At 54.7% G+C, this 40,755-nt stretch carries 45 protein-coding genes and 2 riboswitches; of the genes, 22 read left to right on the top strand and 23 right to left on the bottom strand.

Features of this window, described 5'->3' with window-relative positions:
* Nucleotides 1-920: RNA-guided endonuclease InsQ/TnpB family protein (locus KNP79_RS14525; protein ID WP_215192847.1), on the top strand; the 920-nt coding region annotated here is incomplete at its 5' end.
* Nucleotides 921-1,198: 278 nt separating this feature from the next.
* Here KNP79_RS14525 and KNP79_RS14520 read toward each other — a convergent pair.
* Nucleotides 1,199-3,148 (bottom strand): glycoside hydrolase family 3 protein, encoded by a 1,950-nt coding sequence (locus KNP79_RS14520; RefSeq protein WP_215192846.1) that lies wholly within the window; start codon nucleotides 3,146-3,148, stop codon nucleotides 1,199-1,201.
* 326 nt (nucleotides 3,149-3,474) lie between these two features.
* On the opposite strand from KNP79_RS14520, the gene lipA reads away from it, so the two are divergent.
* Together lipA and KNP79_RS14510 are read left to right on the top strand one after the other, a co-directional pair.
* Nucleotides 3,475-4,374, top strand: a complete 900-nt coding sequence (lipA, locus tag KNP79_RS14515; RefSeq protein WP_371743440.1) for a lipoyl synthase — start codon at nucleotides 3,475-3,477, stop codon at nucleotides 4,372-4,374.
* A gap of 18 nt (nucleotides 4,375-4,392) precedes the next feature.
* Entirely contained in the window at nucleotides 4,393-5,223 is an 831-nt protein-coding gene (locus KNP79_RS14510) for a lipoate--protein ligase family protein (protein ID WP_215192844.1), read from the top strand.
* A 56-nt stretch (nucleotides 5,224-5,279) separates the two neighbouring features.
* Here KNP79_RS14510 and amyS read toward each other — a convergent pair whose 3' ends face one another.
* The 5 genes from amyS to KNP79_RS14485 all read right to left on the bottom strand — a co-directional run bounded on the left by amyS (nucleotide 5,280) and on the right by KNP79_RS14485 (nucleotide 10,125).
* Nucleotides 5,280-6,797, bottom strand: coding sequence for an alpha-amylase (gene amyS, locus KNP79_RS14505; protein WP_251130184.1), 1,518 nt, complete (start codon nucleotides 6,795-6,797; stop codon nucleotides 5,280-5,282).
* 198 nt (nucleotides 6,798-6,995) lie between these two features.
* Nucleotides 6,996-7,523 (bottom strand): DUF2812 domain-containing protein, encoded by a 528-nt coding sequence (locus tag KNP79_RS14500; protein WP_215192843.1) that lies wholly within the window; start codon nucleotides 7,521-7,523, stop codon nucleotides 6,996-6,998.
* A complete protein-coding gene (locus KNP79_RS14495; protein ID WP_215192842.1) occupies nucleotides 7,520-7,852 on the bottom strand; it encodes a PadR family transcriptional regulator in 333 nt (110 codons plus the stop codon). The genes KNP79_RS14500 and KNP79_RS14495 overlap by 4 nt, the downstream gene beginning before the upstream one ends.
* 114 nt (nucleotides 7,853-7,966) lie before the next feature.
* Nucleotides 7,967-9,094 carry a YfbR-like 5'-deoxynucleotidase gene (locus KNP79_RS14490; protein ID WP_034779389.1) on the bottom strand — a complete coding sequence of 376 codons (1,128 nt, stop codon included), beginning with the start codon at nucleotides 9,092-9,094 and terminating at the stop codon, nucleotides 7,967-7,969.
* Nucleotides 9,094-10,125: an ion channel gene (locus KNP79_RS14485; RefSeq protein WP_214711064.1), complete on the bottom strand. Its 1,032-nt coding sequence runs from the start codon at nucleotides 10,123-10,125 to the stop codon at nucleotides 9,094-9,096. Before KNP79_RS14485 ends, KNP79_RS14490 begins: the two co-directional genes overlap by 1 nt.
* Nucleotides 10,126-10,228: 103 nt before the next feature.
* Between KNP79_RS14485 and KNP79_RS14480 the strand changes: the two genes are divergently transcribed.
* From KNP79_RS14480 to KNP79_RS14460, 5 genes are all read left to right on the top strand, one after another.
* On the top strand, nucleotides 10,229-10,687 hold the full coding sequence (locus KNP79_RS14480) for a hypothetical protein (protein ID WP_215192841.1): 459 nt from the start codon (nucleotides 10,229-10,231) through the stop codon (nucleotides 10,685-10,687).
* The gene (locus tag KNP79_RS14475; RefSeq protein WP_214792153.1) at nucleotides 10,684-11,049 is read left to right on the top strand and encodes a hypothetical protein; all 366 of its coding nucleotides are present in this window, start codon (nucleotides 10,684-10,686) and stop codon (nucleotides 11,047-11,049) included. Before KNP79_RS14480 ends, KNP79_RS14475 begins: the two co-directional genes overlap by 4 nt.
* Nucleotides 11,046-12,269: a glutathionylspermidine synthase family protein gene (locus KNP79_RS14470; protein ID WP_215192840.1), complete on the top strand. Its 1,224-nt coding sequence runs from the start codon at nucleotides 11,046-11,048 to the stop codon at nucleotides 12,267-12,269. The genes KNP79_RS14475 and KNP79_RS14470 overlap by 4 nt, the downstream gene beginning before the upstream one ends.
* Nucleotides 12,266-12,679, top strand: a complete 414-nt coding sequence (locus KNP79_RS14465) for a DUF350 domain-containing protein (protein ID WP_021066039.1) — start codon at nucleotides 12,266-12,268, stop codon at nucleotides 12,677-12,679. The genes KNP79_RS14470 and KNP79_RS14465 overlap by 4 nt, the downstream gene beginning before the upstream one ends.
* A gap of 328 nt (nucleotides 12,680-13,007) precedes the next feature.
* The gene (locus tag KNP79_RS14460) at nucleotides 13,008-13,547 is read left to right on the top strand and encodes a hypothetical protein (protein WP_214796617.1); all 540 of its coding nucleotides are present in this window, start codon (nucleotides 13,008-13,010) and stop codon (nucleotides 13,545-13,547) included.
* A 60-nt stretch (nucleotides 13,548-13,607) separates the two neighbouring features.
* Here KNP79_RS14460 and KNP79_RS14455 read toward each other — a convergent pair whose 3' ends face one another.
* A complete protein-coding gene (locus KNP79_RS14455; RefSeq protein ID WP_214753612.1) occupies nucleotides 13,608-14,708 on the bottom strand; it encodes a globin domain-containing protein in 1,101 nt (366 codons plus the stop codon).
* A 190-nt stretch (nucleotides 14,709-14,898) separates the two neighbouring features.
* Here KNP79_RS14455 and KNP79_RS14450 point away from each other — a divergent pair, with 190 nt between their 5' ends.
* A complete protein-coding gene (locus tag KNP79_RS14450) occupies nucleotides 14,899-15,339 on the top strand; it encodes an RrF2 family transcriptional regulator (protein ID WP_021066036.1) in 441 nt (146 codons plus the stop codon).
* A gap of 22 nt (nucleotides 15,340-15,361) precedes the next feature.
* Here the strand turns inward: KNP79_RS14450 and KNP79_RS14445 are convergent, their stop codons facing one another.
* Nucleotides 15,362-16,294, bottom strand: a complete 933-nt coding sequence (locus tag KNP79_RS14445; RefSeq protein ID WP_214753610.1) for a ring-cleaving dioxygenase — start codon at nucleotides 16,292-16,294, stop codon at nucleotides 15,362-15,364.
* A 119-nt stretch (nucleotides 16,295-16,413) separates the two neighbouring features.
* Between KNP79_RS14445 and KNP79_RS14440 the strand changes: the two genes are divergently transcribed.
* From KNP79_RS14440 to KNP79_RS14420, 5 genes are all read left to right on the top strand, one after another.
* A complete protein-coding gene (locus tag KNP79_RS14440) occupies nucleotides 16,414-16,623 on the top strand; it encodes a helix-turn-helix transcriptional regulator (protein WP_021066034.1) in 210 nt (69 codons plus the stop codon).
* Nucleotides 16,620-17,084, top strand: a complete 465-nt coding sequence (locus KNP79_RS14435) for a hypothetical protein (protein ID WP_214753608.1) — start codon at nucleotides 16,620-16,622, stop codon at nucleotides 17,082-17,084. The genes KNP79_RS14440 and KNP79_RS14435 overlap by 4 nt, the downstream gene beginning before the upstream one ends.
* A 112-nt stretch (nucleotides 17,085-17,196) precedes the next feature.
* Nucleotides 17,197-18,546 carry an MATE family efflux transporter gene (locus KNP79_RS14430; protein WP_371743439.1) on the top strand — a complete coding sequence of 450 codons (1,350 nt, stop codon included), beginning with the start codon at nucleotides 17,197-17,199 and terminating at the stop codon, nucleotides 18,544-18,546.
* The gene (gene gshAB / locus KNP79_RS14425) at nucleotides 18,530-20,821 is read left to right on the top strand and encodes a bifunctional glutamate--cysteine ligase GshA/glutathione synthetase GshB (protein ID WP_215192839.1); all 2,292 of its coding nucleotides are present in this window, start codon (nucleotides 18,530-18,532) and stop codon (nucleotides 20,819-20,821) included. The genes KNP79_RS14430 and gshAB overlap by 17 nt, the downstream gene beginning before the upstream one ends.
* Before the next feature lie 77 nt (nucleotides 20,822-20,898).
* Nucleotides 20,899-21,399: an SRPBCC family protein gene (locus KNP79_RS14420; protein WP_214753603.1), complete on the top strand. Its 501-nt coding sequence runs from the start codon at nucleotides 20,899-20,901 to the stop codon at nucleotides 21,397-21,399.
* Between the two features lie 44 nt (nucleotides 21,400-21,443).
* On the opposite strand, the gene KNP79_RS14415 is transcribed toward KNP79_RS14420, so the two are convergent.
* From KNP79_RS14415 to KNP79_RS14400, 4 genes are read right to left on the bottom strand one after another with little or no spacing between them, the layout of a single operon-like run.
* Nucleotides 21,444-21,815 carry a YidH family protein gene (locus tag KNP79_RS14415; RefSeq protein WP_021066029.1) on the bottom strand — a complete coding sequence of 124 codons (372 nt, stop codon included), beginning with the start codon at nucleotides 21,813-21,815 and terminating at the stop codon, nucleotides 21,444-21,446.
* 23 nt (nucleotides 21,816-21,838) lie between these two features.
* The gene (locus KNP79_RS14410; protein ID WP_215192838.1) at nucleotides 21,839-22,897 is read right to left on the bottom strand and encodes a threonine aldolase family protein; all 1,059 of its coding nucleotides are present in this window, start codon (nucleotides 22,895-22,897) and stop codon (nucleotides 21,839-21,841) included.
* A 50-nt stretch (nucleotides 22,898-22,947) separates the two neighbouring features.
* Nucleotides 22,948-23,928 carry a zinc-binding dehydrogenase gene (locus tag KNP79_RS14405; RefSeq protein ID WP_215192837.1) on the bottom strand — a complete coding sequence of 327 codons (981 nt, stop codon included), beginning with the start codon at nucleotides 23,926-23,928 and terminating at the stop codon, nucleotides 22,948-22,950.
* Nucleotides 23,929-23,930: 2 nt separating this feature from the next.
* Nucleotides 23,931-24,422, bottom strand: a complete 492-nt coding sequence (locus KNP79_RS14400; RefSeq protein ID WP_021066026.1) for a lactoylglutathione lyase family protein — start codon at nucleotides 24,420-24,422, stop codon at nucleotides 23,931-23,933.
* 117 nt (nucleotides 24,423-24,539) lie between these two features.
* Here KNP79_RS14400 and KNP79_RS14395 point away from each other — a divergent pair, with 117 nt between their 5' ends.
* Nucleotides 24,540-24,845 (top strand): winged helix-turn-helix transcriptional regulator, encoded by a 306-nt coding sequence (locus KNP79_RS14395; RefSeq protein WP_138858700.1) that lies wholly within the window; start codon nucleotides 24,540-24,542, stop codon nucleotides 24,843-24,845.
* A 28-nt stretch (nucleotides 24,846-24,873) separates the two neighbouring features.
* On the opposite strand, the gene KNP79_RS14390 is transcribed toward KNP79_RS14395, so the two are convergent.
* A complete protein-coding gene (locus tag KNP79_RS14390; protein WP_215192836.1) occupies nucleotides 24,874-25,254 on the bottom strand; it encodes a VOC family protein in 381 nt (126 codons plus the stop codon).
* 79 nt (nucleotides 25,255-25,333) lie between these two features.
* Between KNP79_RS14390 and KNP79_RS14385 the strand changes: the two genes are divergently transcribed.
* Nucleotides 25,334-25,819 (top strand): GNAT family N-acetyltransferase, encoded by a 486-nt coding sequence (locus KNP79_RS14385; RefSeq protein ID WP_214796598.1) that lies wholly within the window; start codon nucleotides 25,334-25,336, stop codon nucleotides 25,817-25,819.
* Between the two features lie 9 nt (nucleotides 25,820-25,828).
* On the opposite strand, the gene KNP79_RS14380 is transcribed toward KNP79_RS14385, so the two are convergent.
* Genes KNP79_RS14380 through mtnK form a run of 5 tightly spaced genes read right to left on the bottom strand, consistent with a single transcriptional unit; the run spans nucleotide 25,829 to nucleotide 31,459 of the window.
* Nucleotides 25,829-26,830 (bottom strand): ABC transporter permease, encoded by a 1,002-nt coding sequence (locus KNP79_RS14380; RefSeq protein WP_052090187.1) that lies wholly within the window; start codon nucleotides 26,828-26,830, stop codon nucleotides 25,829-25,831.
* A gap of 1 nt (nucleotide 26,831) precedes the next feature.
* Nucleotides 26,832-28,205: a sugar ABC transporter ATP-binding protein gene (locus KNP79_RS14375; RefSeq protein WP_215192835.1), complete on the bottom strand. Its 1,374-nt coding sequence runs from the start codon at nucleotides 28,203-28,205 to the stop codon at nucleotides 26,832-26,834.
* Nucleotides 28,205-29,281 carry a sugar ABC transporter substrate-binding protein gene (locus KNP79_RS14370; protein WP_034779430.1) on the bottom strand — a complete coding sequence of 359 codons (1,077 nt, stop codon included), beginning with the start codon at nucleotides 29,279-29,281 and terminating at the stop codon, nucleotides 28,205-28,207. The genes KNP79_RS14375 and KNP79_RS14370 overlap by 1 nt, the downstream gene beginning before the upstream one ends.
* Nucleotides 29,274-30,308, bottom strand: a complete 1,035-nt coding sequence (gene mtnA, locus KNP79_RS14365; RefSeq protein ID WP_034779432.1) for an S-methyl-5-thioribose-1-phosphate isomerase — start codon at nucleotides 30,306-30,308, stop codon at nucleotides 29,274-29,276. Before mtnA ends, KNP79_RS14370 begins: the two co-directional genes overlap by 8 nt.
* The gene (gene mtnK / locus KNP79_RS14360) at nucleotides 30,305-31,459 is read right to left on the bottom strand and encodes an S-methyl-5-thioribose kinase (RefSeq protein ID WP_215192834.1); all 1,155 of its coding nucleotides are present in this window, start codon (nucleotides 31,457-31,459) and stop codon (nucleotides 30,305-30,307) included. The genes mtnA and mtnK overlap by 4 nt, the downstream gene beginning before the upstream one ends.
* Nucleotides 31,460-31,540: 81 nt before the next feature.
* A riboswitch (SAM riboswitch) is annotated at nucleotides 31,541-31,643 on the bottom strand.
* A gap of 205 nt (nucleotides 31,644-31,848) precedes the next feature.
* A riboswitch (SAM riboswitch) is annotated at nucleotides 31,849-31,950 on the top strand.
* 69 nt (nucleotides 31,951-32,019) lie between these two features.
* Between mtnK and KNP79_RS14355 the strand changes: the two genes are divergently transcribed.
* Genes KNP79_RS14355 through KNP79_RS14340 form a run of 4 tightly spaced genes read left to right on the top strand, consistent with a single transcriptional unit; the run spans nucleotide 32,020 to nucleotide 34,985 of the window.
* Nucleotides 32,020-33,177, top strand: coding sequence for a 2,3-diketo-5-methylthiopentyl-1-phosphate enolase (locus tag KNP79_RS14355; protein WP_214796589.1), 1,158 nt, complete (start codon nucleotides 32,020-32,022; stop codon nucleotides 33,175-33,177).
* Complete coding sequence (locus KNP79_RS14350; protein ID WP_214753581.1) at nucleotides 33,174-33,824, top strand: 2-hydroxy-3-keto-5-methylthiopentenyl-1-phosphate phosphatase; 651 nt, start codon at nucleotides 33,174-33,176, stop codon at nucleotides 33,822-33,824. The genes KNP79_RS14355 and KNP79_RS14350 overlap by 4 nt, the downstream gene beginning before the upstream one ends.
* Complete coding sequence (locus tag KNP79_RS14345; RefSeq protein ID WP_215192833.1) at nucleotides 33,821-34,438, top strand: methylthioribulose 1-phosphate dehydratase; 618 nt, start codon at nucleotides 33,821-33,823, stop codon at nucleotides 34,436-34,438. Before KNP79_RS14350 ends, KNP79_RS14345 begins: the two co-directional genes overlap by 4 nt.
* Nucleotides 34,439-34,451: 13 nt before the next feature.
* On the top strand, nucleotides 34,452-34,985 hold the full coding sequence (locus KNP79_RS14340) for a cupin domain-containing protein (protein WP_215192832.1): 534 nt from the start codon (nucleotides 34,452-34,454) through the stop codon (nucleotides 34,983-34,985).
* A 36-nt stretch (nucleotides 34,986-35,021) separates the two neighbouring features.
* On the opposite strand, the gene KNP79_RS14335 is transcribed toward KNP79_RS14340, so the two are convergent.
* Nucleotides 35,022-35,855: a TerC family protein gene (locus tag KNP79_RS14335; RefSeq protein WP_034779447.1), complete on the bottom strand. Its 834-nt coding sequence runs from the start codon at nucleotides 35,853-35,855 to the stop codon at nucleotides 35,022-35,024.
* A 256-nt stretch (nucleotides 35,856-36,111) separates the two neighbouring features.
* On the opposite strand from KNP79_RS14335, the gene folE2 reads away from it, so the two are divergent.
* Nucleotides 36,112-37,020, top strand: coding sequence for a GTP cyclohydrolase FolE2 (gene folE2 / locus KNP79_RS14330; RefSeq protein ID WP_021066012.1), 909 nt, complete (start codon nucleotides 36,112-36,114; stop codon nucleotides 37,018-37,020).
* A 36-nt stretch (nucleotides 37,021-37,056) separates the two neighbouring features.
* Here folE2 and KNP79_RS14325 read toward each other — a convergent pair whose 3' ends face one another.
* From KNP79_RS14325 to pta, 4 genes are all read right to left on the bottom strand, one after another.
* The gene (locus tag KNP79_RS14325; RefSeq protein ID WP_034780156.1) at nucleotides 37,057-37,221 is read right to left on the bottom strand and encodes a hypothetical protein; all 165 of its coding nucleotides are present in this window, start codon (nucleotides 37,219-37,221) and stop codon (nucleotides 37,057-37,059) included.
* Nucleotides 37,221-37,520, bottom strand: a complete 300-nt coding sequence (locus KNP79_RS14320) for a rhodanese-like domain-containing protein (RefSeq protein WP_215189344.1) — start codon at nucleotides 37,518-37,520, stop codon at nucleotides 37,221-37,223. The genes KNP79_RS14325 and KNP79_RS14320 overlap by 1 nt, the downstream gene beginning before the upstream one ends.
* Nucleotides 37,521-37,556: 36 nt before the next feature.
* A complete protein-coding gene (locus tag KNP79_RS14315; protein ID WP_215192831.1) occupies nucleotides 37,557-38,276 on the bottom strand; it encodes a DUF2711 family protein in 720 nt (239 codons plus the stop codon).
* 77 nt (nucleotides 38,277-38,353) lie between these two features.
* Entirely contained in the window at nucleotides 38,354-39,343 is a 990-nt protein-coding gene (pta, locus tag KNP79_RS14310; RefSeq protein ID WP_034779454.1) for a phosphate acetyltransferase, read from the bottom strand.
* A 338-nt stretch (nucleotides 39,344-39,681) separates the two neighbouring features.
* Here pta and hemQ point away from each other — a divergent pair, with 338 nt between their 5' ends.
* Nucleotides 39,682-40,461, top strand: coding sequence for a hydrogen peroxide-dependent heme synthase (hemQ, locus tag KNP79_RS14305; RefSeq protein WP_034779456.1), 780 nt, complete (start codon nucleotides 39,682-39,684; stop codon nucleotides 40,459-40,461).
* Nucleotides 40,462-40,755 lie beyond the last annotated feature (294 nt).

Below are 40,755 nucleotides of genomic sequence, written 5' to 3'. Positions count from 1 at the left end.
TCACGGCGGACCTGCCGAGCGCCGTCAAGAACCAGGCCATCCAGGACGCGAAGAGCATGTTCAAGAGGGCGAAGAAGAAGGACTTCCAGATCGTCCCGGTCCTGAAGAGGCCGTACTGCACCTGGAACAACCAGAACTACTCGTTCGACTTCGAATCGGTCTCCCTCCCGATCATCATCGACGGGAAGGTGAAGAAGACGGCCCTCCTCGCCGACATGGTCGACCCGGACAACCGGAACGCCACGCTCCTCGCCAACAAGCTCGGGACGCTCCGCATCACGAAGAAGTCGAACAAATGGATCGCCCAGATCGCCGTCACGATCCGCACGACGGAGAAGACGGGCACCAACGTGCTCGGGGTGGACCTCGGCCTGAAAGTCCCTGCCGTCGCGTCCACGGGCTGCGACAAAGCGCGGTTCTTCGGGAACGGGCGCGAGAACAAGTATATGAAGCGCAAGTTCCGGGCGAAGCGGAAAGAGCTCGGTCAACACAAGAAACTGAAGGCAATCAAGAAACTGGACAACAAAGAACAGCGCTGGATGCGAGACAAGGATCACAAGGTGAGCCGTGGGATCGTCGACTTCGCGAAAGAGAACCATATCTCTGTCATCCGCCTCGAAAGACTGGCGAACATCCGACAGACGGCAAGCACAAGCCGTAAAAACGCCAAGAACCTGCACACCTGGTCGTTCTATCGCTTAGCCACATTCATCGAATACAAGGCGAAGTTAGAAGGAATCAAGGTCGAATATGTCAACCCTGCATACACATCTCAGACATGTCCTTCTTGCGGGAGCCGAAATAAAGCGAAAGATCGGACATATTCGTGTTCATGCGGATTCAAGAAGCATAGAGATCTAGTCGGTGCGATGAACATCCGATACGCACCTGTGGTTGATGGTGACAGTCAACCAGCCTGAGAACCTATAGGGTCTGTCTCGGGAGGGGTGATGGCACACCCTCATCTGAAGGCTCGGACAAAACAGAAATGGCCTGCGTCCGCACGGGCACTTCTGAATCCCACCCATCCTGAAGGGATGGGCTTGCGGCTTTAGCCGTGGGAGTGTCAAAGTTTTAATTTGGAACAAGGACACGGTCTCCGTGACCGCGAGTTCGAAACCGTCAACTACGCCATCCTTGATACGTTATTCAAATGAAAAACCGCGAGCACCCTCATGGGGCGCTCGCGGTTTTTTGTTCATTTATTCCAGTTGCGGAATCCGTCACCGAATTCAAGGTGGAGATCGTCGCCGAACACGCCGTTCTCGAACGTGGGTACGTCGACCGGGAGTTTGCCCGTCGGTTTGACTTCGCCGAAGATGGCGCGAATGCCGGCCGGGAGGTTCGGTCCTGCCGATTTGACATTGCCCGCCTCTGAGTCCGGTCCGTTCGGGTCACCTTTGAAGCCGTAGATGATGAGCTGGGCCGGTGCGTCCGGCTGAACCGCCACATCGTACGGGTTACGCAGGCTGAGCAAGACTGACTTCTTGCCCGTCTCGTTCGCGTAACGGAACACTTCGGCCGGCACGTAGTTGTCAGCCGACGTCGATTTCAGCTTGGCGCTGTTGTTCACGTTCGAACCGACAATGATATAGTCGGCCGCATCGAGTTTCGCTTTCAAGTCTGGGTTTTGATCTAAGTGTTTCGTCGATGCCGTATAGTTCGCGGCGATGACGTTCACGTCTTTCATGTTGCCGGCGTTCTTCTCGAGCGACTTGATCGTCTTGATCATGCTGTCCGTCTGGTCTTTCGCCGGTGACAAGACGAGGACCGTCTCACCTTTTTTCGGTTTGAACGGAAGCGTCTTGTCGTCGTTCTTCACGAGCGTGACGGCCGCCTCGGCGATCTCACGTTCTTTCGCTTTATGCTCGGCACTGCCGACGACCGCGTTCGCCTCGGCGAGTTTCGCCTCGAGCGTCGTCGTGTCGACCGACTCTTGCCAAATGCCGCGTTCCGCTTTGAGCGTCAAAATCCGCTCGACCGCTGCATCAATCTTCTCTTCTGACAGGCGTCCGTCTTCGACGGCCGCGATGACGTCGTCAAAGATCGTCTCGAGCTTCACGACGTCCGCGTTCGACCGTAAAATCGTCGGCATGAGCGCGATATCCACGCCCGCATCGAACGTCTTGATGACCGCTTCGGCTTCCGTGAAGTTATCGGCAATCGCCTGCATGTTCAAAGCGTCCGTGATGACGATCCCGTCATATCCCATGTCTTCCCGTAACACGCCCGTGATGACGTCGTCCGAGAGCGTCGCCGGGAGCGGGAATGTGCCGCGCGGCGAGTTGACGACCTCATCCTCGATTTGTGGCATCCCGATGTGTGCCGTCATGATCATATCGATGCCTTCGGTGATGGCTCGTTTGAACGGCAACAGTTCGAGACCGCGTAAATCTTCGAGCGATTTGTCGACGATCGGAAGTCCGTAATGCGAGTCGACCGCCGTGTCACCATGACCCGGGAAATGCTTCGCCGTCGCAGCGACACCTTGGTCTTGAATCCCTTGTGTCATCGCCGAGCCGAGCTCGCCGACGAGTTCCGGGTCGCTCGAGAACGAGCGGACGCCGATGACCGGGTTGGCCGGATTGTTGTTGACGTCTAGCACCGGACCGAAGTTGACGTTCACCCCGAGAGCGTTCAACTCCGAACCGATAATATTCCCCGCGTCGTATGCGTACTGGCTGCTCCGTGTCGCCCCGAGCGCCATGTTACCCGGCAAGTTCGTGCCCGTTCCGAGACGTGTCACGATTCCACCCTCTTGGTCAATCGTGATGAAGAGCGGTACGTCGTTGCTTTCGTCTTGTTTGACGACTTCTTGGAGGTCGTGGACGAGTTTCGTCGTCTGTTCGGTCTCAGTCACGTTTTCCGCGAACAAGATGACACCCCCAAGGTCAAACCGATCGACGACGCGCGCCACATCTGTCGCGAGTGCCGTATGGTTCGCCCCGTTCCATAATCGGAAGTCTGGCATGATCATTTGACCGAGCTTTTGTTCAAGCGTCATCGACGCGAGCTTGGCGTCCACACGCTGCTCAATCGACGTTGCTGGCGTCTCCTCCGCTACGACCGCAGTCGCCATCGGGACCGATGAGACGAGTAGCGCTGTCGTTAGCCCCAGTGTCGCCGTCCAGTTCAATGCTTTGTTCATGTTCCCCACTCCTTTTTTGAAAGTTTCCCCGACCCCCAAACAAAAAGGCATGGAGGAAGAAGCGTTGCCTCACCAACGCTCGTTCACCCCATGCCTGATCGTATCAGTTACATATGGTCCTTATTCAGGTGGTCAACGTCAGTATAGCAATTCAAAAAATGGGAAACAACACTTCGCATGAAAGCGTAACCATTTTGAAATATATGTTCTGTTTTGACACACATCCAAGCTGTATTGGCAAAGCCAATAATTTCGCTGGTTCGAATTCGTCCTCATCTTTGGTAAACTCTTTTTGTTAGGGGTTAACTTTCAAAAAGGGGGAAATCATCTTGGCACGAGGGGAACTGAAACGAAAGCCGGAATGGTTAAAGATTAAACTGAACACGAACGAGACATACACCGGTCTCAAAAAGATGATGCGCGAGAAAAATCTACATACCGTCTGTGAAGAGGCGAAATGTCCGAACATCCACGAATGTTGGGCCGTCCGCCGCACGGCGACGTTCATGATTCTCGGAAGTATCTGTACGCGGGCTTGCCGCTTCTGCGCCGTCACGACAGGCAAACCGAACGAGCTCGACTGGGAAGAACCGAAACGCGTCGCCGAATCGGTCCGTCTCATGAATTTGAAGCACGTCGTCATCACGGCCGTCGCCCGCGACGACTTGAACGATTACGGGGCGACCGTCTTCGCCGAGACAGTCCGCGCTGTCCGTAGCATGAATCCGGAGACGTCAATCGAAGTGCTCCCGTCCGATATGATGGGTGACTTCTCGGCGCTCCAGACGCTCATCGATGCCGGACCGGACATCATGAACCACAACTTGGAGACGGTCCGCCGTTTGACGCCGAGAGTCCGCGCCAAAGCGACGTACGACCGGACGCTCGAATTTTTGAAACGGTCGAAAGAACTGAACCCGGACATCCCGACGAAGTCGTCGATCATGGTCGGACTCGGCGAGACACGCGAAGAGTTGATTGAGGCGATGGATGACCTGCGGGCCCACCACGTCGATATCCTCACGCTTGGCCAATACTTGCAGCCGACGAAGAAGCATCTCGACGTCGAGCGTTACTACCATCCAGATGAGTTCGCCGAGTTGAAAGAGATCGCCTTGGCGAAAGGCTTCTCCCACTGTGAAGCCGGACCGCTCGTCCGTTCTTCATATCATGCGGACGAACAAGTCCACAAGGCGCGTCGTCATACGATGTTGCCAATCGACTAAGAGAAAGAAGAGACACATATGACTGGAACGACATGGCATTTGCTTCACACCGCCCCGCTGTCCCCGGCCGAGAACATGGCCATCGACGAGGCCATCGCCGGCTGGGTCGCACGCGGCGACATGAAACCGACACTCCGTTTTTACGCCTGGGCCCCGCACGCCATCAGCGTCGGGCGCTTCCAACGGGCGACGCGCGACCTCGACCGCGACGCGCTCGCGTTGAATGGCATCCCGGTCGTCCGCCGTTTGACCGGTGGGCGGGCCGTCTTGCACGCAGATGAACTGACGTATAGCGTCATCTTGCCTGAGACGATGCCGTCCTTGCCGACGAACGTCATCGAGAGCTATCGCCTCCTGACCGAAGGGGTGCGTCGCGGCTACCACGCGCTCGGCGTCCCGGCCGAATTCTCGGTACCATTGACCGAGGCAGACCGCGAGGCGCTCCGAAAACCGAAGTCGGCCGTCTGTTTTGACGCCGCTTCGTACTACGAGCTCGCCGTCGACGGGAAAAAGATTGCCGGGAGCGCCCAAGTGCGCCACCAAGGCGCCGTCTTGCAACACGGGTCAATCCCATTGTCGATTGACGATGACGTCTTGTTCGACTGCTTCAATCTCGAGGCCGATGCGAAGGCGGAGGCGAAAGCCCGCTTTGGTGACAAGGCCGTCTCCTTGAACGAGACACTCGGCCGACCGGTCGCCTTCGACGAGGTCGCGGCAGCGTTCACGGACGGGTTCCGTGACGCGTTCGATTTGACGTTCGAACCGCTGACGTTCAACGAGGCGCAGCAACAAGAGATTCAGCAACTCGTCGCCAAGTACGAGAGTGACGAATGGGTCTGGAAACGCTAAATCCAAACAACACCCGATTGAAGAGAGGGTCACCTCACTTCGATCGGGTGTTTTCGTTATTGTTGCGTATAAATCGAGACCGAGCCTCCGTTGACGAAGAACTGACCCCAGCCGTCAGCATTGATCGTGACGAGACGGGAGTTGTTGTTCGTCATGTCTTTCCATACCTCGCCGGCGTTCTGTTTGCCGACGTACATCCACTTCGAGCCGCCCGGACCGTCCGATAGGATTGTCGCGAGACCCGATTTGGCGCGGTCGGTCACCCCTTCACGTGTCCAGCCGATGACGTCCTGATGATCGAGATAGTCATGCTGCGTCCCGTAGGCGAAGTCTTTTCGTGCCTTCAGAATCGGTTGGAGCGTGCCCGACATGTTCGGGATCTCACGGTTCGTCGTCCCTTTCGTTCCATAATAGTCCCCGTAGAAGAGGGCCGGATAGCCTTGACCGCGCGTCATGATCGTCGCGTAGGCGAGCGGTTTGAACCAGTTGGCGACCGTCGACTCGAGCGACTGGCCCGGCTGTGAGTCGTGGTTATCGACAATCGTCACGGACAGCGACGGATGCTGTTCGGTGACGGTGCCTTTCAAGATGTTTCGCATATCGTAATTCCCGCCGCCGTTACCAGCCGCTTGGAAGTTGTAATGGAGCGGCACATCGAAGACGGAATGCGTGTAGCCCGTCTTATACAGATAGTCGTTGATGGCACCGAGGTCGTTCTTCCAATACTCGGCGACCGTGAACATCTCTTTCCCGGTCGTCTGGCGCACGCTCGTCACCCACTCCTTCAAATACGAGTGGCTGATATGTTTGACCGCGTCCAACCGGAAGCCGTCGAGCCCGAGCGAGTCGGCGTACCATTTACCCCAGTTCTTCATCTCTTGGCGGACCTCAGGATGCTCGAAATCGACGTCGGCATACATAAGATAATCATAGTTGCCGTTCTCGTTCGACACGTCCGTGTCCCACGCCTTGCCCGTGCTCTTAAATTTATAGATGCGGCTCAAGCTGCGTGACTGATCCCAATCGGTGCCGTCAAAATGGTACCAGCGCCATTTGAATGGCGAGTATGTATTGTTGCGCCCCGCGAAGTTGAACCCGGTCCAGGCCGAGATGCCATACTCACCGGACGTTTCTTGGTTCCGGTTCGACGGATTGACCTCGATCGCCTGAACGGATTCGGTATAATCGGCCCCGCCCTTGTGATTCATGACGACGTCGCCGTACACACCGATCCCTTTACCGCGCAAGTTCGAGATGGCGGTCTGGAGCTGCGCTTTCGTCCCGTACTTCGTCCGGGTCGTCCCTTTTTGGTTGAATTCGCCGAGATCGTATAAATCGTACGCCCCATACCCGACATCGTTCTGTGACGTGCCTTTGTACGCCGGCGGAATCCACACCGTCGTCACCCCGATGTCTTTCAAGTGCTGCGAGTCATTCGATAGTCGGTTCCAATGCAGCCCGTCGTTCGGGACGTACCATTCAAAGTACTGCATCATCGTACCGTTTTGCGGCGTCGCCGCCTGTGCGACCGGTTGCCCGGCGAGCAGTGCAATCGCGGTGACACCAGCCGTCATCGCTAACCCTTTCCGTCTTTTACCCATGCCCGTTCCTCCTCTTCAAAATGAATGCAAGCGATTTCATTAATTATCATGCCCGATTCTATTTTGGTTGAATAGAGGATTTCCATAAAACAGTTCTCTGCACCTAACTATTTTTTTCTTGAATAGTTCAGTCGACCAAAACAAAACGGATGGCTTGTGCCATCCGCCTAGTCATTCATTCCGTTCCAAACGTTTTCGCTTCACGAGGAAACCGAGATACGGGAGTCCTGTGAAGACGAGCCCGATGACGACAAGCGTCTGTAACACCAAAATGATGGCTTCCGCCGTCTGCGGCCAATCCAATTGGAGCATGAACACAAATCCAAGTGATAACAGCAAGCAGATGAGCGCACCCCGCCCCATCGCACGCTCGACTTGCCCATATTTCTCTTGGGTCGTCTGGCGATCGGTATAGAGAGGTGTCGCGTCCGGACTGCCTTTGAATACGTGAATCTCATCACCGGTCGACGTCACGTGCTCCCACCCGCTCGCGGCGAACAGCTCAAAGTAATCCTCGTCAGGCTGTTTGCGATAATCGAGACTGTAGCGTACGTCCATCGGCTCTCCTTCGACGAGCCTATAGCCGAGTGGAGCGAACTTCTCTAAATGCCAGCCACGAGCTGCCATCTCCCCTAGCTTTTTCATCTCCCGCTCTTCGGCGAACGCCAGCCCCCAACTCGACATATATTTCCGTTTCATCGGTGTCCCTCCCCTTCCAAAATGAAGCGTGCATCGTCAACGATTGCTTGTCGTCGTTTCAAGTCCTCAGCCACGAGTGCGCGGCCTTGCGTCGTAATCATATAACTCTTCTTCTTCCCGTCTCCGTCGAGTGGCTCGATGAGTTGTGCGTTCACGAGCTTTTTGATAATCGTATACATCGACGCCGGGCCAATCTTAATTCGCCCGTTCGTCAACTCCTCGACGAACTGCATAATCAAGTAGCCGTGACGCGCCTCGGTCAAGGCGAGGAGAATGTAGAACATGCTGTCGGTCAATTCTCCGAGCTCGATCGTGTCGTTACGTGGCATCCCGCCACCTCCTATATCATTCATTGATATATCTTACCCTCACTATATATCGTTGAATGATATATGTCAATGAATGATATATAAAAAGCCGCAGACGGTTCGTCTGCGACCTCGTTAACTAGTGACGTAATCTAAATCGTGCAAGATGTACGCCAAGAAAAACAACATGCTCGGGTTCTCGTAACGCATCTGCACTTTACGGAGCTGCTCCCGATACGTGACCTCGTACTCGGCCCCGTTCATCTTCCGCTCCATGTTCATCTTGATGAGCGCGTCGAGCTTGTCCATCATATCGACGAGCATCCCTTCGTACGTGTCATCTTTCGAATCGGCCATATAGCGACGGAACGCCGGCTGCATGTAGTCAGGCAGGAGCGACAACAACGCCTCGCTCTCGGCTCGTTCGTATGCTTCGAACGCCGCACCGGTCTCCGCGGTCGAATGTTTCACCGGTCCGAGCACGTCCCCGGTCACCCCTTCGACGAGGTCGTGGCAGAGGAGACGCGCCGTCAGTTCGGCGACATCGACGTCGACGTCATACTTCTCGCGCTCCAACAAGCCGCTGAACAGCCCGAGCGCGGCCGCCCGGAATCCATGGATGGCGTCGTTATCGTCGATCGTATTGAAACGGCCTTTCCAACGCCTTACGCTGTCCATCCGCATGACGTTCTCGATGAACGTCGCCACGTCGGTCTCCGCCTCGACTTGTTCGTAGAGCCAGCGGACCGATTCGAGCGGATGATTGCGCAGGGCTGCTTTCATCTCTTCAAGCTTCGCGACGAAATGGGGCGAGCCGTGTCCGACTTCGCGCCGCACGAACAGCATCGCGTCGAACGAGTCGATGCCGTCGACGAGCCGTCCTTCGAATGAGTCGTCCTCCGCCTCGACGAGGAAACGATAGAAATGCGGCCGCAGCGACTGCGACAACAACTCGACGAGGCCGAGACTCGCCGTCCGCTCCATCCGTTCGATATGTTCTTTGAGCGTCGGTTCTTTTTTCGTCCGATGCATGATCGGTCCGGTCTGCACTTCATTCATATCATGGAACAGCGCCTTGCCGAGCACGTCGAGCAAGTTGACGTCCTGTCCTTTGTTCTCTTCGTAGTATGCGGCAATTAAGCTGAAGACAGCGACGCGGAAACTGTGGCTTGCCGCGTTATCATGATAATGCGGCGCATACTCGTCCCAGCGTTGCACGTTCTGCATGCGTGTCATCTTGCGGATAAACGTTCCGTTATGCATCAAATTCCTCCTTGGTTCAGTCGCTCCCACGAGTCATCGTGACAGACGATGTAAAGCATATCGCTCGCCTGAAGCGGTGTATCGAGCACCGTCGCGTAATCGAGACGGTCGTTGACGGCGATTAACGTGACGCCTTGATGTAACAAGCTTTCCGCAGCGTCCCGGATGGTCGTCCATTCCGGTTTCGGCGCGAGCGCCTGGATGTTGCCGCCTGACTGTTTACTAAGCAGCTGACGGAAAATCGATGTCGTCCCCGGCTGCAGCGTCGCTTTCGCCATGAGGAGTGACACCGAGTCGTTCGCGAGAATAAAGTCGTCGATTCGGACGTGTTTGAATTTCGAGATGTTCCGTTCTTCGCACACCTCGACGACCGTATGCAAATCGACGCCGCGTTCAGACGAGAGCGCTTCGACCGCCGAGGCGATGAGGAGCGACTTGCCGTCGGCGAGGAGCGTCTCCGTGATGCGGGCATCCGCGAAGATGGCGACCCGGCGCGCCTTTAAAATATTGGCCTGCAAGAGCACGGACTCGTCCGACGCGTCACCGTGGACGAAGTGGACGTGATCGTGGTCGTACGGTTCTTGCTTCAACTGATCGATTAAGACGATCTCGGCCTTTGGCTCATAGACGAGCACTTCATCAATTGCCTTTTTCGTCTTCGGCGACCAGCCGATATAGACGTAATGCCCTTCTCCTCGATACACTAACTTCCCCTCCCGTTTTAACCGTTGAAACGTCGCACCGACTTCAACGAGTTTTCCAATCAACGCCCCGATAATCCCGATCCCGAACAGGAACAAGAAAATCCCGAGCCAACGTCCCGCGACCGATGTCGGAAAAAAGTCACCGTATCCGACGGTCGTGAGCGTCGTCATTGTCCACCAAAACGAGTCGAACATCGACGGGAACGTCTCGGGCTCGAGCACAAACCCGAGGACGGTACCGGTCAAGATGATGCCTAGCGATGCCAAGACGACGTTCAAAAACGATAATTTCGATAATCCGCGCCAGACACGAAAAAAGATATGCACAGAAAATTCCCTCCTTTTCCTATATACTAGAGACAACTTACTTGATTTACGAAACCACGTTACGTTCGGTTCCGTATAGAAAGAAAAAAGAAAGGACGACGTCATGAACTCAATCGTTTTAGAATATCGACTTTATAAAAATGAGCTTTCCTTCGAGCCACTCTACCATTATACATCGCTCGGCCTCGATGAAGTACTCGCCCGCCGCGAATGCGAATTTTTCGTCAAGGACGGCATGACCTACAAACAGCGCTCCTCGGCGCTCGAAGGCGAGCAATACTTCTTGATTTACGTCGACCGCTACACGGAAGGCCCCGTCGACAAGCACGAGACGAGCGACATCAAAGTTGAGATTCGCACGCTCGACGACCGCTTCGACAATCCGATGCTCGAGGCGTATTACGTCGACCGCCATCTCGACGCGCTCGCCATGCTCGGCAGCCAGTACTTGTACGTCGCCGGCAAAGAATATGAACGTGACTCGGCCGAGGCGGACGAAGATCGTGGCGTCTATGTCATTTACGTCACCCCTACAGGTTATACATTGGAGGAATCACCATGAAGACAAGCAAAAAAATCTTGAGCGGTCTGTCAGCCGCGGTATTAACCGCTTCACTCGCGGCGTGTGGCACCGACGAAACCGAACAAGCAACGTTACCGGAAGAACCGACGGGCTATGAGTGCGACGATTGGGACTGGGATGATGAGACGGAGTCATATTACTGTGACGACGAGCGCTCCCCTCACTTCGGGAGCTTCTTCTTACTCGGTAGCTTGTTCAATTCAAAGAGTGCATTGAAGAACTCCTCGTCTTATAAGAATTACCGTTCGAATGGCGGCGCCAACAGCATCACCCCGAACAAATCAAACTCAAGTTCCAAATCGGGACTCGGGAGCGGCTCACGAGGCGGCTTCGGGGGATGAAACGGGACGCATTATTCGGCCAAATCCCTTTCTTTTGGCCTGACTTGAACGACGAGGAATACGCCCTTTACGACTGTCTCACCATGTCCACGGACGCGGTGAGGCAGATTCGGGTGGCGACGCGTGACGTCGATACGATTTTCCGCAAGACGAACCGGCTGTTGCGAACGCTCCCGGACGATACGCTCCGCTTGCTCGGTTATCCCGAGGCGAGCTTGCCGTTCCTTCGGGACAAGGCGCTGCCGCAAGAGACGGTGATTGGCCGCTATGACTGGATCGTCAAAGACGGCACCATCAAATTGATGGAGTTCAATGCCGATACACCGACGTTCATCAAAGAATTGTTCGATGTGAACGGCTATGTGACGACAGAATTCGGACTCGATGACCCGAACGCGACGTCGACCGACGAGCTCAAGACCGAACTTCGAAAAGCCGTCATCGCGGCGTGGCAGCGACTCGGCCGGGACGGGACACCGAAAATCGTCTTCACGGCCCACGATGACAACATCGAGGACAAATGGACGACGCGTTTCCTCCAAGAGACGCTCGACTTGCCGTCCGAGTTCGTCCCGCTCGACCGTTTGCTCGTCGATACGGACGGCGTGTTCACACCGTCCGGGGAAAAAGTCGACGTGTTATATCGGCAGACGTACCCGATCGAGCATCTGGTCGACGACCGGGCACCCAATGGTGATTTGATCGGCATCCGCCTGCTCGAACTGAACGCGGCCAAACACGTCTCGCTCCTCAATCCGCTCTCGGCGTTTCTCATGCAGTCTAAAGGCGTTCAGGCGCTCATTTGGGAACTGTATGAGACCGATACATATTTTGACACAGCGGAACGTTCCATCATCGAGACGTACTTTTTACCGACGTATCTCGAGGCCGAACCGTTTATCGGCAAGAGCGCATACGTACAAAAGCCCGCTTTCGGCCGAGAAGGCGACTCGGTCATCCTATACGACCAAGCCGGTGTCCCGTTCCATAAAGAGGCGCTCCAGACGTACGCGGACGAGACGGCGGTGTATCAACAGTTCATCGAGCTGCCGACCCGTCTGACGAACACGGTCAACGGTCCGCTTGAGACGCACTACATGGTCGGCTGTTTTTGCTTGAACGGCCATCCGTCCGCTCTCGGCGTCCGCGCCGGCAGCATGATTACGAACAACCAGTCTTACTACTTAGCCATCGGCACAACAAAGGAGAATAACTTATGACGTTCATCACGCTCGATTCCATCTTGAGCTTCCTCGCTCACCTCGGCACAGGGTTTGGCCTGATTTTAGCCGGACTTGTCGTCTTCGCCCTTACGACGAAGTATTCGGAACGTAAATTGATTAAAGAAGGTAACGTCGCCGTCGCCTTGAAACTTTGGGGGAAAGCGATCGGACTCGCCATCGTCATCTACACGGTGTGGGCGAACAGCGTCAACCTGCTCGACGCCTTCATCTGGGGACTCGTCGGGATTCTCGCTCAAGTGCTCGCCTTCTGGACGTTTGAATACGTCCTGACGCCAGGCGTGAACTTAGAGAAAGAAGTCGAGAACGGCAACCTCGCCATCGGGATTAGCCTTTTCTCCGCCTCACTCGTCGTCGGCATCATCGTCGCCGCGAGCTTGACGTACTAATCAAACAGCCCATGCACTCATAAAGAGGCATGGGCTGTACTTGTAGAGGAAGAATGAAACGTCTACACGCAGACTGACTTGGGCTTTGCTCATTTGTTTCGCAAATGAACGTCCTCAAGATGTCGCCTTTATTCAAATAACCGGCAATCATTATCAAGAGAGGCATGCTTTAAACGCCATTGATGATGACGACTTTTCTACAACCCACATCATCATATTAGATAACGCCCCAAAGAAGAGCTTTACCCTTCAAACGTTAAAACAACATGGGCAAGTTCTCGACACCATTCATTAATCTGAAATCAAAATCGAGGCAAGGGGGAGAAAAATGTCAAAACGTGGACTCGTACTATTGCTGATGGGCATGCTCATCGTCATCACGATTTCGGTCACGGCCGGCGTCGGGTATTATCAGGACGAGCAACGAAAACAACCTTTGGCACAGGCGCAACAAAAACTGCATGAGCACATGACCGCCCAAGGCTGGTACACATACGTAGAAGGCAGCACCGTCGTCTTATTTACGAATGAAGACGAGACGATTCTCGGTCTCGGTATCATGAATTCAGATGGAGGCTTCAGCGTGTCGACATGGGACACGATTGAAGAAAAACCGTTCGATTCGATTCACTTTGGCAATACGACTGATGAATACATCGGGATTCGCTTCAACGAAAAACCGGAAGATGTGGCTTACGTGCGACTGAGCGGTTCGGATTGGAGCGAGACATACACCGTGAACGACCCTCGAGACGAAGGGTACGTCATGTCTTACTTGATCACGCTCGGTGAATCACAACGGGGTAGATTCGAGACACTTGAGACGCTCGACGGCGACAGAAATGTGATGCATGCGGAAGAATTATAAAACCGCAAACCGATGACCGGTCTGCGGTGATGTGACGACTGTTTTGGCAGTCGTCTTTTCTTATGCTTTGGCAAGTACGGCCGATGGACCGAAGAACTCGTAACGGGCTTGTGGAATCGTTTGGACGACCGTCTCCATCATCGCGGTCGGACCGCACGTGTAGACGTCGTGTCCCTCGACATCAAGTGCTTCGAGTTGTTTTGCACTCATACAGCCTGATACGTCATCGACGTGCGTGATGAGCTGAAGACCAGCGTTCACGAGTTCATCGAGCTCTTCACCGAGCGGACGGAGGTTCGTGCTACGGACCGCGTGCAACAACGTGACTGAACGCCCTTGGCCGAGTGCCGTTTTCGCCATGTTGAAGAGCGGTGTGATACCGATCCCGCCAGCGACGAGTGTGAGCGGGCGGTCCGTGTCTTCAAGCACGAATTCACCAGCCGGCGCGCTCACTGGAATTTCCGTGCCGACCGTCTGCTCGTGGAGCCAGTTTGAGACGAGCCCTTCCGCTTTCGGAGCGATCCAGTAGCCGTCTTCTGTCGTCTCGACGACGCTATATTGACGATGGTGCAAGATGTCTTCCCCAGCGATACGAGCTTGGACCGAGATGTATTGACCTGGGATGGCCGTCCCGACGACGCCATCGTTCGCTTTGATTCGGAATCGTTTCACTTCCGGCGTGTCTTCGATCACTTCAGCGACCGTGAACGGTTTGAAACCAATCCATGGCGCATCGGCATACATCTGTTTCTCGAGTGAGATGAAGACGTCGGCGATGACACCATATGCTTTCGCCCACGCGTCAATGATGTCCGGCGTGGCTGCTTCACCGAGCACGTCTTGAATCGCGCCGAGTAAGTTCTCGCCGACAATCGGATAATGTTCCGGACGGATGTTCAAGCTCTTATGTTTATGAAGCGCCGGTTGGATGGCCGGAAGAATCGCTTCGAGACGATCGATATGGACGGCTGCCGCGTAGACAGCGTTGGCGAGCGCCTCTGGCTGACGACCGCGTTTTTGGTTCGTATGGTTGAAGAAGTGGCGGACTTCTGGGTTGTTTTCGAACATGCGCTTATAGAAGTGACTCGTGATGGCAACACCGTGGTCTTTCAAGACCGGTGCTGTTGCTTTGACGATATCCATGGTTTGTTGATCTAACATATTGTTTCCCCCTTTTTGAAAGTACACGTCCATTATGTGAGGTAAGTCACTTCAAAAGCAATATATAAAATACTTGTTTAGACACAAGTTCAAATTTCCGCCTTGAATCCGCCACGCTTTTTTCACATCTTCCATCGTCGCGCTTTCGTCAGATGTCTTGTACAATGAACGGATGAAGAGGTGAAACATCATGCGGCTCACGCAAACGTGCGATTACGCACTCCGAACACTCATGTATAGCGCCACGTTCTCCCATCGTCTCGTGACGATTCAAGAAGTGGCGGATCAATATCAGATTTCAAAGAATCACGTCATGAAAGTCGTCTATGAGCTCGGCAAGCACGGTTATCTCGAATCGGTGCGCGGCCGTGGCGGCGGTTTCCGACTCGCCCGACCGATGGAGGACATCAACGTCGGCGACGTCGTCCGGACGATGGAACCGTTCGAGCTCGTCGAATGTTTCGGCGAGGGACGATGTGTCATCGCGCCCGCATGCGATTTGCGGAGCGTCTTGAACGAGGCAATGCTCGCCTTCCTGCACGTGCTCGACCGCTACACGATTGCCGACCTCGTCGCTAACCGGACGAACGAACTGGCCATGTTGCTAGGCATACAAAACCCGACGGACTGAAATAGTCTGTCGGGTTTTCCTGTTATAGCGGCTTCAATTTGGCTTCGATCTCGGCTCGTCGTGGCTCGAGAAACGGCGGCAGCGCCAAGCGTTCTCCGAGCGTCTCGAGGGATTCGTCGGTCGTAAAACCAGGTCCGTCCGTCGCGAGTTCCACCAAAATCCCGCTCGGTTCGCGGAAATAAATCGATTTGAAATAATAACGGTCGATCAGACCTGAATGACTGATGCCGAATGAATCGAGCCGCTCGACCCAACGCGCCATCTCCAAATCATCCTCGACGCGGATTGCGACGTGGTGGACACTACCCCGGCCCGGGCGCTCCGATGGCAAATCGGGACGGTCGACGAGATGAATCTCTGTCGCCACACCGCCATCCCCCGTCTCGAACACACGAACCGATTGACCGTTTCGCTCGAACTCAGACACGAAGCGATATCCGAGCACGTCCGTCAGCACCCGTTCCGTCTTCTCAATTCGCCGCACCGTCCACTCGCTAAATCCGAGGCCGAAGACGGCGACGTCCGCCGGCACCGGTCCGTTTTTCCACGGCGTCCCTGACCCGCCCTCGACGAGACAGAGCCGTTGTCCTTCCTCATCTTCGAAGTAGAGCGTTGGCCGCCCTAGTACATCCTCTACCGGATCATGAAGTACACCGAATTCGGAAAATCGCTCAAGCCAGTACGACATTGCCCCTTCCGGCACCCGGAGCGCCGTCCGTGAGATGCTGCTCGATCCTTTATACGTCTGTCCGAGAAACGGTAGCTCGAAGAACGTTAAATCCGTCCCCGGTGTCCCCGATTCATCTGCGTAAAACAAGTGGTACATCGACGGATCGTCTTGGTTGACCGTCTTTTTGACAAGCCGCATCCCGAGGACTTCCGTATAGAATCGCAAGTTCTTCAACGCGTCCCCCGTCATCGCCGACACGTGATGTTGTCCTATAATCGCCTTCATCCAACTTCTCCCCTTTCGACTTTGATTATATTGTACCATCCACAAATAAGTAAAGTTAGCTTTACATTAAGTAAAGTTTATTTTACACTGAGGATAGAAATAAGAAATGAGGTGGCGGCATGCCATTAATCAATCGCGTCAAAGAGTTGCGGGCCCGGCATCAATTGACCCAAGGCGACTTGGCAGCCAAGGTCGGTGTGACGAGACAGACGATCATCTCGCTCGAAAAAGGGAGCTACACCCCGTCGCTTCTGCTGGCGATGCAAATCGCCCGCGTGTTCGAGGAACCGGTCGAATCTATTTTCACAATCGAGGAGGAAACAAATTGAAACACGTCGTCATCCAATCCATCTCCAGCATCATCTTGTACGTCCTGATGGCATTTCTGTTCAGTTCGTTCTTGTCTGACGTGTCGACCGTCATCGAGACCGACCGATTCGAAATTGAGTTTAACTTATTGCCGCTCTTGCTGTTAGTCGGCTTCTTCATCGTTTGGACGGTCTATTCGTTCAAGACGCGCCCGAACCAAAATTTAAGCTTCGGCCAATGGTCGGTCCGGATGACGGAATTTAGCGAAGTCGACGAGCGGGAACAAATCATCACGGCGAAAGCGACGAAAGCGGCCTACGTCTCGTTCGGGATCACCGTACCGCTCCTCATGGCGTCGTTCATGTTTTATCCGCTGTTCGAGAATGCGCTCCCAGCCTATCCGATTTACGCGCTCGCCTCGACACTGATCATCTCGACACTCGTCTACATGACGACTTGGATCCGCGCCTATACCCATTAAGGAATTCACATCGAATTCCTTTTTTTGTGTCGATTTTTCGTCGAGTCGTTCCCTACGATTGCGAATTCGGTCACGTCGTGCTTATATATAACTAAATGGTTATATACTAAATGTGTTGAAGGAGTCTTTCATCGTGAAAACCATCGATTTGACGACCGGTCAGGTTCAACGCGTCATCGTGGCGCTCGCCCTTCCGCTCGTCGGCAGTTCGCTTTTACAGTTCACCTATAGTCTCGTCGATATGTTCTGGGTCGGCGCGCTCGGCAGCGATGCCGTCGCCAGCATCGGCGCGGCCAGTTTTTATATCATGCTCGGTCAGGCGATTCAATCGCTCATCGTCGTCGGCGCCGGCATCAAAGTGTCGCAAGCCGTCGGGCGGCGGGATCAGGAGTTGATTCAGCGCTACGTCCGGGCCGGGAGGCGAATGAACCTCGGGATCGGACTGTTGTTCGTCGTCCTTCTCGCTGTACTCGGCCAGACGCTCATCGGATTTTTGAACATGAATGCACCGATTGTCGAACGATTGGCGTACAACTATTTGCTCGTCAGTGCACCGATGCTCGTGTTCTCGTTCTTCAACTTGCTGTTCGCCCGTCTGTTCAGTGCCTATGGCAATACGACGACGGCAATGCGTATCAACGCGACCGGGGTCACGCTCAATATGATCCTGTCACCGCTCTTCATCTATCCGCTCGGACTCGGGGTCGTCGGTGCCGGTCTCGCGACGCTCGTCGCGAACGTCGTCATGTTCGGTTTCTTCTGGCACCGGGCCCGCGCTTTATTCGATTGGGAGGAGACCGTCGAACCAAATCGCACGGACTATATAGAGATTCTTCGCCTCGGTTTCCCGATGGCGACCCAGCGCGTCTTGTTCACGGTCATCAGCATTTTCCTCGCTCGCATGATCGGCTCATACGGGACCGAAGCGATCGCGGCCCAGCGCATCGGGCTTCAAATCGAGTCGATCGCCTATATGATGATCGGTGGGCTGAACGGCGCCATCGCGAGTTATACGGGACAAAATCTCGGCGCCCGCAAAGTCGACCGGGTCCATGAAGGCTACCGGGTGACAACGCGGCTCGGTGTCTTGTATACCGGGCTGATCACCCTCGTGTTTTTATTCGTACCGGACGTCCTGATCGGGCTGTTCGTCGATGATCCGAGAACGATTGACATTGGCGCGAATTATTTACGGATCATCGGGATCTCGCTCATCTTCGCCTCCTTCGAGATGATCGGGAACGGTTATTTCTCGGGGCTCGGTCTGCCGAAGATCCCAGCGACAATCTCAATCGTCTTCACCGTCGCCCGCATCCCGCTCGCGCTTGCCCTCGAGCCCTATCTCGGTCTCGATGCCATTTGGTGGAGCATCGCCATCTCAAGCATCGTCAAAGGGCTCGTCTCCGTACTCTATGTCCGACTAATGAAAAAGGAAGTGACTTCCCTTGCAGAAGCGATTTAATCAACTAAGCAAACAACTGTTGCACGGGCTTTTCGCCATCGAGCGTGAGATGCTCCGCGTGACACCTGAAGGGACGCTCGCCGTAACGAAGCATCCGGCAGGACTCGGTGACAAGGCGACGCACCCGTATATTACGACCGACTTCTCGGAAAGTCAGATTGAACTAATCACCCCGACGTTTCCGACCGTCGAAGCGGCGCACAATTTCTTAGAGACACTGTACGACGTCACGGCACTTAACATCGGCGATGAACGGCTTTGGCCGCAATCGATGCCGTGCGCGCTTCCGGACGGCGGGGTCATCCCGCTCGCGGATTTCGGCAATTCAGGACTCGAGGCCGGCCGCTATCGGGAACACCTGCTCCAAAAATACGGGGCGAAAAAACAGCTCATCTCGGGCATCCATTTCAACTTCTCGTTCGCAGACGAGTTGATTGCCGCCCTCTATGAAGGATCGCCGGAACGCTACGACCGTTTCAAGAACGACCTTTATTTAAAACTCGTCCGCAACTATTTACGGACGCGTTGGCTCGTCGTCTATCTGTTAGGCGGGACACCGGCTGTCCATACGAGCTATGAAGAACGTTGCGTCAGTCAAATGCAGGCACTCAGCGAGGACGTGTATTCGAATACGACGGCGTTGTCGTACCGGAATAGTGACTGCGGCTACACGAATGTCGAGCCGCTCTACCCGGACTATTCAACGCTCTCGGACTACACCGCGAGCGTGCGCCGCTTCATCGCCCAAGGTGACATCGCCAACCCGAACGAGCTCTACTCTCCGATTCGGCTGAAGACGTCACGGGGCGGCAATGACTTGGAACGACTGGAGACGAACGGCATCGATTACATCGAGATTCGTAACATCGACCTCAACCCGTTCGAGAAGACCGGCATCGCCCTGTCCGACTTGAAGTTCCTGCACGTCTTCTTGCTCTACTTGACGTTGAAAGACGAGACACGATTTACGGACTGGCAAGCCGAGGCGTTCCACAACCAGCAACGCGTGGCGAAAGAAGGCCTATCCCCAACGCTCTTGCTGTACCGCGATGGCGAGGCGGTGCCGCTTCAGACGTACGCACGCGATTTGCTCGACGAGATTGAAGCGTTCAATGAACGTTACACCCTCGGGTTCGATGATGTCTTCGCCTCTGTCCGGGATCGGATTGACCATGTCGAGGCGACTTACGCGTCGAGGCTTACTTCCGCCATGACGACAGACGGCTACACGTCCTGGTCGCTCCGGCAAGCCGAAATGTTCTATCAAGATGTGTACGCTAACCGGTTCCGGATGCACGGCTACACGGATATGGAGCTGTCGACGCAGATTTTGATGAAGGCGGCCTTGAAACGCGGCTATGCCGTCGACGTGATTGACCGGGATGATCAGTTCATCCGAATCCGGAACGGTAACCAGACCGAATACGTCAAACAAGCGACGAAGACGTCGAAAGATAACTACGTCTCTGTCCTCATGATGGAAAATAAGACGGTAACGAAACACATACTCGCCGAACAGGGCATCCGGGTGCCGAGCGGGGTCGAACTCCGGAGTGAAGTCGATTTACAAGACGCCTGGTCTACGTTCGCGAACCAGCCGATCGTCTTGAAACCGAAATCGACGAACTTTGGCATCGGCATCCACATCTTCAAGGACGGCACGACGTTCGACGAGACGCTCGAGGCGTTCCGTCACGCCCGTGCGTTTGACGACGTCGTCCTGCTCGAGACGTTCCTGCCCGGGAAAGAGTATCGTTTCCTCGTCATCGGAGACGAAGTCGCAGGCATTTTACACCGCGTCCCGGCGAACGTGACCGGGGACGGTGTGTCGACGATCCGTGAGCTCGTCGCCAAAAAAAATGAGGATCCTCTCCGGGGCAAAGGTTATAAGACACCGCTCGAAAAAATCGACATCGATGACATCGTCGTGGCTTTCCTCCGTTCTCAAGGCAAGACACCGGACAGTGTCCTCGCCGATGGTGAGCTCGTCTTCTTGCGTGAGAACTCAAACATCAGCACAGGCGGTGACAGCATCGACTATACGGACCGAATCGCCGACTTCTATAAACAGATTGCGGTCGATTCAGCAAAAGCGATCGGTGCGACGATTTGCGGCGTCGATATGATGATTCCCTCACTTGATGGAGATAACGACTATGGCATCATCGAGCTGAACTTCAATCCGGCCATCCATATCCACGCCTTCCCGTACGAAGGCAAGGAACGGCCAATCGGCGAGACCGTGCTCGATTTGTTATTTGACGGAAAAGGTTGAAGAGGTCCACGAATCGGGAATAGAGACTACATTGATTAGACAGATGTATCTTCTTTCTCGAGAAAGGGGTCTTTCCAATGGAAAAAGTGAAATCTCAAGTCGAAGGCAACACGTTAGTTGTCGAACGAAGTTTCAACGCACCGCGTGAGCTCGTGTTCGAGGCGTTCTCGACACCGGCCCACCTCGAATCCTGGTGGGGGCCGGCCGGATGGAAGACAGAGATTCGAACGTTCGAGTTCGAACCTGGTGGCACGTGGCATTACAAAATGACATGTGTCGACAAGGATCAAGGCGACTATTACGGTATGGAGTCCTGGGGGAAATCGACGTTTCTCGAGATTGATTCGCATCGAAAAATCGTCTACACGGATGCGTTCTCGGACGCAGACGGGCACGTCAATCCAGAACTTCCCGTCATGACAATTACCAATGAGTTCATCGATATCCCAAACGGCACGCTGTTCATCAGCCGCTCCGAATTCACGGACGCCGAGTCGCTCCAGCAAGTCGTCGAGATGGGGGCCGTCGAAGGGTTTTCTTCGCAGCTCGAACGGCTCGACGCCATCGTCTCCAGATAACGACAAGCACCGCTCCTCATCCGAGGCGCGGTGCTTGTTTGTCGTCAAAATAAAAAGTAACTGACAATCAAAATCAACGTGAAAATGAACACCATCCCGATGGCGAGCGCGACGAGGCTCATCTTCGCTGACTTGAACTGCTGAGAGTTGATCGTATGCACCTTTTTCAAATACGACCGGGTCCCGACGAGAATCGTCGCAATGCCGAAAATAATCGACAAGATGCCGATCGCCGTAATCAATTGGTGCTCGGCCCCGCTCAAATTTTCACTTCGATAGTAGTGGAAGTTCGTCACGAGAAAACCGATTCCGATGACCGTGATGGCCGTCCGAATCCAGGCGAGGAACGTCCGCTCGTTGGCGAGATGTTGCTGGATGTACTGCGAATCGACCGTCTTCTCTAAATCTAGTTTCACCGATATCCCTTCTTTCTAGCTCATCATTGCTCTAATTGTTCGAATAATCGATTGAGTTGATGTTCATCAATCTCTCCATACGCATCCCCGATACTGATCTCGGTCGAACAATAGTCGTCATGTGGTACGAGATAGCCCGTGACGCCGACCCCTGTCGTCTCTTGAACGGATTGAATCCGTGCCGCGACCGCTTCGTCGTCCCCTTCGAGATGAAGATGGAACATGTTCGTCACCGGGACTTCCGGTGTCGTCCACACTCCGTCGAGCGCATTGAAGCGGCGCGCCAGTTCCTTCGCCTGCTCGACATACGTCCCCATTCGGTCTTTCCGTAGCTCGTAGTAATAGTCAGCCGGGATGATGTACGGGTACAGTCCAATCAAATCACCGCCGTACCGCCGTTTCCACATTCTCGCCTCGTCACAGAACGGTTTAGGTCCTGCTAAGATGGCACCTGCAATACCGCCGATGCCTTTATAGAATGAGACGTAGACGCTATCGAACAACGCACATACTTCCTCCGCTGTCTTCTCATAATATGGGAGCGTCTCGAGGAGGCGCGCTCCATCTAGATGCAGACGAATCCCTCGCTCCTGGCACAAATGACTAATCGCCTCAAGTTCAGCAAATGACGGTAAGTAACCGCCGAGTTCCCGTTGTGGCAACTCAATCAACAGGCAGGCGACATCCGGTAACGCCTTCACTTCGTCGAGCGTCATCAATCGCTTCTCGTCCCCAATCAAAATCGGCTCGAGGTGGTGCAACTCTTTCAACCCATCTTGTTCATGAATCTCCAAGTGACAGAGCGGATGATAGGCGACGCTTCGATTGTCGGTCTCGTCCGCCCAAATCCGTAAGGCAATTTGTTGTGCCATCGTGCCGCTCGGGAAGAAGATGGCGTCTTCCATACCGAGTTCTTGTGCCAGTTTCTGCTCGAACCGCTCAATCACTTCACCTGTCCCATAATGGTCGCTGGCCTGATTCGGGTCGACCTCGGCGAACGCCTGTCGCAAGACGCCAACGTTCCGTTTGCCGTGACCGCTCAATTGATGCGACGTCTGTTGATACGATGTGCGTAAATTCATGTCATTCCCTCCACAACAAGCCTCCTGTCCATAGACAGGAGGCTTCCAAGTTAGTCGCGCATGCGGACGATTAATTTGCCGCGTACTTTTCGTGTTTGTAGTTGTTCGAGCCCGTCTTTCAACCGCTCGAACGGCAAGACGTCCGTGACAAGATCATTCAACTCGCCTGCCTCGAGCAACTTCATCATTTCTTCAGCCATATAAGACAAGTTACGGATGGCTCGCTCATTCTCACTCGCATGAGCCGCACCGAGGGCGACCTCATGGATGGATGGTGACAGCGTGAACCCTTTCATGTTCGATATGTCAGGTGGACCAGCGATGTAGGCGAGCTGTCCGCTGAAGGCGAGTCGATCCAAATCGGCCGTCGCTACGTCGCGTCCGACCGTGTTCAAAATCAAGTCGACTCCGCGGCCGTCTGTCAGCTCCATGACTTTCTCCGTCACGTCTTCGACGTTGTAGTCGATGGCGACATCGGCACCGAGTCCTTTCACCCAGTCAAAGTTGTCCGGCGATGCCGTCGTGAACACTTTGAGACCGAGTTTCTTCGCGAGCTGAATCGCGTAACCGCCGACGCCACCCGCTCCGGCATGGACGAGAATCGTCTCTTTGTCGCGCGTATTCAATTTCTGCATGATGGCCTCATATGCCGTCATCCCGGCACACAGGATGGCCGCTGCAGCCTCATCGCTCACTTCCGGTGGCACGACGGCACAAGCACGCGCGTCGACGACCGCATACTCGGCAAATCCGCCGTTGTTCCCGAGACTCGTATGGACGGCGACTCGTGAACCGGTGATGATATTGGCGAGGCTCGAACCGACTTCGACAACTTCCCCGACGAGGTCGACGCCGAGAATATGTGGATACGACCAATTCGGGTTGCCGTTCGTACCGACTTTATAGTCGACCGGGTTCAAGGCGACCGCTTCGACTTTGATGAGCAATTCGCCCGCTCCTGGTGTCGGGCGCTCTACCTCACCGATGTGAAGATGTTCTAATCCAGGTTGATCGAGTAACCATGCTTTCATGCTTAATACGCTCCTTCCGAATACGTTAGTTCGTAAGAATGTGAGTAGATTTCGACGAGATTGCCGAACGGATCTTCACAGTACACCATTCGGTACGGCTTATCGCCCGGGTAATATTCTCGAATCGGCATCCGTTGTTTGCCACCATGGGCAACGATTTTTTCGACGAGCCCCTCGATGTCCGGGTCTTGGACACAGTAGTGGAAAATGCCCGTCTTCCAAAACTCGAAGTTGTTCTCCGGCTTCTCATTGTTCGGGAACTCGAACAGCTCGATGCCAATCTTATCGCCCGTCGACATATGGGCGATTCTGAAGCTGCCCCAGCCCGGTCCGAACACGTCGGTACACATGACACCGATTGGCGAGTCGTCCTCGACGACGTCCGATGGTTGCATGATCGTGTACCAGCCCATCACGTCCTCATAAAATTTCACTGCTTCGGTCACACTCGGGACCGATAGTCCGATATGTGAGAATGTACGTGGATAAGTCACTGTCATCCGCTCCTTTTTGTTTGCTCAATTTGTTGGATAACGATACGATACCTTCATCGAAGCAAGAAAAATAGTACGCACATTCAAGTAACTACCCGAAAGCGAGGCGAATTGAACATGACGACCCCGTTCCCCGTCAATAAGGCGCTCGACATCATCGGCGGTAAATGGCGGCCTCAAGTGTACTGTACGCTCGAGAACGGCCCGCGCCGCTTCTCGGAGATTCAGCGCGCCATCCCCGACGTCAGCCGTAAAGTGTTGACCGACCAACTCCGTGAACTCGAACAACTTGGCATGGTCCGCCGCATCGACTATTCGACCGAGAAACAGCTTCACGTCGAATACTCGCTCACCGAGGACGCACTCAGCCTGCAACCAGCCATGAAGGCGCTCTGCTCTTGGGGCGAGACACACGACGAATAAACCCGCGCCGAATCCGGCGCGGGTTTTGTCATGCTGCGAATAGGCTGATCAGGTTTCCGTCCGGATCGATGACGATGGCGTAACGTTGTCCCCAAAACGCATCCCACGGTTCGCGGTGCGAGGCATGGCCCTGTCCGACGATCGCTTCATAGCGCGCATCCAGTTCATCCCGACTATCGCACAAGAAAGCAAGTTCGACCCGGTGCCCCGTCGCCGGTTTCCATTCCCCATACACCGACTCCGCCACTTCGACCGTATCGAAGGCGAGCCGGACACCGCCATCATCGATTTCGACGTGCGCTTCCCCATCCATCGCTTCCGGGATCGACAGGCCGAGCAAACGGTAAAAATTGAGCGCCCGTTTCATGTCTTCGACGACGATGCCAATCATATCTAGCTTGATTCCCATGTGATCACCTCATTTTCCAAGTTGGTGGTGCTATGATGAGTGTAGCACTACATCCTGCTCGTGAAACGAGGAAATTCAAATGACCCATCAATTCGCTGTCCTGACCCAGCCACAGGCGGAAACGATCGCCTACACGTGGCATTACGAAGGCGATTATGCGTTTTATGATATGGAGGCCGACCAGGACGATTTGGCCGAATTTTTAGACGTCGAACAGCGCGAACAGTCGGTGTTCGCCATCACCTCAGACGAGGAATTGGTCGGCTTCGTGAGCGTCGCGCAAGCGGATGCCGAGACGGTCGATATCGGGCTCGGCATGAAGCCCGATTTGACCGGGAACGGGAGCGGACGAGCGTTCGTCACATCGATTCTCGACTTCGTCAAAGCGACGTACTCACCTCATCGCATCACCTTGTCCGTCGCCGCCTTCAACGTGCGGGCAATCCGTGTCTATGAGTCGTGCGGGTTCACGCAGACCGGTTCGTTTCCACAACCGACGAACGGGAGCACGTTCACTTTCATCCAAATGGAACGTCAAGAAAGTCCTCAGAACCAACCGTTCTGAGGACTTTTCCTATGTGAGCTGTTTCTTTTGGATGTATGACAAGCCGAGCGCCGCAATCAAAATCACCCCTTTGACGATGTCTTGGGCGTAATACGGCACGTCCCACATCGTCAGTCCGTTCAGCAAAATCCCAATCAAGATGGCACCGATCAACGTACCGACGACGTTCGGTCGCCCGGTCCCGAAGACGGCGTAGCCGATATAGGCGGCCGCGACGGCGTCCATGAGGAGCGGTGCTCCGGCCGATACTTGTCCGGTACCGATGCGCGACGCCAAAATGATGCCGCCGATGGCCGCGAACAGACCGCTCAACACGTACGCGTACAGTTTGATCCGTGTGACGGCGATGCCGGAGCGGCGGGCCGCCTCGACGTTCGAGCCGACGTAATAAAACTCGCGTCCCGTCTTCGAATACGTCAAAAATAGATGGGCTCCGGCGAAGAAGAGAATCATCAAGATGGCAACGAATGGAACGGGACCGATCGAGCCTTGGCCGATGAAGAGGAACGACGGGATGAATCGTCCCGGTGCCGTCCCTCCTTCAATCGGCATGTTGTCGTAGATTGAAAAACCTTTCGTATACGTCAATTGGACCCCGTTGATGACGTACATGATGGCCAGCGTCGCGAGCAAATCCGGTAACCGGAACTTGATCGTCACGAGCGCGTTCAACAGCCCGACGAGCACGCCGAGGGCAATCGGGACGAGCAAAGCGACGAGCAGTTCTTGACTATGTAACACGAGACTCGACGCCGCCCCGATTGTCGCGAGGCTCGCCGTCGAGCCGACCGATAAGTCGAATCCGCCGACGATGAGCGAGAAGGTCACCCCGAGGGCGAGCAGCGAGACGATCGATACGGACTTGATGATGTCGCTGAAGTTCGCGTACGTCAAAAACTGGTCGTTCGTCACGCCGAAGACGGCGATCAGTGCGAGAATCGCGAACAACGTCCCGTATTGACCGATGCCGCTGAAGCGTTTCGTGCGCTGTTTGATGACGAGTTGGGCCATGTTAGACGCCTCCTTTCTGTTGCCAACGGCCGCGGTCGAGCCAAAGCGTCCGGTTGGCGATCAATTCTAGTTCATGCGGTTCACTCGACGTAAAGATGACAGTCTTTCCACTTTTCGCGAGGCGGATGACGAGTTCATAAATATCCCGTTTCGCCGTCACGTCGACGCCTTTCGTCGGTTCGTCGAGCAAATAGATGTCCCGGTCCTCGAGAAGCCATTTGCTGAGGACAACTTTTTGTTGATTCCCCCCGCTCAGCTCCCGGACCGGTTGCCCGACCTGGTCGTATTTCACTCGCAGCGAGGCCAATACGCGTGTGATCGCGTTCGCCTTCCCTTCAATCGCGAGGACGTTCCGTTCAATCGAATCGTCGAGGAAAAGCCCCTGTTTCCGGCGTTCTTCCGGTACGAGGGCAAACCCGGACCGGACCGCCTGACGCGGTTCACGAATCTTGAGCGGTTTCCCGTCCAACGTCACTTGTTGTTCGACACCAGAGAGACCGAATAGCGCCTCGATCAACTCCGTCTTCCCGCTCCCGGTGACGCCTCCGATGCCGACGACTTCGCCTTTATACGCCGTGAACGAAAGCCTCGTCCCGAACGTCGGTAACGTGAGCTCTGCCTGAATCCGGATCTCGGTTTCAGGAACGGCTTTCGCTACCGCCTCTGCCATGTCGGATCCGCTCAAATACGTATGGATATCCCGTTCTGACAACGCCTGAAACGGCCCTTCGTAAGCGATGCGCCCATCCCGGAGGAACGTCGTCGTCGTGGTGACGCGCGACAGTTCGTCCGACCGGTGCGTGATGAGAAGAATGCCGACGTCCTCTGCTGCGAGCGACTGCAGTAATGTGAGCAGTGCCGCCGCATCATCCGTCGACAAGGCGGCCGTCGGTTCGTCGAGCAAGAGGTAGGCCGCATCACTCGCGAGCGAACGGGCAATCAAGACACGTTGCTTGACACTGAGCGGGAAACGCCCGACCGGTTCGGTCACATTAAGATCCAGTCCGACGCGCTCCAAGTAGGTGGCCGCTCGCTGTTTTAGCTCACGAGGACGAATCCGTTCGACCGCCTGCCACGGCACGACGTTTTCATAAATCGGTAAATCGAGATAGAGGGCGTCATCGACTTCTTGCGACACCGTGATGACCCCGCGGCGTATCGCCTCGGCCGGTGTGAATGTGACCGGTGTCTCATCGAGTTCGATCGTCCCGGATGTGGGGGTGATGGCGCCACTCAACAGCTTCACGAGCGTGCTCTTTCCGGCCCCGTTCAATCCAAGCAAGCCATGAATCTCGCCACGTCGGAGCGTGAAGTTGACATCGTCGAGCACGGTGACGTCGCCATAACGTTTCGTGACGCGTTCCAGCCGTAACATCAGTCCGTCCCTTTCATCCAGTCCGACCAGGCCGCGTCTGACGCGCCCCAGTTCGGGACGTATTGGCCGAGGTCGTCCATCGTCACTTTTTCGTCCGGCAAGACGTCACGGTCGACGAGATACGGATCGACTGAATGAATCGACGGCGTCTCTTCACCCGCCAGTTTTTGATACGCGTAACGGACTTGGATCCGTCCGATTTCAGCCGGATCCGTCGCCGCCGTCACTTTCCACGGGCTGCCGTCCTCTTGCATGAGTTGAAGGTCTTCGTCACTCAAATCGATGCCATAGACGGCGATTTCATCGCGTCCGGCCTGTTTGATGGCACGGCTCGCCCCTTTGGCGAACTCGTCCCACATCGCGAATACGGCATCAATCTCGCCTTCCGGATACTTCTTCAAGATCGCTTCCATCTGGCTCTGTGTGTCGAGCGCCGTATTGTTCGTCGCCGAACCGAACTTGGCGACTTCCGTGATGCCCGGGTAGCGTTTCAAGAACGCATCATAAATCGTGTGGCGTCGTTCCATCGGTGTGAAGCCACCGACCCAAATCGTGACGATTTTGCCTTCGCCGTCCAAATCTTCGGCCAGTGCCTTGAGCGAACGCCAAGCGAGCGAATAGTCGTCCTGGTCGATGACCGTCACCCCGTCGTTCGTCAAATCATTGTCGAACGCGACGACTTTGATGCCTTTGTCGAGTGCGCGTTGGACCGGTTCTTTCAATGCATCGGCGCGGCCATGGTCAATCAAGATGACATCGACGCCTTGCGTCGTCGCCGTGTCGACGTAACTCGCCATCTTCGACAGATCGTTGTCGGCGTTGTACACTTTCACGTTGCCGCCGAACGATTCGACTTGTTCCGTCACCCCATTGATATACTGCGACGAGAACGTCCCGATCGACATCTGCATGATGAGGGCGACGTCGATATCTTTTGGCAACGTCCCGTTCGAGACCGAGACGGGTTTCGTCTCTGCCGTCTTCTCGGCCGGCTTCGATGGGGCCGCTTGCTCGTTCGTGCAACCGACGAGCGCCAAGACGAATGTGAATAACAAAATCAAGAGTTTTTTAGACATGAATCGTTCCCCCTACATGATGTGTGATGGCGGCCTCTGTCGGTTCGAACACACCCGCCTCGGTGATGAGTCCGGTGATGAGATCGGGCGTCGTGACGTCGAACGCCGGATTGAAGACGGTGATGCCGACGGGCGCCGTCGGTTGACCACCGATATGTGTGACTTCTGACGGGTTCCGCTCCTCGATTTCAATCGTGTCATCCGCCGTCAAATCGAACGTCGAATGCGGCGCAGCGACGTAGAACGGAATGCCGTAATGCTTGGCGAGGACGGCGAGCTGCAACGTCCCGATTTTATTGGCGACGTGCCCCGTCCGTGTGATGCGGTCGGCTCCGACGATGATGGCATCGACTCGTTTCGACTGAATCGTCCAAGCCGCCATATTGTCAGTGATGAGCGTCACGTCGATATCGGCCCGGTCGAGCTCCCAGACGGTGAGGCGTGCCCCTTGCAGGAGCGGCCGCGTCTCACAGGCGAAGACGTTGAAGGATACACCGCGTTCTTTTCCAACGTAAAACGGGGCGAGCGCCGTCCCATAACGCGATGTCGCGATGGCACCGGCGTTGCAAATCGTCAACACGTTCCCCCCGGCCGGCAACACCGTCAGTGCATGCTCGCCGATGGCCCGGTACGTATCGACGTCCCGGTCGTACAAAGCGATGGCGCGGCGTTTGATTTCCTCGGCAATCGCCTCGAAGTCGTCCCCGACATTTAAATCAAGGAGCGATTCGATCACGTTTTGCAGATTGACCGCCGTCGGCCGGGTCGCGATCAAGCGGCGTCCGACGAGGTCGAGCCGACGCGTAAAGTCCGGATCGTCGACTAACCGGCCCGCCTCTTTGGCGAGGACGAACGCCCCGAAGTATGCGATGGCCGGGGCGCCGCGGACTTGGAGCGTCTCGATGGCATGTTCGGCCTGTTCGAGCGTCTCAATCGTCACGTACCGCTCTTCATGCGGCAACAACGTCTGATCCAATACGATGAGTTCGTCTGTCTGTGAATGGAAACGGATGTTTTGGACCGTCATACGCGCACCCCCGACAGGAGTGTCACCAAGTCGTCAATCGATTCGACGCTGTGGCGTTCTTTAATGAGCGCCGTCCCGAGGGAGAGCGCGTCACGTTTTCGTTCGAGCCGCGTCGCTTCCGGCAACGTCTCGAGATCGGCGACACCGGCCAGTCCGACGGCACGGCGAATGAGTTCGCAACCGGCGTAGCCGATCGTGTCGCTGAAAATCGTCCGCAACAACTCGTCGACGAAACCGTCCGTGTTGAACGGCTCGACGGCGCGTTCAAAATTGGCCCGAAACGTCTTCTCAAACGTCTCCCACACCGTCAAGACGTCCGTGAAACGCTCGAAGCGTTTGAGCGGGTCATGGAACGTCGACAGCGTCAAATGGGCGATGATTTGGCCGAGGTCGAAGCCGAACGGTCCGTAAAACGCGAACTCTGGATCGATAATCTTCGTTTCTTGTTGAGTCGCGAAGATGCTCCCCGTATGTAGGTCGCCGTGTAGGAGTGCCTCATGTTTCGTGACAAAGCCGACTTTCAGTTTCGTCACCTCGACTTTGAGCGCTTGGTCTTGCCAAAGGCGTTCGACATCTTCTCGCAGCGCCGTCTCGATGTTGTTCGACTCCGCGTCTTTGAACGGGTCGGTGAAGATGAGTTTCTCGGTGATGTCACACAGTTCTGGGTTGTAATAGTCACGTTCAATCCGCTTCTTCGCAATCGGTCCGGCCGCGTAATCCGACGTCGCGAACAGCGTCTCGCCTAAAAATTCACCAACATGGCGGGCCAGTTCAGGATACGTTTTCCCTTCCAAATAGCCTGTCCGAACGATCTCAAAATCTGACAGGTCCTCTAAAATCGTGTAGGCGAGCGTGCGGTCACTACCAAGCACGATTGGAACGAAACGAGGGACGACGTTGGCGAATTCGCGCAATGCCAACTGCTCGATCCACGCCCGTTCAAGTGTGAGTGGCCAACTTTCGCCGACGACTTTCGCATACGGGAGCGCTTGTTTGACGATGAGACTCGTTTCGCCTTGTCGGATGCGGAAAACGAGGTTCAAATTGCCGTCCCCGATCTCCTCGCAATGCGTGATGCCTCCGTCTTCGATTAACCCCAACGTTTTCACATGCTCGACGACGGTCTGTTCTGTAAATGGTTGATATGACATGATGTTTTCCCCTTCCTGTACGTTGCCCACAAAAAAAGCCCCTTTCTCCGCGAGAAAGAGGCACAGCCAAACTGGTTGTTCCTCTCATCTGTCAGACATTCGTCTGGTGGATGTAGCACCGTGCCTAGTGGTCGGTTGCTGCGGCGTCATCGGGCCAATTCCCTCTGCCAACTCGCGATAAGAGTGGTTTATTCGATTCGGTGAACTTATGTGCTGAATATTACGGACTCGACGTCACAATTGTCAACGTCATTTTCTCGGTGCACCTCCGTCTTTTTTTGTGCATATATGGAAACAACTTTCCAAAATATTTTTTTTGGAAAAAAAGGAATTGACGACGTGATGATTCTGTGCAAAAATTCAATTAAATTTCACAACTTCAAATCACATTCTTATCAAGAGCAGACGGAGGGACAAGCCCGATGATGTCGCAGCAACCGACCAGAGATGGCACGGTGCTAATTCTTGCAGCGTAAGCTGAGAGATAAGAGTTCATTTTTTTATGATGACCTCTTGCCTCGGCATGGGGTCATTTTTGTTTGCCTGGAAGGAGGAACCATATGAGTATCACTGCCACATATGAAATCAAACGGACGGACGCGGTCGCGACCGTCGCCAACAAGATCGCCCTCGAGCTGACCGTCGGCACATGGACGGACTTGCCTCACTTAGAGCAAGAGCAGTTACAGGCGTTCCGAGGTGAGGTCGTATCAACCACACATACGGACACGACGAGCCGCTTCACAATCCGCTATCCGTTACATAATGTCAGCCCTGACTTTTCATCCATCTTGACGACGACGTTCGGGAAACTGTCCCTCGATGATTCGGTCCGATTAATCGATTTGACGTTGCCGGAGACGCTCGCCTCTGATTTCAAAGGCGCCAAGTTCGGTGTCGACGGGATTCGTGAGTTGCTCGGCGTTCAGGATCGCCCGCTCGTCATGAGCATCTTCAAAGGCGTCATCGGCCGTGACCTCGCGTTTCTCGAGCAGCAACTCCGCGATCAGTTCGCCGGTGGCATCGATATCGTCAAAGACGACGAGATTTTATACGACAACCCGCTCACCCCGTCGCTTGAACGGGCCCGGATCGGAGCGGACGTCATTCAAGCCCACTTCGAGGCGACCGGGAAACGCGTCCTGTACGCCATCACGCTGAGCGGCCCCGTGTTCGGTCTGCGTGACCAGGCGCTCCGTCTCATCGAGGCCGGTGCGACGGCGCTCCTGTTCAACGTCTATACGTACGGTCTCGACGCACTGCGCGAACTCGCGAACGATCCGGATATCCACGTCCCGATCTTGGCACATCCGGCCTTTGCCGGCGCCTTGACCGGATCAATCAGTCATTCGCTTTTGCTCGGTAAACTCCCTCGCCTCGCCGGGGCCGATTTGACGCTCTTCCCGTCACCGTACGGCTCACTTGCGACACCGCGCGACGAGGCGTTCGTGATTCGTGACCAGAGTGCCGAACCACATTGGTCGAAGCCGATTTTGCCGGTCCCGTCCGCGGGGATTCATCCGGGACTCGTCGCCGATATCATTCGGGACTTCGGGACGGATGTCGTCATCAACGCCGGCGGTGGCATTCACGGTCATCCGGACGGTGCAGCCGCCGGGGCTCGTGCGTTCCGACAAGCCATCGCTCACGTACTCGGTCAAACCGAAGGGCAGACGGACGAGCTCGATACCGCGTTGAAGGCGTGGGCGTCACGATGACGGCCCATATCCTCTGCGACTTTGACGGGACGATTACGGCGGAAGACAATATCATCGCGTTGATGAAGGCGTTCGCCCCGCCGGCTTGGGTCGAGTTGAAAGACGCGGTCCTCGAGCAACGGATTTCCATCCGATCCGGGGTCGGTCAAATGTTTCGACTGTTGCCGAGCGAGGCCGCCCCGGCTTACCGTGATTATTTGTTGGAGCGCATCACGCTCCGCCAAGGGTTCCCGGCATTTTTAGAAGAAGTTCGGGTCCATGGCTGGAAGTTTGACGTCGTCAGCGGCGGGATGGACTTCTTCGTGCAACCGGTCTTGGACGGGCATGTCGCCCCCGAGCATATCTACTGCAACGTCGCCGACTTCTCCGCTGAGACGGTCACCGTCGCTTGGCCGCACGCTTGCGATGAACAATGTACGAACGATTGCGGCTGTTGCAAGCCGACGCTCGCTCGCCGCCTTGTCAATCCCGCCGATCGCTTGATTGTCATCGGCGACTCGGTGACCGACTTCGAGGTCGCGAAGCGTGCCGACTTCGTCTACGCCCGAGGTCAACTCATCACGCTCTGCGAAGACGCAGGCATCCGTTACGCCCCGTTCGAGACGTTTGACGACATCACCCATCACTTGAAGGAGGTTGCCGTATGAGCCTTGCCGCACGTTGGCTCGAACTGGCCGACATTAAAGACGAACTCGCCGCCCGCGACTGGTTCCCCGGAACGAGTGGGAATTTGGCGATTCGCGTTTCCGATGACCCGCTCGAATTTCTCGTCACGGCGAGCGGACGCGATAAACGAAAACGAACACCGGACGACTTTGTTCACGTCGATGCGGCCGGACGCTTGATTGGCAAACAGAACGGTCGTCCATCCGCCGAGACGCTGCTTCACGTCGAAGTGTTCAATCGGACGGACGCGACGTGTTCGCTCCACGTCCATACGGTCGACAATAATGTCATCTCCGAGCTCCATGCCGCCACCGGCGAAGTCGTCTTCACCGGCCAAGAGATCATCAAGGCGCTCGGCTTCTGGGACGAGGATGCGGTCGTCCGCGTACCGATTATCGAGAACCATGCGGACATCCCGACGCTCGCAGCCGCCTTCGCCCCTCATATCCGGGCAAACGCCGGCGCCGTCCTCATCCGCAATCACGGCATCACCGTCTGGGGCGAGACCCCGGCCGCGGCCAAACGTTATTTAGAGGCTTACGAGTTCTTGTTCAGCTATACGTTAAAACTACGCGCCCTAGGCGTCCATTCATAAGGAGGAACCAACCATGGCAACTGTCTATTTCCAACAAACCGAAGAACGTTACGTCGATCAAACTGAAGTGAGTGCCTTTTTAGAGTCACGCGGGATTTTAAATGAGCAGTGGGATATCACAAAGCTCCCGGAAAACCTGCAAGAGAACTATCAGTTGACGGACGAGGACAAACAAGCGATCTTGTCGACGTTCCGTGACGAGATTCGTGACGTGTCGGAGCGCCGTGGCTATGAGACGGCAGACGTCATCTCGTTGTCGGATGCGACGCCGAACTTGGACGAACTGCTCGTCAACTTCCAAAAGGAACATCATCACACAGATGACGAGGTCCGCTTCATCGTCAGTGGCCATGGCATCTTCGCCATCGATGACGCCGAGCGCGGCTACTTCAACATCGAGCTTAACCCGGGTGACCTCATCTCGGTGCCGGTGAACACACGCCACTACTTCACGCTCCAAGACGACCGCAAAGTCGTCGCCGTCCGCATCTTTGTGACGACCGAGGGATGGGTGCCGATTTACGAGAAACAAGACGTGACAGCATGAAAAATGGTCTCTCGCACAAAGGCGAGAGACCATTTTTTAATGTTTGGCAGCGGCTGTCGGTTTTGAAGAGAACCAACCCCATGCCGCGATCCCGACCATGACCGACCAGAAGAACACGGTCCACGCCGTCGAGTGGACGAATCCGTCCGGAAGACCCATGAATTCGAACGGTGTGCCGGCAATCAATTTCTTGAAGCCAGGGTGTTCGAGGACGAGCACCGTCAACTTCACGCCGACCCAGCCGACGATGATGAAAGCAGCTGTTTCGAGTGATGGGCGTTGATGCAACAACTTGACGAAAATACGTGCGGCGAAACGCATCAAGATGACCCCGATGAGTCCACCTGTCAAGACGACGAAGAACTGACCAGAGTCGATGCCGCCGATCTCACCGAGCCCGAGTGGCGGCAAGCTGACCGCGAGCGCGACTGCTGCGAGAATCGAATCGACCGCGAAGGCGATATCGGCGAACTCGACTTTAGCAACCGTCCACCAGAACTCTTTCTTCGTGACCGGCTTCTCCGTGATGGCCGTCTCTTCTTTCGCCTCAGCGGCGAGGTCTTGTTTCGGATCCATCTTACGGGCCTTATAGGTCATATACAGATGCCGCGCACTCATCCCGATCAAATAAAGCGCACCGAGCGCCTGGACTTGCCAGACGTTGATCAAGAACGAGATCAAGAACAAAGCGATGAAGCGGAAAACGAACGCTCCGAGTAATCCGTAAAATAGTGCCTTCTTCTGCTCTGTCCGTGGCAAGTGCTTGACCATGACCGCCAAGACGAGCGCGTTGTCTGCAGAAAGCAGCCCTTCAAGACCGACGAGTACGACGATGATCCAGGCGTACTGCAGGATTAACTGCCAATCCATTAAAACATCCCCTTTTTCTGTTGTGTTCCTTCATATTTAACAGTGATCTATATTTTAAGTTCACAGGAACATTTTATTCCCCATTTAGATTGAAATCAATCTTCTTTTCTTCAATTGCTGAAGTTTTTTCATTTGTGAGCACGTTCAAAGCATGTTCAAAGAGCAAAATGGTACCCGGTCGATGTACATTTCGTGATAAAATCCTAACAAGAACGAGTGGCAGTCATTTGCCCTCTCAAAAAAGGAGAATCCGATTATGTCTACAAGCCATGTCGCTTTACCTACTAAAGCAGAACGACATAAATTATTCGGTTCGGTCCCGCCGATCAAAGGCACGAAGCCAACTGAAAAAGATAAAATGGTCGATCTACAAAACACACCAAAAAACTTCTTGTTCGCGCTCGACAGCGTCGGCATCTCAAACGTCAAACACCCGGTCAACATCGAGACGCCAGACGGCATCCAAGCGACGGTCGCCACATTCGAGTTGACGACATCGCTCGTCCAAGACCGTAAAGGCATCAACATGTCGCGTCTCACAGAACAGCTCGACGCGTACCATACGCAAGGCTGGACGTTATCGAACCGCTCGCTCATCGAGTTCGCGCAAGAACTCGCCGAGCGCATGGAACAGACGGAAGGTCAATTGACGGTCCGTTACCCATGGTTCTTTAGCCGCAAAGCCCCGGCGACAGGTCTCAGCGGTCTTATGAACGCGGACGTCATGCACAACGTGACGTATAACTTAGAGACAGGTATGGCGAGCGTGACGGTCGGTCTCGTCATCAACGTGACGACGCTCTGCCCATGCTCGAAAGAAATCAGTGAATACAGTGCCCACAACCAACGCGGCTACATCACGATCGAAGCCGGTCTCGATGAAGCATCGCTCGACGGTTTCGACTGGCGTCTCGCGCTTCTTGAGGCAGCTGAGTCGAACGCATCGGCCCCGCTTCACCCTGTCCTCAAACGTCCGGACGAGAAACGTGCGACAGAAATTGCGTACGAAAACCCGCGTTTCGTTGAAGACATGGTCCGCTTGATCGCGGCTGACTTGTACGAAATGAAACAAGTCGTCAATTTCTTCGTCGAATGCCGCAACGAAGAGTCGATTCACCAACACGATGCGATCGCTTCGATCACATTTGATAAGCGCGATAACTAAAAACGAGTGAAGCCTACGCGGGCTTCACTCGTTTTTCTATAGGCTTTGGACGAGTCGAATCGTCAACATCATGACGATGACGATGATCCAGACCGCCCAGACGAGCCGCCACTTGTCCCCATCGACTCGTTTGACGAACGTGTAGACGGTCAAGTAGAGCGCGATCAACAGCGGGATGACGACCCATGGATTGTCGAGCATCACGCTTCGACGTCACCGTCCCAAGCGAGCATGCCGCCCTCGACGTTGATGACCTTGTAGCCTGCTGACTCCAAATAATCACATGCTGTCACACTGCGGCCGCCTGAGCGACAGATGACGTGATAGACGTTGTCTTTCGCGAGCTTGTCCGTCACGCCAGGAAATTCAGACAGCGGATAGAGCGGTACGTTCGGGATATGACCCGCATCGTACTCATCTTGTTCGCGGACGTCGATGATGTGGAGCGATTCGCCGTTCTCGAGTTTTTCACGTAATTCGGTTGCGTGGATGTTTTGCATGGTGGTTCCCCCTTAAAAGTGTTGTCCCTTACTAGTTTACCTCAGTTTTCGATGAAACAAACTCCAATTGATTGTCGTGTTTTCATCACAATAGAACCCTTCGAGTTCGCACCGCTCGACCACCTGCTCGGCCCATGCTCGGCTGCCGCAAATCAACGTGAAATGGCTATCCCAAGGCGGTACGATGAGCCAATCATGTTGATGTCCAAAGAACGTCCGATGCCGCATCCCCCACGTATCGGAGGTTAGCGTCTCCCGAATGTTGATAAGATGCCGTTCCGTGCAGAACTCGTCCCCGCTCCACATCCACTCTTCTCCCATCTCAAGAAGTGCTCGTAACATCTGATTCTCTAAAAGATCAGACAGTTCCCCTTCGCCCGGTGGAATTACGTTCTCGCTATCGCAAAATTCGATGATTCGATTCGCACCTTCTTGATCTTCGGCGTGCGGTTTCAGCGCCCCAATCATCGTCCGAAGCGCGTGATCGATGCGTTTGATGTCATCGAAGCCAAGTCGGCGACGCATATCTGCCCATGTGATGGCCCGAAATTGCTGTTCGACCTCGTTTTTATCCATCTCGACATAACGGTCAACCGCGGTCGGGTCGTCTTTCGGGACTAGAAACGGATGAAACACGACGAATACTGTTTCGAACACCCCTTCGTAATACGTTTTGATCGGATAATCATCTCCGCCACCGAACATGGCGTACCGATGCCCTTCCGGCAATGTGATGATGCCTTCCACTTCATCCATTTCCTCGCCCCCTTTTCCAATAGTTTACAATGGGACCACAAAAAAAGCATCCCCCGCTCAGGAAGGATGCTTTTGACTTACGCTTCGTTGCGCTCGTCGATCGCTTGTGCCGCTGTGATGAGCGTCAATTTATAGACGTCCTCTTCGTTACAGCCACGCGACAAGTCGTTGACTGGCTTGTTGAGACCTTGAAGGATCGGTCCGATCGCTTCGAATCCGCCGAAACGTTGAACCATCTTGTAGCCGATGTTTCCGGCTTCGAGGCTTGGGAAGACGAAGACGTTCGCATTTCCGGCCACTTCAGAGCCTGGTGCTTTCTTCGCCGCCACGCTCGGGACGAACGCCGCATCGAATTGAAGTTCGCCGTCGATTGGAAGGTTCGGTGCCTTCTCTTTGGCGAGACGTGTCGCTTCGATGACTTTCTCCGTCTCTGGCGACTTCGCTGAACCTTTTGTCGAGAAGCTGAGGAGCGCGACTTGCGGCTCGATGCCGAACGTCTTCGCTGTCAACGCTGACAAGTAGGCGTTTTCGGCGAGGTCAGCCGCGTCCGGTGCGATGTTGATCGCGCAGTCCGAGAAGACGTACTGCTCGTCGTCACGTACCATGATGAAGACGCCTGACGTCTTTTTGATGCCTGTTTGCATCTTGATGATTTGAAGGGCCGGACGAACCGTGTCGGCTGTCGCATGCATCGCGCCTGAGACGAGACCTTCTGCTTTTCCTGTGTGGACGAGCATCGTACCGAAGTAGTTCACGTCTGACGACAACAATTCACGTGCTTGTTCCGGTGTCGCTTTACCTTTACGGCGTTCTACGAACGACTCGACGAGTGTGTCGATGTCTTCGTACGTCGCTGGGTCGTATTGCGTCAAACCTGAGATGTCAAAGCCATGCTTCGCAGCGACCGCTTCAAGCTCAGCTTTTGGTCCGATGACGATTGGTTCGACCATGCCGTCATTCTTCAAACGAACAGCGGCGCCGAGGACGCGCTCGTCAACGCCTTCTGGGAAGACGATGGTCGGGCGAATCGGGCTGACTTTTTGTTTCAACGTGTCAAATAGTTTCATAGTGAATGAACTCCTTTTCGATTAGAAGAAATTGGATTTTTTCTCTCTCGGACGCTCTCGTCCATATGCGAGTTTTATTATACACAGTACGTTTTTTAAAATAAACTATTCTGCCCATTTCGTCATAAATCGCTTGAAATCAATCATTATATGGATAGAACAGTTTGTCGTTTTCGACTGATACAGCCCGTTGTGAAGCCGTTTTCATAAAAACTGCTCTTTACCTCTTTACCCGGCTCGAAGTGTGACTACCCTCACAACGGCGTCAAATTTGCCAGGCGGTGATTCGTGTATGGTAAAATAGTCAGCGAAGCCTAGTCTCGAAAGGAGTTTTTTTAATGTCAGAACGTCCAGCACCAACACCGACAACCGATACGCAACACGCAGCCGCCACGTTAGACGGTTGGTATACGCTCCATGATTTCCGCTCCATCGATTGGACTCGTTTAAAAGCAGTCGACCCAACCGCCCGTCAAGAGATGATTGACGAGTTCGTCGCCTTCCTCGGCTCACTCGAAGATGTCGAGACACGCGGTGAAGGAAGCCATGCCTTTTACTCGATCCTTGGTCAAAAGGCGGACGTCGTCTTGATGGTCCTTCGTCCGACGTTCAAAGAGCTCGAGCAAGTCGAACTCGCTCTTCGGAAGACGAAATTATACGATTACATGATTCCAAGCTATTCATACGTGTCTGTCATCGAACTCGGCATGTACCGAGGTTCTGGAGACGGTGACCCGTACGAGAACCCTCACATTCGGGCCCGCCTCTATCCGACACTCCCGAAAGCGGCCCACATCTGCTTCTACCCGATGAGCAAGGCTCGTCGCGATGGGGACAACTGGTATACGTTGTCGATGGATGAGCGCAAAGACCTCATGTATCGCCACAGCATGATCGGCCGCAGCTATGCCGGTAAGATTCAACAGTTCATCGGCGGCTCGACCGGTTTCGACGGTTGGGAATGGGGCGTCACCTTGTTCGCGGAAGACTCGCTCCAATTCAAGAAGATCGTCTATGAGATGCGTTTTGATGAAGTCAGTGCCAAATATGGCGAGTTCGGCGACTTTTATGTCGGGAACATCCTTCCAAAAGAAGAACTCGGCACATTCCTCGGGTAATCGAGGTTTACGCTATCATGCCCTCGGGAATCATTGTTGTAGAAGCAACATAACAATGATCAATGAGGTGAACAACGATGCGCGTGTTCAAGGAATCAGATCGAGACACTGCGAAACGTTTAGATTCGTTCATCGAACGAATGGCACCGGCAGCAGAACTAGTCCAACTTCGATTTGAACAACAATTACAACATACACAGCGAAAGAGGCTGGGACATAACTAGCCAGTTCTAAAGTATTTCAATCAAAAAGAGGGGTCCGGTCACCGATTTTCGGTGACCGGACCCCTTCTTT

This window comes from Exiguobacterium sp. s7, from assembly GCF_018618195.1.
Taxonomy (GTDB): domain Bacteria; phylum Bacillota; class Bacilli; order Exiguobacteriales; family Exiguobacteriaceae; genus Exiguobacterium; species Exiguobacterium mexicanum_A.
Note: the sequence above shows the minus strand (reverse complement) of the source record. Positions and strands in the feature narration are given on the sequence as shown.

What these genes read in the sequence shown, in the direction of transcription:
- KNP79_RS14520 (WP_215192846.1), bottom strand. Translation starts at nt 3,148, where the DNA reads ATGAACAAAGCATTGAACTGGACGGCGACACTGGGGCTAACGACAGCG.
- KNP79_RS14510 (WP_215192844.1), top strand. Translation starts at nt 4,393, where the DNA reads ATGACTGGAACGACATGGCATTTGCTTCACACCGCCCCGCTGTCCCCG.
- amyS (WP_251130184.1), bottom strand. Translation starts at nt 6,797, where the DNA reads ATGACGGCTGGTGTCACCGCGATTGCACTGCTCGCCGGGCAACCGGTC.
- KNP79_RS14500 (WP_215192843.1), bottom strand. Translation starts at nt 7,523, where the DNA reads ATGAAACGGAAATATATGTCGAGTTGGGGGCTGGCGTTCGCCGAAGAG.
- KNP79_RS14495 (WP_215192842.1), bottom strand. Translation starts at nt 7,852, where the DNA reads ATGCCACGTAACGACACGATCGAGCTCGGAGAATTGACCGACAGCATG.
- KNP79_RS14490 (WP_034779389.1), bottom strand. Translation starts at nt 9,094, where the DNA reads ATGCATAACGGAACGTTTATCCGCAAGATGACACGCATGCAGAACGTG.
- KNP79_RS14480 (WP_215192841.1), top strand. Translation starts at nt 10,229, where the DNA reads ATGAACTCAATCGTTTTAGAATATCGACTTTATAAAAATGAGCTTTCC.
- KNP79_RS14475 (WP_214792153.1), top strand. Translation starts at nt 10,684, where the DNA reads ATGAAGACAAGCAAAAAAATCTTGAGCGGTCTGTCAGCCGCGGTATTA.
- KNP79_RS14470 (WP_215192840.1), top strand. Translation starts at nt 11,046, where the DNA reads ATGAAACGGGACGCATTATTCGGCCAAATCCCTTTCTTTTGGCCTGAC.
- KNP79_RS14465 (WP_021066039.1), top strand. Translation starts at nt 12,266, where the DNA reads ATGACGTTCATCACGCTCGATTCCATCTTGAGCTTCCTCGCTCACCTC.
- KNP79_RS14460 (WP_214796617.1), top strand. Translation starts at nt 13,008, where the DNA reads ATGTCAAAACGTGGACTCGTACTATTGCTGATGGGCATGCTCATCGTC.
- KNP79_RS14455 (WP_214753612.1), bottom strand. Translation starts at nt 14,708, where the DNA reads ATGTTAGATCAACAAACCATGGATATCGTCAAAGCAACAGCACCGGTC.
- KNP79_RS14450 (WP_021066036.1), top strand. Translation starts at nt 14,899, where the DNA reads ATGCGGCTCACGCAAACGTGCGATTACGCACTCCGAACACTCATGTAT.
- KNP79_RS14445 (WP_214753610.1), bottom strand. Translation starts at nt 16,294, where the DNA reads ATGAAGGCGATTATAGGACAACATCACGTGTCGGCGATGACGGGGGAC.
- KNP79_RS14440 (WP_021066034.1), top strand. Translation starts at nt 16,414, where the DNA reads ATGCCATTAATCAATCGCGTCAAAGAGTTGCGGGCCCGGCATCAATTG.
- KNP79_RS14420 (WP_214753603.1), top strand. Translation starts at nt 20,899, where the DNA reads ATGGAAAAAGTGAAATCTCAAGTCGAAGGCAACACGTTAGTTGTCGAA.
- KNP79_RS14410 (WP_215192838.1), bottom strand. Translation starts at nt 22,897, where the DNA reads ATGAATTTACGCACATCGTATCAACAGACGTCGCATCAATTGAGCGGT.
- KNP79_RS14405 (WP_215192837.1), bottom strand. Translation starts at nt 23,928, where the DNA reads ATGAAAGCATGGTTACTCGATCAACCTGGATTAGAACATCTTCACATC.
- KNP79_RS14395 (WP_138858700.1), top strand. Translation starts at nt 24,540, where the DNA reads ATGACGACCCCGTTCCCCGTCAATAAGGCGCTCGACATCATCGGCGGT.
- KNP79_RS14390 (WP_215192836.1), bottom strand. Translation starts at nt 25,254, where the DNA reads ATGGGAATCAAGCTAGATATGATTGGCATCGTCGTCGAAGACATGAAA.
- KNP79_RS14385 (WP_214796598.1), top strand. Translation starts at nt 25,334, where the DNA reads ATGACCCATCAATTCGCTGTCCTGACCCAGCCACAGGCGGAAACGATC.
- KNP79_RS14380 (WP_052090187.1), bottom strand. Translation starts at nt 26,830, where the DNA reads ATGGCCCAACTCGTCATCAAACAGCGCACGAAACGCTTCAGCGGCATC.
- KNP79_RS14375 (WP_215192835.1), bottom strand. Translation starts at nt 28,205, where the DNA reads ATGTTACGGCTGGAACGCGTCACGAAACGTTATGGCGACGTCACCGTG.
- KNP79_RS14370 (WP_034779430.1), bottom strand. Translation starts at nt 29,281, where the DNA reads ATGTCTAAAAAACTCTTGATTTTGTTATTCACATTCGTCTTGGCGCTC.
- mtnA (WP_034779432.1), bottom strand. Translation starts at nt 30,308, where the DNA reads ATGACGGTCCAAAACATCCGTTTCCATTCACAGACAGACGAACTCATC.
- mtnK (WP_215192834.1), bottom strand. Translation starts at nt 31,459, where the DNA reads ATGTCATATCAACCATTTACAGAACAGACCGTCGTCGAGCATGTGAAA.
- KNP79_RS14355 (WP_214796589.1), top strand. Translation starts at nt 32,020, where the DNA reads ATGAGTATCACTGCCACATATGAAATCAAACGGACGGACGCGGTCGCG.
- KNP79_RS14350 (WP_214753581.1), top strand. Translation starts at nt 33,174, where the DNA reads ATGACGGCCCATATCCTCTGCGACTTTGACGGGACGATTACGGCGGAA.
- KNP79_RS14345 (WP_215192833.1), top strand. Translation starts at nt 33,821, where the DNA reads ATGAGCCTTGCCGCACGTTGGCTCGAACTGGCCGACATTAAAGACGAA.
- KNP79_RS14340 (WP_215192832.1), top strand. Translation starts at nt 34,452, where the DNA reads ATGGCAACTGTCTATTTCCAACAAACCGAAGAACGTTACGTCGATCAA.
- KNP79_RS14335 (WP_034779447.1), bottom strand. Translation starts at nt 35,855, where the DNA reads ATGGATTGGCAGTTAATCCTGCAGTACGCCTGGATCATCGTCGTACTC.
- folE2 (WP_021066012.1), top strand. Translation starts at nt 36,112, where the DNA reads ATGTCTACAAGCCATGTCGCTTTACCTACTAAAGCAGAACGACATAAA.
- KNP79_RS14325 (WP_034780156.1), bottom strand. Translation starts at nt 37,221, where the DNA reads ATGCTCGACAATCCATGGGTCGTCATCCCGCTGTTGATCGCGCTCTAC.
- KNP79_RS14320 (WP_215189344.1), bottom strand. Translation starts at nt 37,520, where the DNA reads ATGCAAAACATCCACGCAACCGAATTACGTGAAAAACTCGAGAACGGC.
- KNP79_RS14315 (WP_215192831.1), bottom strand. Translation starts at nt 38,276, where the DNA reads ATGGATGAAGTGGAAGGCATCATCACATTGCCGGAAGGGCATCGGTAC.
- pta (WP_034779454.1), bottom strand. Translation starts at nt 39,343, where the DNA reads ATGAAACTATTTGACACGTTGAAACAAAAAGTCAGCCCGATTCGCCCG.
- hemQ (WP_034779456.1), top strand. Translation starts at nt 39,682, where the DNA reads ATGTCAGAACGTCCAGCACCAACACCGACAACCGATACGCAACACGCA.